The sequence below is a fragment of the Gilvimarinus sp. F26214L genome (assembly GCF_054401055.1).
The window spans coordinates 57,672-104,189 of sequence record NZ_JBTIYG010000013.1 but is presented as its reverse complement, the minus strand read 5'-3'; the positions used below and the strand labels follow the sequence as shown (position 1 = coordinate 104,189).

At 59.0% G+C, this 46,518-nt stretch carries 40 protein-coding genes and 2 pseudogenes (1 of these 42 cut by a window edge); 18 read left to right on the top strand and 24 right to left on the bottom strand.

Annotated elements, in window-relative coordinates; translation table 11 throughout:
- Nucleotides 1-121 precede the first annotated feature (121 nt).
- Both ACURWW_RS14115 and ACURWW_RS14110 read left to right on the top strand, forming a co-directional pair.
- Nucleotides 122-718, top strand: a pseudogene (locus ACURWW_RS14115) (DDE-type integrase/transposase/recombinase); the annotation flags it as partial.
- Nucleotides 719-723: 5 nt separating this feature from the next.
- Nucleotides 724-819 (top strand): annotated as a pseudogene (locus tag ACURWW_RS14110) (hypothetical protein); the annotation flags it as partial.
- 150 nt (nucleotides 820-969) lie between these two features.
- On the opposite strand, the gene ACURWW_RS14105 reads toward ACURWW_RS14110, so the two are convergent.
- The gene (locus tag ACURWW_RS14105; protein WP_445617642.1) at nucleotides 970-4,854 is read right to left on the bottom strand and encodes a DNA methyltransferase; all 3,885 of its coding nucleotides are present in this window, start codon (nucleotides 4,852-4,854) and stop codon (nucleotides 970-972) included.
- 469 nt (nucleotides 4,855-5,323) lie between these two features.
- Between ACURWW_RS14105 and ACURWW_RS14100 the strand changes: the two genes are divergently transcribed.
- Complete coding sequence (locus ACURWW_RS14100; protein WP_458618503.1) at nucleotides 5,324-6,367, top strand: HNH endonuclease; 1,044 nt, start codon at nucleotides 5,324-5,326, stop codon at nucleotides 6,365-6,367.
- On the opposite strand, the gene ACURWW_RS14095 is transcribed toward ACURWW_RS14100, so the two are convergent.
- Together ACURWW_RS14095 and ACURWW_RS14090 are read right to left on the bottom strand one after the other, a co-directional pair.
- Nucleotides 6,260-6,604, bottom strand: a complete 345-nt coding sequence (locus tag ACURWW_RS14095) for a helix-turn-helix domain-containing protein (RefSeq protein ID WP_445617640.1) — start codon at nucleotides 6,602-6,604, stop codon at nucleotides 6,260-6,262. The genes ACURWW_RS14100 and ACURWW_RS14095 overlap by 108 nt on opposite strands.
- A 253-nt stretch (nucleotides 6,605-6,857) precedes the next feature.
- Entirely contained in the window at nucleotides 6,858-7,787 is a 930-nt protein-coding gene (locus ACURWW_RS14090; RefSeq protein WP_458618502.1) for a hypothetical protein, read from the bottom strand.
- Between the two features lie 675 nt (nucleotides 7,788-8,462).
- Here ACURWW_RS14090 and ACURWW_RS14085 point away from each other — a divergent pair.
- From ACURWW_RS14085 to trhO, 4 genes are all read left to right on the top strand, one after another.
- Nucleotides 8,463-9,596 (top strand): sensor histidine kinase, encoded by a 1,134-nt coding sequence (locus tag ACURWW_RS14085; RefSeq protein ID WP_445617638.1) that lies wholly within the window; start codon nucleotides 8,463-8,465, stop codon nucleotides 9,594-9,596.
- 106 nt (nucleotides 9,597-9,702) lie between these two features.
- Complete coding sequence (locus ACURWW_RS14080; RefSeq protein ID WP_445617637.1) at nucleotides 9,703-10,689, top strand: LLM class flavin-dependent oxidoreductase; 987 nt, start codon at nucleotides 9,703-9,705, stop codon at nucleotides 10,687-10,689.
- An 87-nt stretch (nucleotides 10,690-10,776) separates the two neighbouring features.
- Nucleotides 10,777-11,871 carry a PQQ-dependent sugar dehydrogenase gene (locus tag ACURWW_RS14075; RefSeq protein WP_445617636.1) on the top strand — a complete coding sequence of 365 codons (1,095 nt, stop codon included), beginning with the start codon at nucleotides 10,777-10,779 and terminating at the stop codon, nucleotides 11,869-11,871.
- Nucleotides 11,872-12,015: 144 nt separating this feature from the next.
- Nucleotides 12,016-13,026 (top strand): oxygen-dependent tRNA uridine(34) hydroxylase TrhO, encoded by a 1,011-nt coding sequence (gene trhO / locus ACURWW_RS14070; RefSeq protein ID WP_445617635.1) that lies wholly within the window; start codon nucleotides 12,016-12,018, stop codon nucleotides 13,024-13,026.
- 329 nt (nucleotides 13,027-13,355) lie between these two features.
- Here the strand turns inward: trhO and djlA are convergent, their stop codons facing one another.
- The 3 genes from djlA to cysQ all read right to left on the bottom strand — a co-directional run bounded on the left by djlA (nucleotide 13,356) and on the right by cysQ (nucleotide 15,458).
- Entirely contained in the window at nucleotides 13,356-14,135 is a 780-nt protein-coding gene (gene djlA, locus ACURWW_RS14065) for a co-chaperone DjlA (protein WP_445617634.1), read from the bottom strand.
- 121 nt (nucleotides 14,136-14,256) lie between these two features.
- Nucleotides 14,257-14,409: a hypothetical protein gene (locus ACURWW_RS14060; RefSeq protein ID WP_445617633.1), complete on the bottom strand. Its 153-nt coding sequence runs from the start codon at nucleotides 14,407-14,409 to the stop codon at nucleotides 14,257-14,259.
- Between the two features lie 200 nt (nucleotides 14,410-14,609).
- Nucleotides 14,610-15,458 (bottom strand): 3'(2'),5'-bisphosphate nucleotidase CysQ, encoded by an 849-nt coding sequence (cysQ, locus tag ACURWW_RS14055; RefSeq protein WP_445617632.1) that lies wholly within the window; start codon nucleotides 15,456-15,458, stop codon nucleotides 14,610-14,612.
- A gap of 155 nt (nucleotides 15,459-15,613) precedes the next feature.
- On the opposite strand from cysQ, the gene yrfG reads away from it, so the two are divergent.
- From yrfG to ACURWW_RS14030, 5 genes are all read left to right on the top strand, one after another.
- Nucleotides 15,614-16,306: a GMP/IMP nucleotidase gene (gene yrfG, locus ACURWW_RS14050; RefSeq protein WP_445617645.1), complete on the top strand. Its 693-nt coding sequence runs from the start codon at nucleotides 15,614-15,616 to the stop codon at nucleotides 16,304-16,306.
- Nucleotides 16,299-16,685, top strand: coding sequence for an RNA-binding S4 domain-containing protein (locus tag ACURWW_RS14045; protein ID WP_445617631.1), 387 nt, complete (start codon nucleotides 16,299-16,301; stop codon nucleotides 16,683-16,685). The genes yrfG and ACURWW_RS14045 overlap by 8 nt, the downstream gene beginning before the upstream one ends.
- Nucleotides 16,686-16,888: 203 nt before the next feature.
- Nucleotides 16,889-18,517, top strand: coding sequence for a S1C family serine protease (locus ACURWW_RS14040; protein WP_445617630.1), 1,629 nt, complete (start codon nucleotides 16,889-16,891; stop codon nucleotides 18,515-18,517).
- On the top strand, nucleotides 18,514-18,963 hold the full coding sequence (locus ACURWW_RS14035) for a DUF4124 domain-containing protein (RefSeq protein WP_445617629.1): 450 nt from the start codon (nucleotides 18,514-18,516) through the stop codon (nucleotides 18,961-18,963). Before ACURWW_RS14040 ends, ACURWW_RS14035 begins: the two co-directional genes overlap by 4 nt.
- Before the next feature lie 215 nt (nucleotides 18,964-19,178).
- Complete coding sequence (locus ACURWW_RS14030; RefSeq protein ID WP_445617628.1) at nucleotides 19,179-20,759, top strand: phosphoenolpyruvate carboxykinase; 1,581 nt, start codon at nucleotides 19,179-19,181, stop codon at nucleotides 20,757-20,759.
- Between the two features lie 81 nt (nucleotides 20,760-20,840).
- Here the strand turns inward: ACURWW_RS14030 and ACURWW_RS14025 are convergent, their stop codons facing one another.
- The 17 genes from ACURWW_RS14025 to gspC form a co-directional block, all read right to left on the bottom strand.
- Nucleotides 20,841-23,966 carry an efflux RND transporter permease subunit gene (locus ACURWW_RS14025; RefSeq protein ID WP_445617627.1) on the bottom strand — a complete coding sequence of 1,042 codons (3,126 nt, stop codon included), beginning with the start codon at nucleotides 23,964-23,966 and terminating at the stop codon, nucleotides 20,841-20,843.
- An 80-nt stretch (nucleotides 23,967-24,046) separates the two neighbouring features.
- Complete coding sequence (locus tag ACURWW_RS14020) at nucleotides 24,047-25,288, bottom strand: efflux RND transporter periplasmic adaptor subunit (protein ID WP_445617626.1); 1,242 nt, start codon at nucleotides 25,286-25,288, stop codon at nucleotides 24,047-24,049.
- Between the two features lie 41 nt (nucleotides 25,289-25,329).
- Complete coding sequence (locus tag ACURWW_RS14015; protein ID WP_445617625.1) at nucleotides 25,330-26,376, bottom strand: alpha/beta fold hydrolase; 1,047 nt, start codon at nucleotides 26,374-26,376, stop codon at nucleotides 25,330-25,332.
- Between the two features lie 117 nt (nucleotides 26,377-26,493).
- Entirely contained in the window at nucleotides 26,494-28,149 is a 1,656-nt protein-coding gene (locus tag ACURWW_RS14010; protein WP_445617624.1) for a CocE/NonD family hydrolase, read from the bottom strand.
- 159 nt (nucleotides 28,150-28,308) lie between these two features.
- Entirely contained in the window at nucleotides 28,309-29,013 is a 705-nt protein-coding gene (locus ACURWW_RS14005) for a tetratricopeptide repeat protein (RefSeq protein ID WP_445617623.1), read from the bottom strand.
- A gap of 161 nt (nucleotides 29,014-29,174) precedes the next feature.
- On the bottom strand, nucleotides 29,175-29,930 hold the full coding sequence (locus ACURWW_RS14000; protein WP_445617622.1) for a type II secretion system protein N: 756 nt from the start codon (nucleotides 29,928-29,930) through the stop codon (nucleotides 29,175-29,177).
- Between the two features lie 4 nt (nucleotides 29,931-29,934).
- On the bottom strand, nucleotides 29,935-30,414 hold the full coding sequence (gene gspM / locus ACURWW_RS13995; RefSeq protein WP_445617621.1) for a type II secretion system protein GspM: 480 nt from the start codon (nucleotides 30,412-30,414) through the stop codon (nucleotides 29,935-29,937).
- Nucleotides 30,411-31,673 carry a type II secretion system protein GspL gene (gspL, locus tag ACURWW_RS13990; protein WP_445617620.1) on the bottom strand — a complete coding sequence of 421 codons (1,263 nt, stop codon included), beginning with the start codon at nucleotides 31,671-31,673 and terminating at the stop codon, nucleotides 30,411-30,413. Before gspL ends, gspM begins: the two co-directional genes overlap by 4 nt.
- 83 nt (nucleotides 31,674-31,756) lie before the next feature.
- Entirely contained in the window at nucleotides 31,757-32,839 is a 1,083-nt protein-coding gene (gspK, locus tag ACURWW_RS13985; RefSeq protein ID WP_445617619.1) for a type II secretion system minor pseudopilin GspK, read from the bottom strand.
- Nucleotides 32,805-33,488: a type II secretion system minor pseudopilin GspJ gene (gene gspJ / locus ACURWW_RS13980; RefSeq protein WP_445617618.1), complete on the bottom strand. Its 684-nt coding sequence runs from the start codon at nucleotides 33,486-33,488 to the stop codon at nucleotides 32,805-32,807. The genes gspK and gspJ overlap by 35 nt, the downstream gene beginning before the upstream one ends.
- Nucleotides 33,481-33,891 (bottom strand): type II secretion system minor pseudopilin GspI, encoded by a 411-nt coding sequence (gene gspI, locus ACURWW_RS13975; protein ID WP_445617617.1) that lies wholly within the window; start codon nucleotides 33,889-33,891, stop codon nucleotides 33,481-33,483. Before gspI ends, gspJ begins: the two co-directional genes overlap by 8 nt.
- A 5-nt stretch (nucleotides 33,892-33,896) precedes the next feature.
- Nucleotides 33,897-34,469, bottom strand: a complete 573-nt coding sequence (gene gspH / locus ACURWW_RS13970; protein ID WP_445617616.1) for a type II secretion system minor pseudopilin GspH — start codon at nucleotides 34,467-34,469, stop codon at nucleotides 33,897-33,899.
- A gap of 29 nt (nucleotides 34,470-34,498) precedes the next feature.
- Nucleotides 34,499-34,972, bottom strand: a complete 474-nt coding sequence (gspG, locus tag ACURWW_RS13965) for a type II secretion system major pseudopilin GspG (protein WP_445617615.1) — start codon at nucleotides 34,970-34,972, stop codon at nucleotides 34,499-34,501.
- Nucleotides 34,973-34,996: 24 nt separating this feature from the next.
- The gene (gene gspF / locus ACURWW_RS13960) at nucleotides 34,997-36,220 is read right to left on the bottom strand and encodes a type II secretion system inner membrane protein GspF (RefSeq protein WP_445617614.1); all 1,224 of its coding nucleotides are present in this window, start codon (nucleotides 36,218-36,220) and stop codon (nucleotides 34,997-34,999) included.
- A gap of 48 nt (nucleotides 36,221-36,268) precedes the next feature.
- On the bottom strand, nucleotides 36,269-37,726 hold the full coding sequence (gene gspE / locus ACURWW_RS13955; RefSeq protein WP_445617613.1) for a type II secretion system ATPase GspE: 1,458 nt from the start codon (nucleotides 37,724-37,726) through the stop codon (nucleotides 36,269-36,271).
- The gene (gene gspD, locus ACURWW_RS13950) at nucleotides 37,723-39,777 is read right to left on the bottom strand and encodes a type II secretion system secretin GspD (RefSeq protein WP_445617612.1); all 2,055 of its coding nucleotides are present in this window, start codon (nucleotides 39,775-39,777) and stop codon (nucleotides 37,723-37,725) included. Before gspD ends, gspE begins: the two co-directional genes overlap by 4 nt.
- A gap of 78 nt (nucleotides 39,778-39,855) precedes the next feature.
- Nucleotides 39,856-40,770 carry a type II secretion system protein GspC gene (gene gspC, locus ACURWW_RS13945; RefSeq protein WP_445617611.1) on the bottom strand — a complete coding sequence of 305 codons (915 nt, stop codon included), beginning with the start codon at nucleotides 40,768-40,770 and terminating at the stop codon, nucleotides 39,856-39,858.
- Nucleotides 40,771-40,776: 6 nt separating this feature from the next.
- Here gspC and ACURWW_RS13940 point away from each other — a divergent pair, with 6 nt between their 5' ends.
- From ACURWW_RS13940 to rsd, 5 genes are all read left to right on the top strand, one after another.
- Nucleotides 40,777-41,106 (top strand): hypothetical protein, encoded by a 330-nt coding sequence (locus tag ACURWW_RS13940; RefSeq protein ID WP_445617610.1) that lies wholly within the window; start codon nucleotides 40,777-40,779, stop codon nucleotides 41,104-41,106.
- Between the two features lie 227 nt (nucleotides 41,107-41,333).
- Nucleotides 41,334-41,678: a hypothetical protein gene (locus ACURWW_RS13935; RefSeq protein WP_445617609.1), complete on the top strand. Its 345-nt coding sequence runs from the start codon at nucleotides 41,334-41,336 to the stop codon at nucleotides 41,676-41,678.
- A 73-nt stretch (nucleotides 41,679-41,751) separates the two neighbouring features.
- Nucleotides 41,752-43,368, top strand: coding sequence for a glutamate--cysteine ligase (gene gshA / locus ACURWW_RS13930; RefSeq protein ID WP_445617608.1), 1,617 nt, complete (start codon nucleotides 41,752-41,754; stop codon nucleotides 43,366-43,368).
- Nucleotides 43,369-43,476: 108 nt separating this feature from the next.
- Entirely contained in the window at nucleotides 43,477-43,947 is a 471-nt protein-coding gene (locus tag ACURWW_RS13925; protein ID WP_445617607.1) for a disulfide bond formation protein B, read from the top strand.
- 169 nt (nucleotides 43,948-44,116) lie between these two features.
- The gene (rsd, locus tag ACURWW_RS13920; protein ID WP_445617606.1) at nucleotides 44,117-44,584 is read left to right on the top strand and encodes a sigma D regulator; all 468 of its coding nucleotides are present in this window, start codon (nucleotides 44,117-44,119) and stop codon (nucleotides 44,582-44,584) included.
- Nucleotides 44,585-44,650: 66 nt separating this feature from the next.
- Here the strand turns inward: rsd and ACURWW_RS13915 are convergent, their stop codons facing one another.
- Nucleotides 44,651-45,409 carry an FKBP-type peptidyl-prolyl cis-trans isomerase gene (locus tag ACURWW_RS13915; protein ID WP_445617605.1) on the bottom strand — a complete coding sequence of 253 codons (759 nt, stop codon included), beginning with the start codon at nucleotides 45,407-45,409 and terminating at the stop codon, nucleotides 44,651-44,653.
- Nucleotides 45,410-46,090: 681 nt separating this feature from the next.
- Here ACURWW_RS13915 and ACURWW_RS13910 point away from each other — a divergent pair.
- Nucleotides 46,091-46,518, top strand: the beginning of a protein-coding gene (locus ACURWW_RS13910; protein ID WP_445617604.1) for a hypothetical protein. It continues 823 nt past the right edge of the window; only the first 428 of its 1,251 coding nucleotides appear in the window; it begins with the start codon at nucleotides 46,091-46,093; its stop codon lies off the right edge, out of view.

Below are 46,518 nucleotides of genomic sequence, written 5' to 3'. Positions count from 1 at the left end.
CTGTGATGTGACTGCCCGACACTGCAAACCCTCCGTTTTGCGGGTGTCGAACCCTATCAGATCAACCGGCCAAGATAATTGTCGCTGGACCGGTCAAGTTAATTGTCGCTCTATACCCGTTAAGCGCCGAACTGCCAAGCTGCGCCGCGAGCGCAAAACCTATCTCCAAATCAGTCAGCTACTGGATATTGGTCGCTCCACCACTGCTCGTCTGTTACAGCGACTGGGTCTGAATCGACTTGCCTTGCTGGAACCTGCCAAACCGGTGATACGTTACGAGTATAGTGAGCCCGGTGGACTGCTCCATCTCGACGTCAAAAAGCTCGGTCCTTTCCGAAAGCCTACGGAGGATCGACGCCTGGGCCGCAACTCATGCTGGCTGGGAATACGTTCATGTTGCTATCAATGATAATTCCGCGTGGCCTTCTCCTCGATCTACCCTGACGAAACCGCCAAGAGCGCTTGTGCATGCCTAATCGCAGCATTGCTTACGCCACTCTCGGCATCCGCATCCAGCGGCTGATGACCGATAATGGCTCCTGCTACAGGTCTGCGGGCTTCAAGCGTCTGTGTCGCCGATTGGGGCTCAAGCACCTGCGCACCAAGCCGTACACCCCTCGCACTAACGGGAAAGCAGGGCGGTTCATTCAGACGGCTTTTGCGAGAGTGGCCTTATGGTCGGACCTATGACAACTCTGATCAACGAGCCGAGCATCTGCCGCATTGAAAGATGGAGCTACTTTTCTCCGCGCCGACTTGTATAAGATGCATTCGTACAGAGATGCCATTCATCCCGTACAGGCGGCGTTCGTGGTTTACCCCGGCACGGAATTCGTGTTCTACGATATTTGCGGAAACATGCGCCGTACTCCGGAAGCGATAGCAAGCATTGAGGGCGTGGGTGCCATACCTGCACGCCCGGATAATGGAGAAGGTACCCGCGTCGTCGAGCAAATCTTGGGCAAAATCTTAGGCTGTGATCTCAGCGTCGCTCCCAATTTCCTGCCAAATCTTCCGCACATCGGAATAATCAAAGAAAACTCGTTCACCGCGCGAGATCAGTCTACGGACCACTTCCGCGTGGATTGCCTGCAGGCCACGACTACTAACTGATACGTCCTCTGCAGCTGCTAGCACTAGCTTTCGCAAATCACGTTTGGTGATTCCTGCCGGAGTTTTCGCAGTCGCTTTGACTCGCAAAGGTTTCCGAAGATTCATGACCACGTCAAAGTGCGCCACGTCTTCTTGTCCGCTACGACCTTTATATCCCTTATGGCTCTGTTGCTTCCGGTCAAGCGACGCCGCCTCATGAAATTCGAATCCCGCTCCGTCTGCGGCTTTGTGTAGTGCGTCCCAGACTTGGCCGTCGGAGTTATGGAAAACCACGGTTGCCCATCCACCAGGTTTCAGCACGCGGATCATCTCTTTCATGGATTGGGTCATTAGGGCTTCATACACGTCAAGCGTCTTGCCTCCATTCGCCATATCTAATGATCGATTCACCACAACTTCCTTCGACGGATTAGTGATCCGACCTAGCCACGACTCCCAGATAAGGTTGCAATCTGCGTAAAATAGGTTAGAGCCGAAGGGGGGATCCGTGAATATATAATCGATCGTGTTATCTTTTACCTGCTTCAGAGATGTCGCGCTACCATTGATTACGCTTGGGGGAGCAACCGATTTCGGTCGAAACACGCTGTAGTATCGCTTCAGTTGTGCGATTTTGTTTCGGAGGACATCGAGTACATTTACTTCCGATGAAAGCTGCGGTATGTAGAGTGTTCCCGTGAGGGGGCGTTGCCCCCCACGAGCGTTGAAGCGCCTCATCCTGGTACCATGCCAAGCAGTATTGGTGAAAGCGAATGCTAGAGCCAACCGGAGACGTCTATCACTAACTTCGCATATCGCCTCCCAGATCAGTGACAATGCATGAAGATTCCGGGGCGTATAAAAGTCGGCCACCTCATGAACGTCCTTCAACTGTAAGGCACAACGGATATACATCTCCCGGTCCGGGCCAATAGGAACCGACGGATACCACGACGAGATATCTTCTCTTTTGAAGGATCGAGCTCGTCTTACGTCTTTCGGTTCCGCTGCTCTCTCGCTCCGTTTTCCGCTCTGAGTGGTATAGGAGATCCACGCTGGAACAGAATCTATTGCTTTAAGATCTCGCCGGACGATCGATGTGCCGCATTCGGGGCAGTCAATACTGGAGCCCATGCGACCGTCTGTCCGATCAATCGCATCCCATAGCAAAAACTTTTTGCGGCACGCAGGGCACTGATGACGTGTACTCCACATCGTCCAGTTGATAGTTGCCTTTTCTCCATCTATGTGCGCAGTTCGATATATACGATCAATATCAGCTTGCACCTTAGTTTCAACCTGGCTAAACGCGTCTTGCAGTTCAGCAGGACTACATTCATGTGTATGGTTCCAGGCAAGATGAATAGCGGCTGGAGACAGGTCGTTCAATATAGCTCGACGGCCGGATAGCGCTGCCGCTACGCCGGTCATTCCCGAGCCGCAGAATAGGTCTAGAACGACATCACCGGGCTTCGTGAAGTGCTCTATGAACGGCGTAATAGCTTCGGGAGGAACCTTGGTGTGATAACTGTGGGCAGTATAAAACGCGCTATTGCGCCCTCCTGGAACCAGAGGACGATTCGGTGGTTTGGTTGGTGCGGATTTCCTGGAAGATACGGGCAACGAAGATGGGTCCGAAAGATAGTCCGCCACCGTGTCACTTCCGAGATTACCGCCTATTTCCTTTTCTAACGTCCATTTTCCCTCTATCAATTGCGCACCCAAAAGCTTAATCCTCTCTTCGATTAAAGGCATTGTAACCCCTGAAAGGCTTTTTCTTTTGGACAGCATCGACTGGATCACTTGTGAATAGATGTCGTCAGTCCTGGCACTGCCTATCCGAAGGGCAGATAGAGTTTCTTCATCAACTAGCGAAATGGGGGCTTGTAGCGTTGGGGCCTTTTTTGCCGTGGTTTTTTTGCTGTGTCTCATGGTGATTAGAAGGTCGTACCTGGTCACCTTCTCTTTGCCTGCAACTCCTTTAACGCCTTTGATGGACGGTTGTCCCTTGTCGAGGATGTGAACCGTCTCTGTCTGCATCCCAGAAGCCTGGATTGCGTTTTGTATTTCCAGCCATACTTTGTCATCAGAATTTGAGAAGGCCAAAACAGCATATCCGTCGGGACGTAGCGTGCGAGCGACTTCCGAGAGAGCTTTTGTCATTAGCTTCCCGTAGTCCTCGAGAGTTTTTCCCCCTCCGATTCTACCCCGACTTTTGTTCACCACGATTTCTTCGCCCGTGTCGGTCAACGATCCCATCCAAGCTTCCCACAACAACGAACTGTCGGCGTAAAAGATGTTAGACCCGAAGGGTGGGTCCAGAAATACCATCGATACGGAGCCGTCTGGAATACATGACAAGTCGGTTGCTGATCGGTTTATAACTTGAACCGTGGATGACTTTTTCGGATATTTTTCGTAATACCGTCTCACGTCAGCTGCTTTTCGTCTAAACAAACTCCAGACGTTCCATTCGTATCTCAGCGAGGAAATGTAAAGTGTTCCGGTCATCACATTAGTCGGACGCTTTGCATTCCACTGATATCGGCGAGATGCACGGTTGACGCATGCAGTGAAAGCAAACATCAGCGCTTCCCGCGTCCTACCTTCGGCAGTCGTTACGATTGCATGGCGCAGCGCCGCTAAAGCGTGCAAGTTCCGGCGTGTAAAGAAATCTTTGACACCCGCTATTCCCATTGCGCGATGTGAAGCCCTCCACATTTCCCGCTCAGGTCCAAATGGGACCTCAGGCACCCAGTAGGGAATCGGCGTTGTGTTTGCGGCTTCAATTAGCATCAACTCGCCCGGAGTCGGGTGATGCGACTTGATTCTCGAACCACCCGAGGAAACGTGTGTCTGGACTGGCCTTTCCGACAACCATTCCAACTCGCCCTTTCTAACCTCGGACTGGCAATGAGGGCAGGAAACTATCTGACCTCCGGAAAGACCCGCAGCTGATTGCACTACGTCCCAATACGCGAAAGCTTCGCTACATTCAGGACATCGAAACACATCGCTCCAGGTGGTGTATTCGACTGTCTCGGTTTTCTGTTCAACTGGACAGTACAACCAACGCATAGTTGGCTCTACTGTATCTGCAACTTTTCGCATCGCTGCCGTGAATTCGCTTGGATCACAAAAGCTTGTGTAATTCCGAGCAATGTGGACGGCGGCCGGCGACAAATCCGCGAGTATGGCATGCCTCCCTTCATTGAGAGCAGCGACTCCAGTCATTCCCGATCCGCAAAAGAGATCTAAAACCACATCGCCTGGCTCGCTTAAAGCCCTTATGAAGGGCGTGATCGCTTCAGGCGGGACTTTCGTGTGGTAGCTATGAGCACGATAGGAAGAACTGGCCTTGGATACTGATATTCTCTCTGGGATTCCCGCGGGAGAATAGGTCCGCGTCCTTTTCGCAGGATCTGGGATGGCGGTTTGCAACTCCGAAGGATACTGCACTGCATGTTGTTCTGACCGCTGTCGCACTGCAGCCGTGATCGAAGCAGCATCACTCGAAATCGCACGGTGAACGTCACCGGGCAGCTTTCCTGAACTAAGTAGTAAGAGATCTAAGGGAATCCCTATCGCCTCAGAGATTACGGCAGCTTGTTCTTCAGCAAGAATGCGCTCGTCGGATTCGACGTAACTCAAGTAGGCTTTAGAGACACCCAAAGTTGAAGCGAGGTCTTCCAAGGACAATCCAAGCGCTTTCCGCCTTGCTTTTATAGCTTGGCCGGCAGTCCATTTACTGATCTTGTTCATTATTTAATCCGGTTCCCCGTAACTGTAGCAACGCAGCTGACAATGTTAACAATATTGGTTAACAAGCGCCATCGCTCGGGAAACTCAATTGCCGAAGAGACTATGCCAAGATGTAAACGAGTGGCTGATCGTTTTTCGCACTTCGCAACGAGTAAAGTTCAACCGAGTTTCGGTACGAGCGATTGATGGGCTGCAGAAGTGCTGCCACAGCAGGCAATGCCCTTCCACCGCTGGAGTGACAGCAATCCAGCTTGCGCAAAATTTGAGCACCTCAATGGAGAAAGGCCTTTTCGTCTGCCCGCTGGGAGGACCGGAGAGTAAGCTCTCTTGGCGCTCCAGCCGCCTTATCCCTATACTTACCGCTTCATGAACAAAGTCTTCGGTCGTCCGGCAGCACGCAGGCGGCGATCTGGAGTAGGCTGGCCGCGTATGCGGCTCTGGGGCAAAGGGTATCCTTGGCGGAGAGATGATGAGGGACAGACACGTCTTACAATCCGAGAATCTGCAGAGAATATTGCAAAGGGCTCTTCCGAATATGGTGGCTGTTGAGTCCGAGAATGCACCGAAACCTGCGATATTCGAATCCGACCAGCTCGGCAGAATAGCAATCTACCTCTGGACGACAACTCCAGACAGATCTGCACAGGGAAGGCCAGCGGGCGAATACAAGAGCCAGATCATTTTACCTGGAACACCAAAGGGAAGCCCCCAACATTTTGAGATCAATGGACACGACGGGTGTTTTTTATTGGGCTATAGCCCACTGCATGGACTCTTCGTGTCCTGGCAGGTTGAGGGGCATCAAGACGCCGGATACTCAAAAAACATACAGATAACGGAAGATCTTCTTGAAGAAGCGAGTGAAACTGGATGGGCCGTAGCGCCACCGCGACGCAACAACAGAATCGGTTCGGAGGTCCGATGTGCGGTACGCCCTCTATATCTCGAAAGATTACTGGAAGCTTACCAGCATGCTCAACGCGAGGGTCTGCGTGGGGAAGAACTCCAGACCTACCTAGAAGCTCAAGCGCCCGATCTCGACCGGAACGCAGATCCACTAGATGCAACCGACATCGCCGAGATAAAAAACCAACGAAGATTAATTGAGCAACGCCGCTGGGAAAGATGCCGGAGGTTTGCGCAGGATGTGCTTCCGCTGTATGACAATGCCTGCGCAGCATGCGGGGTACAGCTTAGGGTTGTTGAGGCCGCGCATTTGGTTCCCGTGTATGACGAGCGCTCTCAAGACGAGGCATGGAATGGAATTGCTTTGTGCCGCAACCACCATAAGCTGTTTGATAGCAAGGTCTGGTATGTCGATCGCGATCTGACATTCAGGGTAGATGACGCGGCCCTTCGGGTGCTCACGGAACATTCACTGGACAGAGGCATCGATCAATACCTATTACCCTACCGAGACAAAATCTTGAAAAACGTGCCCTCCGAATGGGGCAGCGATGACAACTTTCGAGCACGCATGAGAGAATCTATCGAGATTGCCAACCAAATGTAGGCTTCGATGTGAGGGCCGGAAAAAGAACTCGGTACGAACGTGGAGAGCATCCGCCAGCTTTATCAGCACGGGCGACGACGGCATGCTCTGGTCGTGTTCGTACTTTTTGACCATGTTGGGGCTGACCCCAACTGCTTCGCCGAGCTTCGCCATGGACAGATCGGCAGCAGCGCGGGGGTTCCCGAAAGGGATGTACCTGCTCGTACAGAAGAACGATGAAGTAAGATTGGCCAGCAATTCGGGGCCAACTCAAAAAAACTAAAAGCTCGCCCTGGCAGAATGCCATGCCGTATCACAGCTGGAGGTTGTCGCATGTTTATTGGGGGGTCCAGCTATCGGCCCGGATTCGTGGCCGCGTTTTCACTGGAACGTTTTTCCAACTCGGCGGCGAGGGCGCCGGATTCGGTGATCCATTTTTCGGCGGGATACCTCGGATACTTGGAGGCGTAGCCGTTGGGCAGATCCAACCCGATTCGGGTTGCCACTTCCATTAGTCGGGATTTAGCGTACCCTCTCCGCTCAGAGCTCCAAAATTGAAGTAGAGATCCCCATTCGTGGTGATGGTAATCAGAGATGGGCGGGCAACCGCGGTTATTTTCACATTGAACGATCCTGTTATCGCGCCGGTACCCCAGCTTACTTCGCACCCGATACGCAGACACCGGTCAAAGAACTGTTGAATAGCTGCGACCTCTGACGCCGTTAGAGCCTCAGCAGCGCTTGCGAAGAACCTTTCCCTGTCCCATTTACGGCGAGCACTTTCCGTTCTGACCATCACCCGCCGCTTGGCCTGCCGCGCGGCTTCCGTGTAGCCAAAAAGCGTGGGCACAACTATTTTCAAACTGTCTTTGCTGTACTGTTTCGCCTCTACAAGGAGTACTTCCGATCTTTCCATTTGTCGGTTGAGAAAGTCCACGACGCTTTTCAGTTCTGCAGGTGCTTTCTCGAGAAAAAATACCAGCCGAATTTGAGCTTCTCGCAAATTCTGCTGAATGACCTCGAAATAGCCGTCCGGAGTGTCCGCACAGGTTGGACCCAACTCGGACATCATCGCGTCCAGGGAGCTACCCCTCGCTTGTGCTGACTGTTCAGCATAAGTTCGCAAGTCCTCTTTCGCCCAGTAATAGTGCCCATTGGCCGCGTATTCAATCATCTGCCCCACGACTTCGCGTCGAGCACGTGAATCCTGGTAGCGCTTGCACTCAATAAAAGTAGGTACTCCATCCTGATCGGCAAAAAGAAAGTCGACGCTCCACCTAGTGGCACCCGTAGCCGGATCCGGGACCGGCATTTCCCGCTTGATCAGAAGCCAGCGGCGAGGCTCTTCGGGATTAATTTGGTCGCCCGGCAATAATTCGGGGTTTCCTTGGAGAAGCGTCTGTAACTCTTGATCTTCGTTAGTACATTCGACTCTCTCCATGGGTGAGGTCTCGCCGGAAGCTCCAACTATGTAAACCCGGTTCACACTTTTCTCCTTGATCTAACTTTCTCTATGCGAATGGGTGTAAGCGGCGACCACTAGATTCGCGGTGGTGTAGAGGCCCGACACAAAAGCCGTTCTAACCCCGACGTTGGCCTCTCATCTGACCTGCGGACTCATGGACCTGAGGCTGCAAGCCATGCTGGAGCGCCTTCAAATCACCCACGAATGATGTCGCCATGGAGCAACGATCTCTTTTTGCTCGTTGTGCAGGACCCCTCGGTTGCCGAGCCAACTTCCGCAAGCGCGGCTCCGTCTGAGGTTTCCCCATGGATCTACGCGGTTCTGCAGGCCCATACGGCTGCCTCTCCCAGATACCCCTGGCAGTTGTCGCTGCAGTGAATGCCCTCGACGGTTCTGAAAGCCGCCCACACAGAAGGTTGGGTTTCTCGCCGGAAAGAAATGTTCCAGGTCTGGCAATTCTTTTCCTGACCCGCAGGGGCGCTGGCATCTAACTGCGCTCACCGGCACCACCAACTGGCTGGCATATTGCTTTCCTGTGCAGGGGCACAAACCGAGAAACTTGTGGGCTCCCTCGGTGCTGCACCGGGCAGCGTCCGCGCGAGCGCGGGGACGGCCCTTTTACCGCCAGCACGACCACTTCCTGTGAGCAACATGACAGAACCAACCAACACTGATAGCGGAGCTCTGCGCCACCGGGCGGGGGCTTTTGTAGAGCAAAATCTCGAGACGATTTTCCAGCGCTGGGAGGATCAGGTGCGGCGATCCGTGCCTGCGGCGCGGGAGCAGGACAGTTTGCTGCTTCGCAATCACCTGTTGCCCTACATGGCGGTCATGATGGAGATGCTTGACTGCGCGGATGTGGCGTCCGTGCGCAAGGAGTTGGCCGGCAATCCTGAAATGGTCGCGAGCGCAAACGAAACCCATGGGCGGCTGCGAGCCACTTTGCCCGGCTATTCGATTGACCAGCTGATCGAGGAGTACATCTGCCTGCGTCAAGTGCTCAGTGACGTCCTGGAACAGGAGGCGTTGCTGGACCGGCATGTGCTGGAGGTGGTTACCGCCGCGAATGAGCGCGCCATCGAGCTGGCGGCGTCCCAGTTTACCCAGTCGCTGCAAAGTTTGCGTCAGAAGGCGATTTCCATGCTGATGCACGACATTCGCAACCCGCTGAATGTGGTGACCCTTGGCGCCGCGGCGGCCGGTAAGCAGGTGGCCGACCCCACAGTGCAGGATCAATTGACGAAGGTTGTTCAAAACGCTCGGCGCATCGACAAGATGGTTAGCGAGTTTCTGGATGCCGTTCGCCTGGAGGCAGGGGAGGGCCTGGAGCTCGAGTTTGCTCAGGAGGATCTGCGGACGATCCTGAAGGAGGTTACGGAAGGGGCGATTCTGGCTTATCCCAACCGGGTAGAGGTAGCGATGCCGGAGCATCCGGTGGAGGGTCACTTTGATCGGGCAGGCCTCGCACGGGCGGTTGAGAACCTCGTCTCCAATGCGATTAATCATGGAGCCCCGGAAAGACCCGTTCGGGTTGAGCTGAGCACCCAGGGGCAGGAGAACATTATCTCGGTTCACAACTGGGGCCCTCCCATTGATGACAACGAGCGGGAAATGCTTTTCGTCACCTTTGCCCGGGGCTCGGGCGCCAAATCTCGCGAGGAACGCGGCTGGGGTTTGGGGCTGACCTATGTGAAGGCTGTGGCCGAAGGACACGGCGGCCAAGTGAGGGTGGATAGTTCCGAAGAGACCGGCACGACGTTCAGCATGGTGCTACCGGCCGGTTGAGGGGACCCACGACGTTCGCCGCCGGTAGTGGCCTCTGTGCCAGCCCTCCCGACACCGGGATTTGTTAAGCTTGGGCCCGTCTTACAAAAGTTCTGGGGGAGAGTGCATGACCAAGTTATCGGTATTGGATCTGGTTCGCGTTCGCGAGGGCTTTGATGCGCGCAACGCGCTCGACAGCGCGCGCGAGGTGGCCCGGAACCTGGAGCGTTGGGGCTATGAGCGGATCTGGGTTGCGGAGCACCACAACATGCCGGGTATTGCCAGCGCGGCAACGTCCCTGGTGATTCAGCACATCGCTGCAGGCACTGAGCAGATCCGGGTGGGGGCGGGCGGCATTATGCTGCCGAATCATTCCCCACTGGTGATTGCGGAGCAGTTCGGGACTCTCGCCCACCTCTTTCCCGGCCGTATCGATTTGGGGCTCGGCCGTGCGCCGGGAACGGATCAGATGACCCTGCGTGCACTGCGTCGCTCCCCCGCCGCCGCGGAACACTTCCCGCAGGATGTGCTGGAGCTTCAGGCGTACCTCGAACCGGAAGCGGCCAGCCAGCGCATTCAGGCCGTACCCGCCGCTGGCACTCAGGTACCGCTGTGGATTCTCGGCTCCAGCACCTTTGGCGCGGCCATGGCGGCGCAGTTCGGGCTGCCCTACTCCTTTGCCTCGCACTTCGCGCCCCAGCAGCTGATGGCAGCGTTGGAGATCTACCGCCGCAACTTCCAGCCCTCCGCGCAACTGTCTCGCCCCTACGCCATGGTGGGAGTCAACATCGTCGCCGCGGATACGGACGAAGAAGCCCGGCGCCTGTGGACGACCCAGCAGATGTCGTTCGTCAATATTTTCCGCGGGGCGCGCGGTCTGAGTCAGCCGCCCATCGAGGACATCGAAAGCTACTGGTCGGCGGCGGAAAAACTGCAGGTGAAGGAAATGCTGTCACGCTCCATCGTCGGCTCACCGGAAACGGTGCGCAAGGGGATTGACGCCCTGGTGAGTGAAACGGGGGCCGATGAGTTGATTATTGTTTCGGATGTTTACGATACGGATATGCGGCTGCGGTCCTTCGAGTTGATTGCAGAGACTCAGCGAGGTTTTTAGGGAACATAAGCGCCCGGCTGCCGGCCTATACCTTCGAGAAGCACCAACTCATCCATAAACAAGAACCATAATCAAGAAGAAATGACTATGAAAAAACTGGCACTGATACCCGCCATGGCGACAGCATTCATCCTGCCCGCCTGCCTGGCGGAGAACGGCTACCGGGTGGAAACGGTGGTGGAGGGCATCGCTGTCCCCTGGGGCATGGTATGGCTGCCCGATGGCGACATGCTCGTGTCCGATCGCGGCGGCCAGCTACACCGGGTGCGGGACGGCAAGGTCACCGGGTCCATTGGGGACGTTCCCGAGGTTCACGCCAACGGCCAGGGTGGGCTGCTGGATCTGGAACTGCACCCGGAATATGAGGACAACGGCTGGCTCTATATCAGCTATTCCAGCCCGGACGGTGAGGGTAGCGGCAGCAATACGGCCTTGATGCGCGCGAAACTTGAGGGGGACACGCTGGTGGAGCAACAGGTGCTCTACAAAGCCACCCCCAATACCCGCCGCGGCCAGCACTACGGCAGCCGAATCGAATTCGACGACCAGGGTTTTGTGTACTTCTCCGTCGGTGACCGCGGAGCGCGCAGCGAGAACCCCCAGGACCTGAGCCGGGATGGCGGCAAAGTCTATCGATTGCATGATGACGGCCGGGTGCCCGAGGACAATCCCTTCGTGGACCGGGAAGGAGCGCTCCCGGCCATCTTCTCCTGGGGCCATCGAAACCCCCAGGGGATGGCCTGGAATGGCCAGACCGGGCAGCTTTGGGTGCACGAGCACGGCCCCCGCGGCGGCGACGAGGTGAATGTAATCAAGGCGGGCGCCAACTACGGCTGGCCGATCCTCAGTTACGGCATCAATTACAACGGGACGGAATTTGCCGAAGGAACGGAGCGCGAGGGCTTTGAATCGCCCGCCTGGTATTGGGACCCTTCCATCGCGCCGTCCGGGATGACCTTCATCACCAGCGACAAGTACCCCGACTGGCAGGGGGACCTGCTGGTGGGCTCTCTCAAGTTCCGCTATCTGGTGCTCGCCAACGTGGAGGGCAGCAGCGTGCAGGACGCCACGGTGATGTTCGAGGACATCGGCCGGGTCCGCAACGTGCGCCAGGGGCCGGACGGGTACATCTATGTGGCGACCGAGGGCGGCGGGATCAAGCGCATTATCCCCGAAAGCTGAGCTGGCGGTCGGAGTCTGATACAGATCAATTATTGTTCGTTCCTGCCTCACATTGCGGAGCGCTTCGGGTACAATTGCGCGCGTTTTTGCTCTGACCTGAATTGTCGGAGGGGCTTCCAGCCCGCAATGTGAGGTCTACAAGATATGTCTGCTCCCCAGGATGCACCCATCGTGGTGTGCGCCCTATACAAGTTCGTGGCGCTTCCCGACTACTCCGATTTCCGTCAGCCCCTTCTGAACATCATGCAGCAGCAAAAGGTGCGTGGCACCTTGCTGCTGGCTAAAGAGGGGATTAACGGCACCATCGCCGGCAGCCGCAAAGGCATCGACTTTGTGCTGGGCTGGCTCCGCCGCGAGCCCCGCTTCGCCGAGCTGGATTTCAAGGAGTCCTTCACTGATACGCAGCCGTTCAAACGCAGCAAGGTGAAGCTGAAGAAGGAAATCGTCACCATGGGCGTTGAGGGGGTGGACCCGCGCCGGGTTGTGGGTACCTATGTGGACCCCACCGAGTGGAATGCGCTGATCAGTGATCCGGAGGTGGTGCTGATCGACACCCGAAACGATTACGAGTATCAAGTGGGTACTTTCGAGAACGCGGTCAACCCGAAGACCACGACCTTTCGGGAGTTCCCGGAGTACGTGAAGGAGAACCTGGACCCGGCCCGGCACAAGAAGGTTGCCATGTTCTGCACGGGCGGCATTCGCTGCGAGAAATCAACGGCGTATCTCAAGGAGCAGGGTTTCGAACAGGTGTTTCATCTGAAGGGCGGCATTCTCAAGTATCTGGAAGAAGTGCCCGAAGAACACTCCCGCTGGAAGGGGGAGTGTTTCGTTTTTGATGACCGGGTGACCGTCAACCACCGCCTGGAGAAGGGCGACTATGACCAGTGTTTCGCCTGCCGCCTGCCCATTACGGAAGAAGACAAGGCGAGCGAAAAGTATCAGGCAGGCATCAGCTGCCCCCACTGCTACGACACCCTGACCCCGGAACAGAAAGCCAAGTTCGCCGAGCGGGAGAAGCAACTCCGTCTTGCCCGCGAACGGGGCGAAGCGCACCTGGGCGCGGATGCGGCCATGACGCTGGCCGAGCGGCGCCGGGCCAAGGAAGAGCGCCGCAAACGTGACCGGGAATTGGCGGCAGCTGCGCAGAGCTAGCTCTGTCTTACCGTAGGTTGGGGTTAGCGCAGCGTAACCCAACATTGTCGGGTCGGGCTGTGAGCCTGCAGAAGGCTCGGGGTGTTGGGTTACGGCCTTCGGCCTAACCCAACCTACGGGTGCGGTCGGCCACCGTGGTTTGTAGGTTGGGTTAGCGTAGCGTAACCCAACATTGTCGGGTCGGGCTGTGAGCCTGCAGAAGGTTCGGGGTGTTGGGTTACGGCCTTCGGCCTAACCCAACCTACGGGTGCGGTCGGCCATCGTGGTTTGCAGGTTGGGTTAGCGTAGCGTAACCCAACACAGGGCGTACCCCGTGATCCACAACTGCGTTATTTGCCCCGGGCTTTCTTGATGGTGTCATAGGCCTTCTGGATTTCCTGGGAGCGCTCAGTCGCAGCTTGCACCATGTCATCAGGCACACCCTGGCCCATCAGCTTGTCCGGGTGGTATTCGCTCATAAGCTTGCGGTAGGCGCGTTTGACCTGGGCGTCGCTGGCATTTTCGTCGATTCCCAGCGCCTCGTAGGCCAGCTTGAGACTGTCGGCAGGCGCCGCCTGCCCCTCGCCGAAGGCGTTTTGCGCCCGGATCATGCGCAGCAACTGCTCGAAGGCGAGCCGGGAAATTCCCAGCGCTTCTGCAACCTGCCGCAGTACCCGCTCTTCGTTGTCATCCACGCGCCCGTCGGCCAGGGCGACATTCACCAGGTAAACCAGGAGCAGTTGCACAAGATTGTGGTGGCGCCCGCAGACCTGGCGAAACTCCAGCATTTGCGCCTGGGCGTCAAAGCCCGGCTCTGCCCCCTCCTTGAACAGGCGGATCGCCTCGCGTCGGTGCTCCGCCGTGAGGCCCATCTGCGCCATGAAATGCTCGGTCTGCTTTACCTCCGCCTCGGAGATGCGGCCGTCCGCTTTTGCAAGATGCCCCAGCAGAGTGAACACGGAGCGAAAAAACACCTGCTGAATATGATGGAGTTGTTCCGGGCCGACACCGCGCCGGGCCATTGCATAACCCCGGTCGAAGATGTGCCCGACAATCAGTCCAACAATGGCCAGCCACCACCCGCCGATTTGATAGCCCAACAGGGCCCCGACCACTTTGCCAATGATCACGATTCACCTACTGTCCGATAAAGAGGCGAGGGACGTTAACGCAAAGAGCAGATAAAAAACAGAGCGGGAACGCATCGGGATTCGCAGGTCCAGCCGGCCCGCGGCCACATTCCCGAAGCGGCTACCGTGGCAGGCGCCGCAGCATCTCCCGGCGGGCGTGGATCATCTCCCGGCAGCTGATGACCCGGGACATTTCGGCCGGATCATCCCGCAAGTGCAGTTCCAGCAATTGGCGTTCGAGCTTGGTTATCTCTTCTTGTAATTGAACTTTCATGCGCGCGGTTTCGCTCGAGTTTCCGCTGCGCCGACCTCTGGATCGTCTCATCAGACCGGTCAACCTTTTCCTGGCTAGCCGGCAAACTGTGACCGGCCAAATAAGTGGGGTATCTAAATCAGCCTAGGAAGAAAATGTAGGGTGCGCCAGCAGTTAACCTTTTTTCACACTTGCGCCGGTCTTGATTGAGCGAACATTGATCAACTTAGCAGTCGACGCCAATCGTAACTCTGATCACCAATGACGTAGAAGTGCGGGTTTAGGATGTCTTCCTTGGTGTTGTAACGCAGCACCTCGAAATTCGGGTCAACCACCACGCCACCAGCGGCTTCCACCACCGCCTGAGCTGCCGCCGTATCCCACTCGGACGTGGGCGCCAGCCGGGGGTAGAGGTCGGCCTCCCCTTCCGCCACCAGGCAAAGTTTCAGCGAGCTGCCCATGTTCTTGGTCTCCACGGGGCCCAGCGCCTCGCTAACCCTGCCGAGGAGTTCATCCACCGCTTCGGCGCCGTGGCGCCGGCTCGCCACCAGCTCGATGGGCTGTCGGGCGGTCTGGCGGGCGGCGATGCTGCGTACGTGGATGGCGTGGGCGAGGCCTTTTTCATGCTTGACTGCGCCCATTCCCCGGGTGCCGGTATAGGTTGTCTGGAGAACCGGCACATGAACCACTCCCAGAACCGGAACGCCTTGCTCTATCAGAGCCACATTCACGGTGAACTCGCCGTTGCCACTCACAAACTCCTTGGTGCCATCAAGAGGGTCCACCAGCCAGTAGCGATGCCATTTGCGGCGCTCTTCATAGCGGGGCAGGGCCGACTCCTCCGACAGGACCGGGGTGTCCGCCAGAAGCTCCGGCAGCCCCTGAGCCAGAATGGCGTGACCCGCCAGGTCTGCTTCAGTAACCGGCGAATCATCCGCTTTGGTGTCCACGTCAAAGCCCTGACTGCGGTTGTATACCTCCAGAATGGCCTCACCCGCTTCCGTGCAGAGCTGGACCACGTGGTAGGTCAGGGTTTCCAGAATGTCGGCGGGCAGTGGTGCAGGGCTCATACAGGACTCCGGGTGGTTCGATTGCAGGGGAAGGTCGGATGGGGCCGACCGGGGTCGAAGAGATGCCGAAAGCCCTTGATGGCTTTGATCTTCACAGGGGAAGGGGCATACTGACGCGTCCGCGCCGCAAGCAAGTATACAGTAGACTGACGCCCATGATTCCCTGGCACGACATCGACACCGTTCTCCTGGATATGGACGGAACGCTCCTCGACCTCCATTTTGACAACTATTTCTGGCTCACCCACCTGCCGGCTCGCTACGCGCAAGCCCACGGTGTGGCCCTGGAAGAGGCCAGAGGCAAGCTTGCCGCGCATATCAAGGCCCACGAGGGCACGCTGAAGTGGTACTGCCTCACTCACTGGTCCGAGTCGCTCAATATGGACATCCGGGCGCTCAAGGAGGAGGTTAAGGACAAAATCGGAATCCGCCCCTTTGTGGGCGAATTTCTGCAGCGGCTGCAGCGGCTCAACAAAAAGCTTGTCCTCATCACTAATGCACACCCGCAAAGCCTGGACCTCAAACTGGAGATAACCCGCATCGACCGCTGGCTCGACATGGTGATCTCCTCCCATCAGTTTCAGTATCCCAAGGAAGAGCAGGAATTTTGGCCTCGATTACAAGTCTATGAACACTTCGACCCGGAGCGCACGCTGTTTATTGACGACACTACGCGCATCCTCCGCTCGGCTCAGACCTTCGGCATTCGGCACCTGCTGTGTGTAAACCAGCCGGACAGTCAAACCGTGCGGGAGGCGGTTACGGAGTTTCCCGCGATCAATCACTTCGACGAGATCTTCCCGCCCGTTGACGACGGATCTGACCTCAACCTGAACCGGAATGGATAAAGTACGTATCGACAAATGGCTGTGGGCGGCGCGATTTTTCAAGACGCGCAGCCTGGCCAAGCAGGCGATTGAAAGCGGGCACGTTAAAAGCCAGGGCCAGCGGCTCAAGGCCAGCCGTGAGATCACGCCGGGTACGATGCTGACCGTCCGTTGCGGGTGGGACGACCGGGAAGTGGAAGTCCTCGACCTGTCCGATCAGCGCCGCGGGGCGCCGCAAGCTCAGCTTTTGTATCGCGAAACCGACGAGAGTATTGCCCGGCGGGAAACCCGTGCGGCGGAGCGCTCAATCCTCAGCAAAATAGAAAGTTTGCCGCCAAAACGCCCCACAAAAAAACAACGGCGCCAGATTCATCGCTTTCGCCAGCAAGATCTGGATTGAAGTCTAAACTCCAGAGAAGCCCTCAATAACACCAACCGCGGGCGCGAGGCAGGAGGCTTCACAGCGGTGCCTGACGGGCTCCGGCATCAGCACCGCACGTCATACCGGATATTGAGAACCCCCTGGGCAGATTGCCGAATCACGGTCACGCCAAATGAGCGCGGCCGAGGCTCATGCTCAGCAGAAAAAAGAGACTCAGATTTATGAGATATCGTTTCGCCAGCTTCGTTGTTTTTGCCGTCATGGTGGTCAGTGCGCCATTCGCCTCCGCCAAGCCGGAAGAAATACAACGTCTGCAAAACGCAGTAGTGAAGATTCATACAACCGCTGCCGCGCCGGATTACTTCACACCGTGGCGCTTGCTGAATGCCAAGCAGAGCAGCGGCTCCGGTGCAGTCATTGCGAACAACCGCATTCTCACCAACGCTCACGTAGTGGCAGACGCCCGCTACATCCAGGCCCAGAAGCACGGGGACCCGCGCAAATATCTGGCCCGCGTTATCTTTGTCTCTCATGAAGCGGATCTGGCCATTCTGGAAGTGGACTCCCCTGAGTTTTTCGACGACCTGGAGCCCCTGGCGGTGGGAGATCTGCCGGAGCCCATGCAGGAAGTGTCCGTCTACGGTTTTCCCGGTGGTGGTAACTCCCTGAGCATCACCAAGGGCATCCTGTCCCGCGCGGAGCACCAGTTCTATGCTCATAGTGGCAGCTTCCTACTGGCCGGTCAGATCGACGCAGCCATCAATCCCGGCAACAGCGGCGGGCCGGTGATCGTGAACCGCAAGATCGTTGGCGTCGTCATGCAAGCCAATCTCAATGGCCGTGCAGAGAACCAGGGCTACTTTGTACCCCCGAGTGTGATCAAGCACGTATTGAAGGATGCGGAAGACGGCGTTCACCACGGCATTCCGGACCTTGGCTTCCGTGCTCAGAAACTGGAAAGCCCGGCCATGAAAAAAGCCTTCAACGTGGAACCGGCCGAGGGCGGTGTATTGATCACAAAGATCTTCAAGGGCACGGCAGCCGACGGTGTACTGCGCGAGAACGACGTGCTCCTGAAGCTTGACGGTTTCCCTGTGGCGGCGGACGGCTCCATTGAAGTGCGCCGTGACATGCGCACCGACTACAAGTATGCGATCGACCAGCACCATGTGGGCGATACCATGGAGTTGCTGATCTCACGCGATGGTGAGAAGCAGGCCTTGCAGCTGACCGCCGCCGAGCGCTTCGACAATTACAGCCTCGTGCGCCGGGAGCAGTTCGACCAGCTGCCCGAGTACTATATTTACGGCGGTGTGGTTTTTGTGCCCCTGAACATGAACCTGATCAAGCGCTGGGGCGGCGATTGGCGTTCACGTGCCCCCACCGAATTCCTGCACGCCCGCAACCGGTGGGCCTCCCAGGACAAGAAGGAAATCGTAGTGGCTTTGAAGGTGTTGGCGGCCGACGTGAACCTCGGTTACCATGACTGGAAGAACTGGATGGTGCATTCCGTCAACGGCATCGCCGTGCGCGACTTCGACCACTTCACTCAGCTGGTCCACAACGCGAACGGGACTCATGTAATCCTGCGCGATGAAGACGGCTACCAGATGGTGATCGACAACGCCGCCGCCCGGGCCTCGGAAGAGCAGATCATGGCCATGTACCAGATCCCGCGGCCCTACTCAGTGGCCCTGTTCGACGAGGAACCCACGGACCTACCACCCAGTGAAGTGGAACCCAAGGTTCAGCCGGTGAAGCACACGCCGAAGACCACCGAGCCGGTGGAAGCGGCGGAGCAAACTGAGCCCAACAAGAACAACGAAGGATTGACCGTCAGCAAGCGATGAAAAAACCTGCCGTTCTCGTCACCTGCGTAACTCTCGTCATGGCGTCGCTCAGCGGCGCTGCCGAGGTTTACCGCTGGACCGACGAGAACGGCAGAGTTCACTTCAGCGACAAACCGCCCCGGGACCGCCAGGCGGAAAACATCACGGAGCGGAGCAAGCCCACCAATATCGATGAGAGTGGAGCCGAGCGGGAGAAGTTGAAGGCCCTTTTCGCCCCGGAGACACCTGAGGAAAAACAGTTCCGTGAGCAACGGGAGGCCGAGCGCCTCGCCGCGCGGGCGGAGCAGCGGCGCCGTTGCGATGAAGCGCGCAGGGAACTGCACATTCTCGAGAATGAACGGTTTTATTGGGTGGACGAGGATGGCAACGGCCATAACGCCTCCAAAAGCGAACGGCAGCAAGCCGTTGAACAGCTGACAGCCGCTATTGAGCGGCACTGTCAGTAACGCCCCGCTGGTTTGGCCCTCGCACTTCCGATTTCCGCTTGCCCTTTCTGACCCGCCGGACCCGGCACAGCGACATTTTCTACGCGCGTACTGTCTGCGCTGTTGCGGTCACGCAATCGGTCGCCTCCCCAGTTTATTTTTGCCATAATGGCCGCCACTTTTTTCAAGGGGTGGGGCTGCGCGTCGCCCCTGCGCCACACCGATAGGACTGCACGATGACAGAATCCGCGTTTACCGATCTCGACGAAGGTGAAGCGATTTGCTACACCAACCTGTGCCCTGCGGAGTTGATTGAGCTCGCGCTGCAACGCCGCGAAGGCTACCTCTCCCACACCGGGGCTCTGGTTGCCGCCACCGGCAACCGCACGGGCCGCTCTCCCGCGGACCGCTTCATCGTCCAGGAACCTTCCACAGCCGACAGCATCGACTGGGGCGGCGTCAATCGACCCTTCCCCGAGGACAAGTTCAACGCACTCTGGGAAGCGGTGGAATCCCACATTTGCCAGGTGGATCGCTTTGTCTCCACCCTGCACGTTGCCCAGGATCCGGACCACTACATACCCGTTAAAGTAACCACTGAAACGGCCTGGCACGCTTTGTTCGCCAACAACATGTTTATCAGGACCGATAAGTACAATCCGAAGGGAAAGGGCGAGTGGAAGGTACTGCACGCCGCGAATTTTGTCTGTGATCCGCAAGAGCACGGTACCAATTCCGACGGCGCGGTGATTATCAACTTCGCTCAGCGCAAAGTTCTGCTCGCCGGGATGCGCTACGCGGGCGAGTTGAAAAAATCCATGTTCTCGGTGCAGAACTTCCTGCTGCCCGAGAAAGATGTGATGCCCATGCATTGCTCCGCCAACGTCGGCAAGGAAGGGGACACTTGTCTGTTCTTCGGCCTGTCTGGTACCGGGAAAACCACCCTGTCCGCCGACCCGGAGCGCTACCTGATCGGCGACGACGAACACGGCTGGGCGAAAGGGGCGGTCTTCAATATGGAAGGCGGCTGCTACGCCAAAACCATCGATCTGAGCCAGAAGAATGAGCCGGTCATCTGGGACGCGATCCGCTTCGGCGCAATCGTGGAGAATGTGGTCCACGACCTTGAAACGCGCGTGCCCGATTACAGCGATACTTCACTCACCGAGAACGGCCGCTGCTCCTATCCGCTGACTCATGTGGAGATGCGTGTGGAGGAGAACCGGGCGGGCGAGCCGAAGAATATTGTCTTCCTCACCTGTGACGTGTCCGGAGTGTTACCACCGGTGGCCGTTCTGAGCAAAGAAGCCGCTGCCTATCACTTTCTGTCCGGTTATACGGCGCGGGTAGGCTCTACGGAGCTGGGCGCGGAGGCGGGCATTCATCCCACGTTCTCCACCTGTTTCGGTGCGCCTTTCATGCCGCGACCGGCCCGTGAATATGCGGACTTGCTGATGAAGCGGGTCGAGGATTTCGGGGCAAGGGTTTACCTGGTCAATACCGGCTGGACCGGTGGCTCCGGCGGAGCCAATGGCACCGGCGCCCGTTTCCCGATCCCGGTTACACGTGCTGTGATTGCGGCGATTCAGAGCGGAGCTCTGGAAAACGCCGATCTGGAACAATTGGAGACCATGAATCTGGCGATACCCCGTTCCGTACCCGGGGTGGATGAAAAGTATCTGAATCCGCGCAAGGCGTGGAGTGATACCGCCGCCTACGACGAGCAGGCCAGAAAATTGGCCGCCTTGTTTGCCGAGAACATCAAGAAATTCCAGGTGAGCGAGGAGGTGGCAAAAGCGGGGCCAGTGGTCGACTGATTGTCCCTTAACCTGTCGTTCGAAAGCCCGCGGCTCAACAAGCTGCGGGCTTTTTTCGTTGGGCAGTGGTTCGACAGCGTGCTAGTCGGCGTCGCTTCCCGCAAGCGCCGCGAGCTTTCTCAGATTCCAGCGCTCGGTGATCTGCTCGCCCACCAGGAAAAGACACGGCACCAGGACCAGCGTCACCGTTGTTGCAAACAACACCCCGAAGGCCAGCGAGATCACCATTGGAATCAGGAACGCCGCCTGCATGCTCTGCTCGAACAGAATGGGCGTAAGCCCAATGAAAGTCGTTACGGACGTAAGAATGATGGCCCGGAAGCGATCTCGCCCCGCCTGCATTACGGCCTGAAAAACCTCCATACCCTGGGCACGCAGTGAACTGATTCGATCCAGCAGCACCAGGTTATCGTTGACCACGACTCCTGCGCAGGCCACGAAGCCCAGCATCGAGAGCATGCTTACTTCCCGCCCCATGATCAGGTGTCCGATCACCGAACCCATGAAGCCAAATGGAATCGCGGTCAGCACGATAAACGGCTGCCAGTAGGAACGGAAGGCCACTGCCATGAGGCCATAGATTATCACCAGCGAGAACATAAAATTCTTCGCCATGGAGTCGAGGAATTCGTTCTGATCCTGCAGATCCCCGGACACAGCGAGAGTGAAACCGGGGAAGCGCTGCTGCCAGTTTGCCAGGTTGGCGTCGAACAGGTCGCGGACAATCTCGTTGGCGTTAAAGCCTGGTTGCAGGTCCGCCGTGATTACGATCGTGCGCTTGCGATCCAGGCGACGGATCGTGGAATAGCCCGGCACGTACTCGATATCGGCCACCGCGTGCAGCGGCACTTCGCGGCCGTCCGGGGTGCGAATACGCACTTCGTTCAGATGGTCGATGTTGCGCCGCTCTTCTTCCGGATAGCGGAGCATGACCTTCACATCTTCCTTTGCCCGCGGGATGCGTTGCACCTCCGCGCCATAAAAGCCCAAGCGAATCTGCCGGGCGATGTCGTTCAGACTCAGGCCGAGCACCTCGGCATTCTTCTTGAGCGAGAGTTGGATCTCGTCCCGGGGCGACTGCAGGTCGTCCTTGATATCGATGGTACCGGGGTAGCGAGCCAGGGCCTGCTTCACTGCCGCCACAGCCGCTTCCTGATCTTCCGTGCGATCGGAGCGCACGCTCAACTGCAAGCGAATGTCTGCGCTGCGTGTATTGATGGTGAAGTTGATGCGCAGCTCTTCCGCCTCCGGCACTTCGCCAATGAGCTGCCGCCACTTTCGCGCCACGAGCTGCGTGGGCACGTCCCGCTCTTCGGGGGACTTCAAGGCGAGCACGAAGCGGATATTGTTGCCGTAGGCCCAGGTTTGAACGTTGTCGATAAAGTCTTCGGAGCCGTTGATCCTGAGCAGTTCCGGATCTTCGCGGAGCTGTTCAGTGGCGGCCGTCATGCGATCGGTCACGGCCCTGGTCTCGCTGAAGGGCACGCCTTCGCCCAGCGTCACCTGCGCGTCGATCTGGTCGGCCTGAATGATGGGAGCAAAACTGACCCGCAACCAGCCACCCACAAATACCGCCAGGGAAAGGAAGAACGCCACCGTGAAGCATGCCAGCGTGAGGCCGCTGTTGCGCAGAGCGCGTGACAGGAACGGTTGGTAGTAACCGTCCACCACGCGCTGCAGGCCGGCGGAGATTTTCCCGCGCAGCTCGCTGAGGTGGTTGATCGGAGCGAAACGGCTTTTGCGCTCCGGTTTGAGATGGGAGAGGTGCGAGGGAAGAATCAGCAACGATTCAAACAGTGAGAATGCCAGGCAGAGTATGACGATGATGCCGATGGGTGCCGACATGGTTCCCATTTGGCCGGGCACAAACAACATCGGCGCAAAAAAGACCATGGTGCTGATCACGGCAAAAAGTACGGGCTTGCTGACCATGCGTGTGCCGCTGGCCGCCGCGCTGGTGGACCGCAGCCCATGTTCGTAGCGCGAGTAGATACTCTCGCCCACGATGATGGCATCGTCCACAACGATGCCCAGCACCAGAAGGAAGCCGAATAGGGAGATCATGTTGAGGCTGACCCCCAGATACGGAAGCAGCCACAGGCAGCCCATGAAGGCAATGGAGATTCCCACACACACCCAGACCGCCAGCACCGGGCGCAGGAACAGCACCAGAACCACGAACACCAGCAGCAGCCCGCTGAGGGAATTTTCCATCAGCAGGTTCATCCGGTCCTGGAACATCAGCGTGTTGTCCCGCCACAGCTCCACACCGATTCCCGCGGGCAGAGTTCCCTTGATCTCCTCAAGGTATTGGTAGACCTGATCCCGCGCTTTCAGAACGTTTGGATCTTCCGTAAGGTACAAGCGAACGTAAACGGCCGGAATACCATTGAGCAGTGCGACAAAATCGGTCTCTACAAAGCCGTCCTTGATCTCGGCAATGTCCCCGAGGTAAAGCTTGCCGCCGTCGGGATTGCTCACGACGACGATGTTCTCAAAGTCTTCCTCAAAGTAGGCCTGGCCGCGGGTCTGGAGCTGAATGTCTCCGCTGGTGGACTTGATGGTGCCGGCCGGAAGGTTGATGGACGCACCGCGAATGGCGCTGACCACCTGATCGAAGCTCAGATTATAGCGGCGCAGGTTTTCCTCGGAGACTTCAATGGCCACTTCGTCATCGCGCACGGCGGCCAGATCGGCAATGGAAATGTTGGGAAGCGCCGCCAGCTCGTCGCGCAGGACCTGCGCCGTCTGCTTGAGCGCCGATTCATCCACCTGGCCGTAGACCGCAAGGTCCATGATCATGGTGCGCCACTGCTGTTCACGCACCTGGAGCTGTTCGGCGTCTTCGGGGAAGGTGTCGATGGCGTCGACACGGGTCTCCACGTCATTCAGAAGTTTCTGTATGTCGTAGCCCTGCACCGCTTCGATGCGCACGGTGCCGGAACCCTGCCGGGCCATGGAGGAAATTTCCTCGATGCCATCCAGATCGCCGACCGCTTCCTCGATGCGGATGATGATCTGCTCTTCAACTTCCTTGGGGCCGGCACCGGGGTACGGTGCGGAGATTTCGATGATGCCCGTGGCCGCGGTGGGAAAGGCCTCTTTGTCGATGGCGAACAGAGAGGCGATGCCGCCGATAAAGATCACCACCATGCACAGGTTGGCGGCGATCGGGTTTTCCACAAACCATTGAACGATTCTGTTCACGACAACACCTGTTCGAATTCAGTAGCCATCAGGGCCAGGGGCACGGCGCGGTTACCTGGTGGCGCCGTTCACAAGAGTCCTCATCGGGAGGGAAGTGCGAGAGTCGTTTGCAAGGGCCCAGGGCGGCCAGCGAACTCCGCGGCCGGCTGTGGCGCTACGACCATGCCCGGAATGAGGAAGCTCTGACCACCCACCACGATGGCTTCTCCGCTAACCAGATCGCCCTTGATCCAGGCCTGGTCCGGATCGCTTTGCAGAACGTGGACGGTTTGGAGTTGCACGCGGTTTTCGCTGTCGAGGGTGTAGACCTTGTCGTTCTTGAACAGCGCGCGCCGCGGCACCGTTACCACGTCCTGCAGTTCCCGCCCGCTGATGCGCGCATTGACGAACAGGCCCACGGGGAGGGGTGTTCGGGTGGCTCCCGGGCGAGGCGCAAAGGGGTTGTCCACTTCCGCCACGGCATAGTAGAAGCGACTGTTCAGGTCGATGCTGGCATCGGTGCGGGCAATGCGCCCCTGCCAGGTGTATCGCTCCCCGGCAATGGTGCCGGAGATCAGCACCGCGGGCCCAGGATTGTCCGCATCGCCACGGAAACCGAGCGGAAGATCCACAAGCGCGGCCTGGCGATCGGAAAGTGGCAGGCGGATTTGTGCAACGGAAATATCGTAGATGCGTCCCGCAGGGGTGCCGGGGCTCACGTATTGTCCACGGTCCACTCCAGCCTGGCGAACGCGACCGGAGAAGGGGGCCCGCACCCGCGTTCGCTCCAGGTCGAGCCTGGCCTGGTCGCGGTCCGCTTTGGCGGCAGCGACCTGCGCCTCGGCAGCGGCGAGCTGAGGTTTGCGCAAAAACAGGGCGTTGGCTTCCTCGTTACCCAGGTCGCGCCATTCCCGCTCCGCCTGTCGCGCCCGGCCCCGTTCCGTAGCCAGCAGTTGTTCGGCTTCAGCGACCCGGGCTTCGGCGCGAATCAGAGCCAGTTCGTAATCCCGGGGATCCACCTCCAGCAGGGTTTCACCTTCCTCGAAAAACCCGCCTTCCACAAAGTGCTCGTTGACCCACTGGACCGTGCCGGCAACCTGAAGGATCAGGTCGATTTCCCGCCGAGGCTCCACCGTGCCCTGGGAGTCCACACTGAGCGCCTGGGCATCGGGTTCGGCGTAGACAACGGCGACTTGCGGGGGTGGCGGCTCCGTGGGCTCAACCGTACGTGGCGCGGGTCTCAGCGTCAGCAGAGCTGCAACGGCCAGCCCCCCTGCCAGCAGCACCAGCAGAGTCAGCGGCAGTTTTCGCCGCGCGGTGGATGTGGATTGGTTGTCGCTCACCCTGGACAGTCCTCGTGATTGGAGTGCTTTATGGTGCGGCTTTATTTCAAGGAATCAAGGAACTTCAGAATGGCCGCGTTGGTGTCTTCCGGGCGCTCCTGCTGGACCCAGTGGCCGGTGTCGGGGAACAGAGTGACACCACGAAAGTCCGGGGCGACAGCCTGCATGGTGGCGGTAAGCTGTTCGGCACTGCGGCCACCGATCACCACATCCTGTTCACCGGCAATAAAGGCGACCGGGGCTTCGATTTTCACGCCCGCCAGATCCTCGGTGATTTCCCAGTTTCGGTGGAAATTCCGGTAATAATTGATGCCGCCGCGAAAGCCCGCCTCGGAGAATTCCTGCACGTAGTAATCCAGATCCGCCTCGCTCAACCAGTCAGGAAGCTCTTTGGCTGCTCCCAGTCGCGGAATCCAGCCGCCGGCACTCCGCTTAGGGTCCGTCACCTCCGGCGCCTCGCGGGGAGAATCCGGCGAAAGATAGAGTCGGCTGAGGATGCCCCGGGGATCCGCATCGAACTCGCGCTCGGCGACGTTCCATTCCTGGAAGTAGAGGATGTAGTAGAAGTTATCGCCGAAGGCGCGCCGCAGTCCGTCCACGGGAGAAACGGGGGACCGGCCACCGTAGGGGACACTCATGGCCACCAGGCCGGTGTACTTCTCGGGATAGAGGAGCATGGAGTTCCAGGTCACGATGGAGCCCCAGTCGTGGCCAATAAGCACTGCCGACTCCTCGCCCAGCGCGTCCACAATACCCGCCACATCGGCTGTCACCTGTTTGATATCGTAGTCTTCCACGGCTCGGGGCTTGTCGGTTTTGCCGTAGCCGCGCATATCCGGCGCGACCGCGTGGTAGCCCGCTTCCGCCAGCGCCGAGAGTTGGTGACGCCAGGAGTACCAGGACTCCGGCCAGCCGTGCACCAGAATGACCAACGGCCCGGAGCCCGCTTCGGCAATGCGCATCTTGATTCCGTTGGTTTCTATGTAGCGCAGGGTCGGCTCTTCGCTGAACGAGTGACTCGATACCACGAGAGCTGCCAGCAGGCAGAAGCGCAGCAGGCGGCTGGTGGAGATTGGGAAAAGCTTCATGTGTATCCTCGGGAGGTTGTATTGATGATCGGCGGGGCGCTGGTCTTATGCGCGTGATTCGCGAGCCGAACTTCCCTGTTCGGCCTGGCGGGTCGAAGAGAGTTTTTCAACAGCCCGCTAGTCTATCAACACCGGCAGGACCACTGCCGATGGATGTTCGGCATCCAGCAATATGGTGTTGGTGGCTACCCGCGGCTTGGGGGCTTCGCCGGGCGCAGTGCCGCTGTTGTCATTGACCTCGAAACGGGGGGCGCTGCTGGAAGTGATGTGCAGTGCGATTTTGTGGCCCGGCTCAAAGGTGATGGCCGTGTGCCACAGATCGATTTCCAGCTCCACGGGCTCCCCCGGGGTCATCATCTCCACCGCTTCCGGGTAGCGACCGTTTCGATATCGGGTGCGAATGGGTGCGTCCAGGACAATGGCCTCGTAGCCGTCGGGGTAGACATCCACCAGTTTCGCCACGAAATCCGTGTCCGGGCCATCGGTGGCCGCCCACAACTCCACTTTGACCGGACCGGCAATAGTGACGGGCTCGGTGAGTGTGCCAGTCTCGAAACGAAGGTAATCGCCCCGTTTGCCGATTGCCCGCTGGTCCATCGGTCCGCGCTCAAAAGTCAGATTCGCGCCACCCACCGTGGGGACCGGGTTCTCCGGGTCGAATTTGTAGTGAATCGGCCTGGCCTTGGCCGCAGGCCCGGCCGGCGCCAGTTTTTCACCCGGTTGCAGGTAGAAGCGGGTGGGACGGTGGGGCGGCGGCCAGCTCTCGGCGGTTCGCCAACCGTTCCCTTCACTCAATTCGCCCTTGCGGGCGCTGGCCATGTTGAAGTAGCGCACGGGCGGCTCTTCCATGACGCCGTTGTCCTGGCCTTTCAACCAGTAATCGAACCAGCGAATTTCGTCGTCGCTCTTGCCCGTGGCGCCCAGGCTGTCCACATCGGGGTAGGCGAGGTCACCGGAGAGATTGCCGTGGCCAAAAGGCCCCATCACCAGTTTCTGTTTGCCCTTGGCCCCCGGGCGACCGAACTGCTGCAGGTACATGAAGTTGCGCACACTGCCGTAGGCGAAGATGTCGTACCAGCCGCCCACATTGAACATGGGGATGGTGATTTTGCTCAGGTTGGGAGCTGTGTCCCGCAGCTGCCACTCCTCATCCCAGACAACCCGACGCTTGAGGGGCGGTACCTGATCGCCGGCGCCCTGGCGCCGCATCCAGTCCCCTGTGTCGGCCTGTTTGAACACGCCGCCCATGAAGGAGGCCTCATCGAAGCGCAGGTGGGGCGCCACGATCACATAGGCCGCTTCCAGACTCGGGGGATTGGCTGTTGCTGCAAGGTTGGTGGCGATGCCCATGGCCGAGGCGCCGGTCATGCCCACCTTGCCGTTGCTCCAAGGCTGTTTGGCTGCCCATTCGACGGTGTCATAGCCATCTTCACGGTCGTTGTAGAAGGGAATGTAATCCCCTTCCGATTTACCCGTGCCGCGCACGTCCTGGACGACGTAAACGTAACCGTTGTCCGTGTAGCGCTGATGGCTGCCGCCACGGGCCATATTCTGCTTAAGGTAGGGCGTGCGCATCAGAACCACGGGCCACGGCCCCTCGCCTGCAGGCTTGTACACATCCGCCGCAAGCTTGACGCCGTCGCGCATGGTGGCGAATTCCTCCACGGCGGGACTGGGCTGGGGTTTGGCCTTCTGGGACCAGGCGGTGGACGCATTGAGAAGCAGGAGGGCCAGAAGGCTCGCCTGCCAGAGTGCAAAACGGGGGATTTTCATGGTCGGGTCTCCCTGCTCGTTGTTATCGGGCCCTGCATTATTATTCGCGGGCGCCGTCCTGCACCGATTCTAAGGAAAGCGTGGGAGGAATGAACGACTGGTTGGTTAAGAGATGTAAGCCCGAATGGGCTCTGGCAGCCCTTGGGAGATCGGGTTTTATCAGGGAAGCCCGGCCTGCTGTTCGATGCGGCGGTTGAGGTCGTCGATCCAACCGTTCACCTGCCGGTCCGGTCCATCGTCTCCCTGGAGGAACTGATAGATCTTGAAGTGCTGAAGCGCTTTCTGCATCTGCCCCAGGTACAGATCATAGAGAATTCCGATATTGCGATGGGTCGGCGCATGTTTGGCCCAAACCTCCAGCGCGTTCAGGTACTGCTCTTCCGCGGCGGCAAAATCGCCCGCTTGACGCTTCAGCAGAGCAAGCCAATTGTAGGCATCCAGGTTGAAACGATTGACCTCGATGGCCCGGGCAAAGGCTTGCTCCGCCAGTTCTGACCTTTTGGTGCGGTGATAGACAATGCCCAGGTTCAGATGGGGGCCTGAAAGCTCCGGGTACGATTCGGTAATCCGCACGAGCAGATTTTCCGCCTCCGACCAGCGCTGTTCGTCCATGGCGCTGATGGATGCTTCAAATAGCTCCCGCGCCTGCCGGGGCGCAGTGGCGCGACTGGATAGGTAGGGGTTTTGATCCGGAGCGGAGACATCCAGACCTTGAGGTACTTGCCCCGCCGCGTTCTGGGGCGTGTTGTTCCGCGTTGGTGTCAAGCCACACCCGGCGACCGTCAAGGCAAGCGTCACCACCAGCAGGCGGACGGATACAGGCCAGGGGCCGCGGATAATGGACTGGGTGGCAGGGTTGCGCACGTGCTCCTCCTTGCGATGCGCCGAACGTAACGGCAGCTTTGGCATCGGCGGCAAGCTGCTGTTCCGTCTGCCTGACGTGGTGGCGGCGATTGTCTCGCCGGGAGGGGCCCGTGTCAGGTTTATGCCGCCATTGCAGATCGCCAATCAAATGCAGTTCCCAATCAACTGCCGACCCACTCCACACTGAACTGCCCGGGACGGGTCTGATTGGCGACGATGCGAAGCAACTGGCCCAGCTCCGGCGGCGCATCTTGACGGAGACCGATGTTGCCGCGGATGGCATAGGCGCCAGCGAGCGTGAAGCGTGAATTCAGATCCAGTTCCAGCGGCCCCTCGATGTCGAAGACCTGGGCCCCGACGCCGCCCTCTCCGTCTTCTGTGAGGTCGAAGGCGATGGTTCCCAGATTCACCCAACTCTGGCTGTTGTGGTAGCTGGCGCCGCTCCAGCTGCCGCTGCCACGAAGGCTGCGAACCTGATCTTCTGCCAGAGTCATGTGAACGATCTGCGCATCCACTCGCCCGCGCACGCGCACGGGGGCCCAGATCTCGGCGATGGCGGCGGGAACACTGACTTCGGTATCTTTCAATATCAGGCGGTTACCCAGGCCCGCGCAGGCCGTGCCGGACGCAGTCTGGCCATTGAGCTCGGTGTTGAAACGGGCACAGGGAGAAAGTGTGAGGAGAGACCAGGGGTTCAGCGTCCAGTCCAGCCGACCAAGGGAATAGGCCTCTCCCCCGTAGGGCAGCACTACGTTGGCCACCTGGCCGTTCCAGACGGTGCCGGTCACGCCGTCCATCTGGAGGGGTAGTCCCGCCAGCCAGATACCCCATTGGGCCGGGGTATTGCGGACCACCAGGGCGAGCCAGACCAGCAGCGGCAGCAGAATCCAGGCGAGCCCTTTCAATTTCTTCTTCATGACATCAACCTTTGTTCAGTCGCACCGTTGCCATTACCTGACCCGGCTGGTTTGCAGCGATCAGGGACAGGTATTCCACCTGCACCTGCTGATTGGTTTCCAGATCGTGGAGCCACTGGAGAACCTTGGCCAGATCCGCGTCGTCGAAACGCACAGCGGCACTCTGACCGTCGGCGCTTGGGTCCATTGAGGTCGCGCGCAGGCCGATGCTGCTGGTGGAGCGATCCACAAGGTTGGCCATGCTCACCTGTTGCTGGCGAGGCTGCTCCGACGCGGTGCGCTGGTGGTGTTGCAGGGTGGCGGCCAGGGTTTTCACGCGCGCCAGTGAGGCTGCGGTGGCTTCGTGTCGGGTTTCTGCATTCTCGGCAGCGCGGCTCAAGGGACGCAGGGCGAACATCCAGAGCACGTAGATGGCCAGCACGACGGCGCAGATGGCGATGGCAATCTGATCCCGGCGAGTCTGTTGATAAAACCAGTTCATCATTGCGCGGCCCTCGTGATTGTCATGTTCGCCTGCTGACGATCGCCCGCACGACTCATGTTTTGTGGAGTGGCCCGCAGCCCTGCGGCGTTAATGGCGTTGCTCAGATCCAGAATGTCGCTGTTGGACTCGGCTTCAAGGGTCACCTGCATTTCGTCCCGCTGGTCGTTGTAGGTGAGGCGGCGGACGATCACTTCGTCGTTTTCGGCGATCAACGGTCCGATGGCCGCAAGCATTTCAACGACGCTACGGCCACTCGACTCGCCCTGAAATTCTGCAATCTTGGATCTCAGTTGTTGCTCGGGATTGGCGATCACCCCCTGGGGAACTACCTCGCGAAAGGCAGCGTTGATTTCCTCGCGCAGCTCCGCAGTCGCGTTGTTGTTCACCTGCATTCGGGCAATGTTGACCCCTACATAGGCGAACAGGGCGATGCCGGCCACCACGGCCACCGTGCGCCATTCGCGCCACCATTTTCTGATCGGAAGCTGCCGGGCCAGTTCGCCCTGGCGCAGATCGAGGGAGTCGTAACGATCCAGAGCGAGACTGTCCCAGCGCTCGGAAAGCTGCAGTTCGATTTCCAGTTCGGTCAGGTGCTCATGCACCGGGGCGGGGAGGCTCTCGTAGAGCTGGTCCAACTCTTCCTGTCGGTCGGCCATCAGGAGGAGCTGTTGCGGCATATCGCTGTCCGCCAGGGAGGCAAGGGCCGGACCTGTCATGGATGCCTCCACGGCAAAGCCGAGACCGGGCCCGTAGTGGGCTTGCAGCTCGTCATCCAGGCGCAGGGTCCAGCCCGCCTCAGGGCGGGGCAACAGCAATGGTTCAGGGATGCAGTGACTGACCTCGAAGCCAAGGGCCTCCAGGTCCTGAATCTGCTCCACGAGCCATTCGCGATTCACGTAAGCCGTGGGAACCACCCCATCACCCGGCTTGCCGATGGCGAAGTGGAGTTCGTCCAACTCGGTGGTGAGGTCGTCCTCCAGTTCGTAAGGAACAAGTCGCGCCAGGTGGCGGCGCTCCTTGCTGCTGAAAGGAACCCGCTGGGTGACCACTTCCGTCCCGGAGAGCAGCAGACAGACTTCGAGGTTGCTGCCGGGAAGTGCTTCGCGCAGCGCATCACCATCCCCCTCGCGCGCGGGGCCGAGCCACTCTCCGGTGCGCGTACAGGGCCGCCATCGATAAACGGCGACTCCGTCCTCGTCCCGGTGGATTTGCTTGATCAGCGCCTCAACGGCCAATGGTTTGTAACTGGTTGTGGCCACTCACTGCCTCGATATTGTTGTTGCGAATGGAATCCCGCCCCGTGGTCGGTTTTTATCAGTACGCCTGCCAGGCATCCGCCGGCTCAATAGCTGGTAAAACGCCGCTGCAGAGTGCTGGTTTGAGTTCCGTCCCGCTCCAGATAGCTGGTCATGAAACGCACCTGCTCACCCACGGACGCTTTGGCGTGCAGAATGAAGTAGTTGCTCGTCACACCATAGCCGGCATTGGCACTGTCCGCGTTCGGTGCCACGTTCTGCAGTACCGGACTGCTGAAAAAATCGCTGACCGTTTCATACTGGGTGAGCTGGCGGTCTTCGAGCAAGTCCGCCAGCGCCCGTTCATCCAGCGGACTCAGGTCGTCCACGTCGTTGATGGTGCGCAGCAGGGGCGGCAACGCGGTATTCAGATTCAGGGTCGCATCCGCCGGAAGCGCCACCAGCAGGGGCTCCAGCAACCGGTACAACTCCGGGGTCACATGCCGCACCAGCCGCAGCTCGCTCACGCTGTTGAACGGTTGGTTCGCAGGCTCGTAGGGCGGCTCTTCCCGACTGTAATGTAACGACTCCGCACCACCGAACCCGAAAGGTTCATCGTCCTCGTCGATCCAGTCCACCACTGCCTCGGTGATCTCGATGGCCTCGTCAGGATTCAGGGGATAATCCTCAAAGGTCTGCAACAGGCGAATGAACCGCCGCTGCGCCGGCGTAAAGCGCTCGGCGGGATTGCCCGGAGTATCCTCTGCGTTCGCCTTGCGCTCGAGGCTGTTCAGGTTGAAGCGCCCGTGGGCGTCCTCCAGACGAGCTTCGAGCAAACCGTGGTCCGTCGGGAAGGGCGGTATGGCCTGGGCCCAGATCTCGGTCAGATTATCGGTTTCGGTTTCCGCGGCGTCCTGCTCCAGCACCACGCCGGCCAATGCTTCCGCCCCCAGCAAGTAGTAGCGGGCCTGAGCACCGTAGGAGCGGTACTCCACCCGGGAATAGTTCAGGGTGAAAGTATGGGCGAACTGCACCGCCAGCACCGTCACCACCGCAACGATCAACAGAGCCAGCACGAGCACCGCGCCCCGGTTGCGCGACCGGTGTCCGCCCCGGAGATTTGCTCGGCTGTGACCGAGTGCGCGCGCCCGGTATCTATGTGCCGGGGAGCGAGAAGATGCGCTGTACATCGCCCACTTCCTCCAGAGTCAAGGTCACTTCCACTGCAACCGGAAGGGACCCGCCTTCAACACTCATGTCCGGGGTATTGCTGGCCGGCGGCCACACGTCCTGCCAGTTTCCGGATACTACCTCGCCCTGCCCCCGGGGCAGGAAACGAATCCGCAATTCTTCAATGTCTTCCACCAGCAACCGGGTTCCCGCCGGCTCCGTATCCAGGGGCTGGTTGCGCTCGCGCCAGAAATCCCGCCAGAGCTCTCCATCGAACCAGCGGTAGCCGACGCGCTGCAGGTCGCTGCGGCGCTGGTCCAGGGGGTTGGCCCAGCCATCGCGCACGAAGCGCAGCACATAGTCGCCCAGCAGGTAATTGGCTCCGCGACTCGAGGAATCCCCGCCCATGAACGCTGGTGCCGACTCGGTGCTGCCCAACCCGGCCTCGGTGCTGGGCAGGTCCCGGTCCACCACGTGCAGGAGGTCCGTCGCCAGCAGCTGGAAAACAGTTTCGAGATTGTTCACCGCAGTGAGCGCCTCGTCGCTGCGCTCCTTGGCAACCATTGCGCTGCTCAGGAATCCGTAGGCGAGCGCGGCGATCAGGGCCGAAATGGCCACGGCGATGAGCATCTCGATCAGCGTGAAACCGTAATCGCGGCGCCTACTCACGGGAGTTCTCTTCCGGGTTCTCTTCATGCTCTTTGATGAAGGCCAGCAAAGAGACGATCACTTCGTCCGGCTCCGTGCCCACATCAACCGTCTGGCGCCACATGCCTTCCATTTCCGTCGGTTCTGAAGTTGCGGTCCAGTACCAGGTACGGCCAGCCATTTCCGATTCGCCGCTTGCTTCACCCTCCAGCAACTGCTCGTTCATTTCATAGTTGAGCCGCAGAATTTCCAATTGGTTCTGGGCGACCCACTGGGCAAACGAACGGTCCCGCAAATCTGCGGTACCTTCCGCCTGGGTGCTGATCTGCGACAGCAACGCGGGCAAGGCGATACCAACCACCAGAAGAGCGACCATGACCTCCACCAGAGTGAAGCCTCGAAGGCGCTTTGCGCGTTGATCCATGCAGGTCACAGAGCTGCCTCGTCTTCATCGTCAACAATTTCCACTCGCCCGCGCAATTCGCTGGTGAGGACCCGCTGTTCCTCCACGGCTTCCGCGTCGAACAGGGTCAACTGGAAAGGAGTGACTTCACCTCCCGGGTAAAACACGATGCTCGGCAGCGGCGGCTCGTCTTCGTCGTCATCCTCGCGTTGTTCAATGCGCGAAAAGTTGACGAGCTCTCCTTCCACTTCCAGAGAGACTTCCAGGTTCTCCGGCAGCTGCGCCGCCTCCAGTGGCGGGCCGGCTTCGACCCACACACCGCCCCGATAACTCTGCCACCGGTAACGCCAGCCTGGCTCCAGGTCCGGCTCGATCAACACCAGTCCGATGGGCTCACCCGTGAGCACCGCGCGATCTTCCGCCAGACGGGAGTACTCCAACAGCCGTTGGCTTTCTGTTTCGATCTGCTCCTCCGGACTTCCGCCGATATTGACGGACAGCGACACAGTGCCGATCAGAAGACCTATGATGAAAATCACCACCAGCAGCTCGATCAGGCTGAAGCCGCGGGCGTGCGATGGTTGCCGCTGGTTGATCATAGGCCCGATGTGCCGCTCCAAATGCCGGGTTACTCCTGGCTCGCCAGCACTTCGTCCAGAGTCTGCCAGTTACCCAGGTCCGTGTTGGGTCCTTCGCCACCGGGCACACCGTCAGCACCATAGGTAAAGATATCCACCTGGCCGTGTTCACCCGGGCTCAGATACAGATACTCATTGCCCCAGGGATCGGTGGGCACACGTTCCACGTAGCCGCCCGATTTCCATTTGCGTGGAACCGGGTCCATGGTGGGTTTTTCCACCAATGCCTTCAGTCCCTGCTCGCTGGTGGGATAGACGTAGTTGTCGAGCTTGTAGATCTGCAAGGCGGACTTGATCCGGTCAAAGTCCGCGAACACGGTGCGGGTGCGGGCCACGTCCGCTTCGCCGATGAACTGGGGAGCCACGATCCCCATGAGCAGTCCGAGAATCACCAGCACCACCAGGAGCTCGATCAGACTGAAACCGCCTGCGCCGCGGTGTAACTTGGAATTTCGTAAACGCATAATTTCTCCTGCGCACAAAGCGCGTTAGACCAGTTGGTTGATATTAAAGATGGGCATCAGGATCGCCATGACAATCATGGTGACGATCACGCCCATGAAAACCACCGTGAAGGGTTCCAACAGACCCAGGGTGGTGCCCAACATCATTTCCAGCTCCCGGTCCTGGTTGCGGGCCGCGTGATTGAGCTGTTCGGACAAGGTGCCGTTGGCCTCCCCGCTGGCGACCATCTGCACCAGCAGAGGCGGGAAGACCCTGGCCCGGTCCAGTGCGCGGTTGAGGCTGCTGCCTTCCTGCACCGCAGCGGCCACTTCCATGCTGCTGGCGCGCAGCACGAGATTGCCCAGAACCTGCCCCGATATGCGCAATGCCTCCAGAAGCGGAACACCACTGGACAGGAGGATGGCCAGTGTTGCCGAGAAACGGGCGCTGTCCGCCTGGATCAGCACGTCGTTGATCACGGGTACCCGCAGCAGGAAGCGGTGCCAGCGCATCCGATTTTTTTCGTCCCGCAGCCAGAAGCGAAACCCGGCAATCGCGCCGATCACTGCCAGCAGTGCTACCAGACCACGCCAGGAGCTGACAAAGTCACTCACCGCGATCAGAATCTTGGTGAGCATGGGCAATTCCCGATCGGAGTTCTGAAAAATTGCAATCAGGTCCGGAACCACAAACGCCATCAGAATGCCGATGACCGTAACACTCACCCCAAGTAACACGAGGGGGTAGACCATGGCCATCTGCAGCCGCTGACGGGTGGCCTGACTCGACTCGGTGTAGTCCGCCAGGCGCTCCAGTATCTGCCCGAGAAAGCCTGCGCTCTCGCCGGCCCGCACCATGGCCCGGTACATGTGATCGAATGCCTTCGGGTGCTCTCCCAGAGCCTGGGCGAGGCTGCGACCTTCCACAACCCGCGAACGAACCTGCAGCAGCAGGCCCTTGATACTTTCCTTTCTGCTCTGGCGCGCCGCCACCTGCAGGGTTTCGTCCAGCGGCAACCCCGATTGCACCAGTGAAGCAAGCTGCCGGGTGATCAGCGACAGATCCTTGCTGCTGAGGCGGCGACCGCCCAGCAAGCCGCGCCTCGCGCCCGCTTCCTCCGCTTCCTTCTGGGCCACGCTGCGAACCGCCAGGGGCTTCAACTTCTGCGCGCGCAGCTGTGCCCGAACCTGTCGCTCGGAATCGCCTTCCAGGACACCCTTGATGGTCTTGCCGGCGGGGTTGAGTGCGCGGTAACTGAATGCTGCCATTGCTTTGCCTGCTTCAGTCGTCTCGTAACGGTTTATTCTTCAGGATGATCAAGCGGTGGCGGTTACGCGCAGCACTTCTTCAATACTAGTCTGTCCGGCCAGCACCCGGTTCCGGCCGTCCTGATCGATGGAGGTGCTCTTGCTGCGGGCATGGGCCAGCATGGCCTGCTCACCCGCGGATTCGTGGATAAGCTGACGCAGTATGTCGTCGATCTCGATCAGCTCGTATATCGCACTTCGGCCCCGATAGCCAATGTGGTTGCATTGAGCGCAGCCGACACCCGGCCGGTAGATCTGCGCATCGGCGGGAATCCGGAACCGTTCCTGCTCCGCCGGCGTTGGGGAATAGGGCTGTTTGCAGTTTTCGCACAGCACCCGCACCAGGCGCTGGGCCATCACCACCTCGATACTGGAGGAAAGCAGGAAGGGCTCCACCCCCATGTCCTGCAACCGGGTGATGGCACCAATGGCGGTGTTGGTGTGCAAGGTGGAAAGCACCAGGTGGCCGGTCAAACTCGCCTGCACGGCAATGGAGGCGGTTTCACTGTCGCGGATCTCACCAATCATCACCACGTCAGGATCCTGACGGAGGATGGCGCGCAGACCACGGGCGAAGGTCATATCCACCTTGGCGTTCACCTGGGTCTGGCCGATCCCGGGCAACAGGTATTCAATCGGATCTTCGATGGTCAGAATGTTGCGACTGCGGTCATTGATATGGCTCAGGCCCGCATAGAGTGTCGTGGTCTTACCCGAGCCGGTGGGGCCGGTAACCAGGATGATGCCGTGGGGCTTGCCCATCGCACGCCTGAACCGGTCATGCACCTCTTCCGGCATGGCCAGCTGGTCCAGGCTGAGATGCCCGGCAGCCTGATCCAGCAGACGCAACACGACGCGCTCCCCATGGGCGGAGGGAATCGTCGACACGCGGATGTCCACAGCGTGGCCCGCCAGCTTCACTGTGATACGGCCGTCCTGAGGCAAGCGCTTTTCGGCAATGTCCAGCCGCGCCATAACCTTGAGGCGGGACACAAGCACGGGGGCAAGCTCGGGCTTTGGTGACAGGACCTCGGTGAGAACACCATCCACCCGGAAGCGGACGGCGACCCGATCCTCGAAGGGCTCCAGGTGCACGTCCGAGGCCTTGTCGCGCACGGCCTGGGAAAGAATGGCATTGATCAGACGGATGACGGGTGCGTCGTCCTCGCCGGACAGCAGATCGCTGTTCTGGGGGATCTCGTCCGCCAGACTGCTGAGATCGAATTCCGCGCCAATTTCGTCCACCGCGCGTTGGGCGGCCCCTTCGCTGCTCTGGTAGAGCTGGGTCAGCTTCTTCTGGAATTCCGCCTCGGAAATCTGCGCCATCTCGAAGGGCTGGCCGAGAAAACGGCGCAGCTCCAGGATGACCGGCAGCGCCAACCCCGGCTTATGCAGCAGGCGGCCTTCTTCCAGCAAAACGCCGTGGCCGGATGCAAAGCCGTAGGGGAGTCGTAATGCTTCGCTCACTGAGCGGATACCTCCACGTTCACGTTGTCGATGGTGACCGGCGCATCCGCTTGTTCTTCGTTCTGCTCGTCCTCCTCGTCCGCTTTAGGCGGGGGAACAACTTCCTCCCACTCGGGTAGCAGGGGCAAATCTTCTTCTCCCGTCAACAGCCGGTTCAGTGAGCGCTGCTCCAGCTGGCGGTCCCGTATGAAGTTGTACTTGACCGCAGTGGCGCCGCGCAGGGTGTCGTCATCACGCAATATTGTGGGGCGAATGAAGACCAGCAGATTGGTTTTCTGCACTGACGTCGATTGTGAACGGAAGAGATGGCCCAGGATCGGAATACTGCCCAAGAGGGGTACGCGGGTTTCGCTCTGAATCACGTTATCCTTGATGAGACCACCCAAAACCACGGTTTCTCCATCGGCCACTGTAACCCGGGTTTCGATCTGCCGTTCGTTGGTAATCAAATCCACGGCGCCGGCCCGTTGGGAGATGCTGGATATCTCCTGCAGTATGTCCAGAGCCACCTTGTCGCCTTTGTTCACGTGGGGCGTGACTTCCAGGGTCGTGCCCACGTTTTCACGGTTGATGGTCTGGAAGGGGTTCTGGACGCTGCTGGTGTCGCCGGTGCTGGTAAATGAGCCCGTGACAAACGGCACGCTCTCGCCCACGGTAATCCGGGCCGGCGTGTTGTCTGTGGTGAGCAGGTTGGGTGTGGAGAGAATGTTGGCACCACTGGTGGCCTGCAGCACGTCGATCAGCGCCAGAAGATCGTTGCCGTCCGTCAACCGGCCGACGCCGAAAGTCTGGCCCGCCATTCCGGCCAGCGCTCCCGCCAGCCCCGTCAAAGCGTCTTCGTCGTCGGTTTCCAGCGCGCTTTCGGCGATCTGCGCGATCGCCTGGGGATTGTTTCCAGCGTCGAAACTTCCGGCAAACCCGCCGTCTTCGTGGCGGAACAGCCACTGAATGCCCAGGTTTTTGCCAATGTCGTCATTGATTTCCACAATGATGGCTTCCACCAGGACCTGGGCCCGCTGGATGTCCAGCCGCTCGATGATTCCCTGGAGCGAATTCACCGTGTCGATATCCGCTGTGATGATGAGTGAATTGGTGTCCTCGTCGGCCTCGATGGCGGCTTCCGCAGTCTGGTCCGCAGCCTGGTCCGGGTTGAGCTTGGCCATGTTCTGAACCACATTGGTCAAACGCTCAGCCACGTTGGCGGCGGAGGCATATTCCAGGTAGATGACCCGGGCATTGCCGGTCTGCGGTTGCGGTAGATCAAGGCGGCTAATCAGGTCTTTAATGCGCTCGCGTTGGCGCTGCTCACCAGTGACCAGAACGGAGTTGGTGCGCTTGTCGGCCACCAGCTGCAGCTGGGTACTTCCGCCGCCCTGACCGGCGCCAGCGTCCTCCCGCACGATTTCGCGCAGCATGCGGACCATCTCCTCGGCCTCGGCGTACTCAAGACCAACCAGCTCGGTCTCCGGCGTGGCCGCCTGGTCAATACGCTCCACGAGCTGCCGGATGCGCTCCACGTTGGCGACGGTGTCCACCAGAATGAGCACGTTACTGGGGGGATAGGCGGTCATCTGCGCGTTACCCGTGGACACCAGCGGGCGAATGGCCGGCAGAACCTGAGCCGCCGCCACGTTGTTCAGCGGAATGACTTCGGTAACGTAGTTGTTGACGCCCGTCTGAGCGCCGGCGAAGGGCAGAGATTCGGAGCGCACCTGATTGGTGGGCACGATGGTCACCACACCGTCGCTGCGCTCCACGGCCGTGAAGCCGTTGACGTCCAGGGCGCGGAGGAAAATTTCGTAGTAGGTATCCTGGTCGACCGGGTTGTCGGTCATGACAGTGATGGTGCCCTTGACCCGCGGGTCCACCACAATGGTTTTGCCCGTGGCATCCTGCACCGCGCGGATGACCTCGAGAATGTCGGTGTTATTGAAGTTGGGAGTCCAAGTGGATTGCTGAGCCGGGTCCTGATTTGTCTGGTTCTGGCCCAAGGCGGAGCCGCATACAGAAAATAATACGGCCAGCAGCAGTAACCGTTGCCAATACGTCATTATGTGTGCCCAGTTAAGAAATAACTTGTTTTTGTGCTTACGCTTATTGCTTTTGGCCCAGGCTCAAGAGTCCCTTCTCTATTGATCCAGCGCAACGTCGACGGTGATGGTAGTGCCATCGCGCAGTATTTCCAAGGTCGCGCGGCTCTCCTGGCCCATAGACCGGTAAACTTCCATGGCCCGGCTGGTGTCGTCCAGGCCGATATTGTTCACAGCGGTAACGATGTCGTTGGGCTGAAGACCCAACTGGTCGAAGAGCTCCCGGTCGCCCTTGGGCCGGATCCGAAAGCCGATAAGCTGTCCGCCTTCCCGGTGCATGCTGACGTTCATCACGTCGGTTACCATCTGCACCTGTTCCTCGGTCGGGGCCTGCTGCCCTTCCTCAGGCCTTATACTCCGGACCAGCTCCCGGCCGCTTGGGGGCCGCCTGGCGACCGGGCGGCTCGCTGTGGAGGCATCGGCCGTCGCGGCGCTGGCCTGCGTGCCACCGCCTGCGCGATTTTGATTGTCGTACAACCACAGAGTTTCATAGCGGCCGTTGTTGTCCAGGATGACCCTGTCGACCATGATCTTGGCGATGCTCACGCCACGCGGACCCACGCTCAGCTCCTCACCGGGGTGGAACCCCTCCTGCTTGCGGCCATCGCCGATGATTGCGGTTGCCCGCTCGGGGTCGCTGCTGGGGATGGCCCCGTGCAGCACCAGGCGAAGGTTGGTTTCAACCGCGTCCTCTTCGATGCCTGAGGGGCGGGCCACAACAGGCGCCGCCTCCTCACTGGCCTCCCCGAAGAGGGAGAGATCCTTCAAGGCGTCAATATCCACACCGCCCCCGGAGGTCGCCGCTTCCTGCTCCGCAAAGGCTGTATTACTGGGAAGGGTCAATGGCGGCTTGGGAATGTCCGGCGCAGGCATGAGCAACCAGAACAGCCGGGCGAGGCTGTAGCACAGCCAGAGCACAAGCAGGGCAATGCACAGGCGCCGCCAGACCGACACCGGAACTTGTCTGAATTTGCCAACAATATGCTCAAGCCGTTGAAGGGTGTTTTGAGCGATACCACCGGCGACCACCCCGTCTGTCGCCATCGTTTTTATCTCCACTGGAACTCTGACTACGAAGCAGCGATGCCAATGCGGCATCGCTGCGATGAACTGTTGCAGCGCGGAACGCTGCGCAGCGGGCGGGCCGCGCCCATACCCGGGCGGCCCGTGCGATTACAGGCAAGACCATCGCTGAACCGATTTTATGGTTTCGTTACAGGGATAGCTATAGCAGCAACCACCAAAGCGATGCTGCGCACGCTGCTCGTGTCGCTGAAACCCACATTTTGAAGGCCTGAGGCTTTGTGGTAGCGGCCTTCGTCCTTATACTGGAGCTTCGCGTGCCCGGCCTTGTAGCACGGCAGTGTGACAGAAATATTGCCGGGGCAGCACTCAGGGAGCGAGGTTTCAACGGTTCGGCAAGACTTCCGGCCGTTAGGGTTTAGCGGTACACTGCCGCGGCCTCAGACAAAGCACGGATTGGGTAGTTCCAACTCAGAGATTATCCCGAAGTACCTATGAATGAGATTTATCTACTGCAGAACCAGGACCGATTGTTCCTGAGCAAGCAGAATGAATGGGTCGACGGCCGCGAGCCGACTGCTCTTTACAGGACCCGCCACAAAGATGAAGCCCTCAATCAACTGTTCGAGGTAAATGCAAAAGACTACAGCCAGCGGATCCACGTGCTGAGCTGCTCTGTCAAAAGCAATGGCCTCCCCGAAATCGACCCCGCCGACCTCCCGCCGCTGCATGATGCTGCCGCATCGGATGGCGACGGTACCGCGCCCGATACCGATGGAATGGAAGGCGAATCCTCCGAGCGGGCACAGGCGAGCGAATTCAGCGCGAGCTCGGCCTGACAAGGCGCTCGCAACACGCGACATCGCGAGGAAGCGCCCCGGGCGCCGCGCTGTCCCACCTTCAGGCGGCACAATGGCCGGCAGCCACGAGGATCAGAACTTGTCCCGACTTCAGCGACACCTCACCGGCATTTACGGGGCCGGCGATTATGCCCAGCTTCAGCGAATCGTGCGGGGACTGGAAAAGGAAAGCCTGCGCGTTACAGGGCGCGGCACTCTTGCCCTGACGCCCCATAGCCGCAGTCTCGGTTCTCCGCTTACGCACCCGGAAATCACTACGGATTTCAGTGAATCCCTCCTGGAGTTCATTACCGCCCCCAGCAGTAACGTAGCCGAGGTCCTCGGCCAGCTGGAAAACATCCATCGCTTCGCGTACCACTGCCTGGAGGATGAATACCTGTGGGTCAACAGCATGCCTTGTGTGCTGTCCCGGGACGATAACATTCCGGTGGCGGAGTACGGCACGTCCAATGTGGCCCGCATGAAGACCATCTACCGCCTGGGTCTGGGCCATCGCTACGGTCGCCTGATGCAAACCATTGCGGGCATTCACTACAATTTTTCGCTGCCCGAGGAATTCTGGCAGTACCTGCACGACGCAGAGCAAAGCACCCTGGATCTGCAATCTTTCAAAACCACACGCTACTTCGATCTGATCCGCAATTTCCGTCGCTATTTCGGGCTGCTGTTGTATGTGTTCGGCGCGGCGCCGGCGATTTGTCCCAGCTTTGTACAAGGACGCAAGCACAGCCTGGTGCCGCTGGGGAGCCAGGCCACACTTCATTCCCCATTTGCCACGTCACTGCGGATGGGGGATCTGGGCTACCAGAGCGATGCCCAGCAGAGCCTGCATGTGGATTACAACAATCTGCCGGATTACCTGAGCACCCTTTGCAGGGCCATTACCCAGCCGCATCCCGACTACGAAGCGATCGGGCTCAAGGATGGGCAAGGCAACTATAAGCAGCTGAATACAGGCATTCTGCAAATCGAAAACGAGTTCTACAGCTCCATTCGGCCCAAGCGCACCACTCGTAGCGGGGAAGCCGCGCTGCGAGCCCTGCACGACCGGGGCGTTGAGTACGTGGAGGTGCGCTGCCTGGACTTGAATCCCTACGAGCCACTGGGCATCAGCGAAGAACAAATCTACTTCCTCGACACCTTCCTGGTGTTCTGCCTGCTGGCCGATAGCCCACCAGCGGATGCGGATGAATTCCGCCGGGTCCACGAAAACCAGCAGCGCATGGTTTATCACGGTCGTGATCCACAGCTCACGCTCCTGAATCAGAACGGCAGCCATCGGTTCCTGCCCTGGGCCGAGGAGCTGATGGCGCAGATGCGCGATGTGGCTTCTCTTCTCGACACTGCCAACGGTCACCAATTACACACTGCCTCGCTGGAGCAGCAGGCTGCCAAGCTGCGGGAGCCGGAAAGCACGCCCTCGGCTCGCATTCTCGCGGACCTTCGCGAGACCGGTCAGACCTTCTATGAGTTCGGGCTCCAGCAGACGGTTCAGCATGCCAACCAGTTCCGCAAGGAGCCGCTGCCGGAGGAACTGCTGCAGCAGTACCGGAAGCTCGCAGACGACTCACTGCAGGAACAACAGGCGCTGGAAGCTCGGGACGCGGTGGAGTTCGACCGCTACCTGGCGGATTTCTACGCTCAATACGGCTGTTGTGCGGGCTGTTGAGCCCGTCGAATCCGTGCGATCCCTTGTGCTCTGGCGCCATATCTCCTATGGTTTGGCGGTTTTGTACGCCGTTCTTGTGGATAGGAGCCCACCGTGCCCAATACACGCATGACCAACCTTCTGATTGTCCTCGCTTGTGCGGGCCTGATGGCGTACGCGCTCTATTCGCAGGAAGTGCTGGGTTTGCACCCTTGTCCCCTTTGCATCACCCAGCGGATTTTCGTGATTCTCGTAGGCGTCGTCGCTCTCGTCGCGCTTTTGCACAATCCGGGCACTCTGTTCCGGCGTATATACGCGGGGCTCGGCATGCTTGCCGCCGTGATCGGCGCGGTGGTGTCGGGACGGCACGTGTACATCCAGAACCTCCCCCCCGATCAGGTTCCGGCGTGCGGCCCGGGGCTCGAGTATATGTTCAGTACCTTCCCGTTTTTTGAAGCGTTGGCTGTGCTGTTCCAGGGCGACGGCAATTGCGCGGAGGTAGATTGGGAACTGCTTGGCCTGAGTATGCCAGCCTGGGTACTGGCGGCGTTTGCGGGCCTGTTCCTGGTCAACCTCTGGCAATTTGTGCGGCGCCGCTGAGGAGCAAACCTGACTTCCGTCACCCGGCCAGGCATAACGGACTAATCGCGCGCCGCGGTTGTCCGCCTGCGGGCGATTGTCCTTGCTGAAGATTTTCAGATCGCCTAAGGTGGCAGACTCTCGTTTGGTTGTCGGCTATCAGAAGCCACGTGCAGTGAGGAGTCGGGCTATGCTGGAAAACTGTAAATCCGCGAAGGAGCGATGGGGCGGGGTAAGCAACATCATCGACCGCTGGTTGCAGGAAAGGCAGGAAATGCTGGTCCGCTATTGTTCATTGACAGCGATCCCCGCGTTCGACGAGAGCGACCGCGAGCAATGCGAAAAAATCCAACAGCTTTGCCAAATCATGATGGATTATGTCTCGGCTGGACATTTCGAGGTGTACGACCAGCTGGTAAAGGAGGGCAAGGAATTCAACGACGAAGCCGCCCTCGATCGCGCCAACCGGCTGTATAGCCAGGTGGAGGCGACGACTGACTCAATCCTCGATTTCAATGACAAGTATCAGGAAACCGACGATTTGAGCTCCCTTCCCGAAGACCTGTCCTTCATTGGCGAACAACTGGAAAACAGATTTGAAGCAGAGGACGGTATGATTTCCATTCTGCACGTGGCACACAAGGAGCTGGTCGCCTGAAAAAAAGGGGTAAGCGACTGCTTACCCCTTTTTTGTGCCTTCGAAAGGCAGCTTGCGACAAGCCGCTTAGTTCTGTTCTTCCGATCCCTCGGCCTTGTCCACCTCAAGCAGCTCAACTTCAAAAATGAGCGTCTCGTTCGGACCAATCACCGGACCGCTGCCACCGGGGCCGTAAGCCAGGTCGGAGGGGATGTAGAGCTCGTACTTCGATCCTTCTTTCATGTGCTGCAGACCCTCGGTCCAGCCGGGGATCACGTTCTGCAGCGGGAAGGAAACGGGCTCTCCGCGCTCGTAGGAGCTGTCAAACTCAGTGCCATCAATGAGCGTACCCCGATAATGGACGGTGACCGTATCGGCCGCTTCGGGGCTCTCGCCTTCACCTTCTTCGATCTGCTTGTACTGCAGTCCGCTCGGCAGTGTGACCACACCTTCTTTTTCCGCGTTAGCGGCCAGGAACTCCTCGCCCTTCTGCTTGTTATCAGCGGCGGCGGCTTCGCGCTCTGCCTGCTGATCGGCTTGCATGGAGGCCATCTTTTCCTCGTACTCCTGCTGGAAGCTTTGCATGGCGGTCTGCATTTCTTCCTGGGAAAGTTGGGGCTCGGCGTCGCTGTAGACGTCCTCGATGGCCTGGGCAACTATCTGGGGGTCCAGTTCAATCTGTTGTGACTTGAATTGCTGGCCAATGTTGAAGCCGAATACGTAGCTGACTTTTTCGTCCAGGCTCTGCAGCTCGGACCGCTCTTGCTCGGAGCTCTGCTGCTGGCATCCGCCAAGGCTCACCATGGCGGCCGCAATGGTCGCTACGAAGTATGCTTTTCGATTCATATCTAATATTCCACGCTTTGGCTGAAAATGGATGAGATACATCCGATGCGGGCTCTTCCGGATCTGTGATGCATCGTGCTCTTGGCTATTCTTATCGCGACGGATGCCTCGATAGCCGGGGTATTCCGATGGTCTACCCTCGCATGCCGTTGCTCGTCCAGAGACGCTCGAAGGTGCCGGACCAGGCAACGAAGGAGCCATGTTACCCCAATTGCGGGCCCTTGCGTAATGTCTGATTCCTGACGGTATCCTTAGTTCACGCATTGACGCTCCGCCATTGCGGCCCTCATGCCTGAGTCTTTCGACGCGCTCCGCCATGGCCAATCGCCAATGCTCAGTTTGTTGGCCAGTACCGGTGAACTCCTCCACGGGATCAACCCGATCACCTGCCCCTGGTAACCTGGAACCGGTGGGGTTCGCAAGCGGCTTCACCGCTACCGGTCAGTTGACAATTGCGTGCCGGTATACGCAGAATTTGAAGGCAATAACTGGCTGTTTTTTCTGAGCGCGTTACACTGCGCACTGCACCACGCAATTAGCATGGACGGGTGAAGAAATGTAGCCGCACTCGTATGGTGAAGCTTCAAACGCGCAGGCGATCGACGCCACCAGACGGGAAGAGCAAAGTTGCGGTGCTTAACAAATAATTGGCTTCAATATTCCTTGGTTAAGGTCAGGTGATTGGTGGTACTTGCCGATTGCTCCCCCAAGGCTTCCAGTAACAAGAGAGTACTAACAAAGGGTAATGTCATGGCTGCCAGAAAATCTCCTGCCAAGTCTCCAACTGCAAAAACCGTTGCCTCCCTGGAGAGCAAGCTCGTCACCCTGCAAAAGCAGTTGGATAAAGCGCGCACCAAGCAACTATCGGACGCAAAAAAGAATGTGACCTCCGCGAATAAAGCTGCGCAGAAGGCGAAGAAGCAACTAGCGACTCTGCGCAACAAACAGAAGGTCGCGCAAGGGGCCGGCAAGAAGGCCAAGACCGCGACCCAGAAAACAGCAGCCAAAAAGCGGGTCGCAACCGCTAAAACGGCAGTAGAGAAACAGAAAAAGGTGCTGGACCAGGCGATCGCAGCAGCCGCAGAGGCGAAAGATGCGCAGAAGGCTGC

Bases quoted from the DNA above. Each gene is read 5' to 3' on its own strand.
- cysQ (WP_445617632.1), bottom strand. From the start codon at position 15,458: ATGAGCCCTGCACCACTGCCCGCCGACATTCTGGAAACCCTGACCTAC.
- gspI (WP_445617617.1), bottom strand. From the start codon at position 33,891: ATGGATCAACGCGCAAAGCGCCTTCGAGGCTTCACTCTGGTGGAGGTC.
- ACURWW_RS14090 (WP_458618502.1), bottom strand. From the start codon at position 7,787: ATGGAGAGAGTCGAATGTACTAACGAAGATCAAGAGTTACAGACGCTT.
- trhO (WP_445617635.1), top strand. From the start codon at position 12,016: ATGTCTGCTCCCCAGGATGCACCCATCGTGGTGTGCGCCCTATACAAG.
- ACURWW_RS14105 (WP_445617642.1), bottom strand. From the start codon at position 4,854: ATGAACAAGATCAGTAAATGGACTGCCGGCCAAGCTATAAAAGCAAGG.
- gspH (WP_445617616.1), bottom strand. From the start codon at position 34,469: ATGATCAACCAGCGGCAACCATCGCACGCCCGCGGCTTCAGCCTGATC.
- ACURWW_RS14000 (WP_445617622.1), bottom strand. From the start codon at position 29,930: ATGAAGAAGAAATTGAAAGGGCTCGCCTGGATTCTGCTGCCGCTGCTG.
- ACURWW_RS14080 (WP_445617637.1), top strand. From the start codon at position 9,703: ATGACCAAGTTATCGGTATTGGATCTGGTTCGCGTTCGCGAGGGCTTT.
- ACURWW_RS14030 (WP_445617628.1), top strand. From the start codon at position 19,179: ATGACAGAATCCGCGTTTACCGATCTCGACGAAGGTGAAGCGATTTGC.
- ACURWW_RS13915 (WP_445617605.1), bottom strand. From the start codon at position 45,409: ATGAATCGAAAAGCATACTTCGTAGCGACCATTGCGGCCGCCATGGTG.
- gspF (WP_445617614.1), bottom strand. From the start codon at position 36,220: ATGGCAGCATTCAGTTACCGCGCACTCAACCCCGCCGGCAAGACCATC.
- ACURWW_RS13935 (WP_445617609.1), top strand. From the start codon at position 41,334: ATGAATGAGATTTATCTACTGCAGAACCAGGACCGATTGTTCCTGAGC.
- ACURWW_RS14040 (WP_445617630.1), top strand. From the start codon at position 16,889: ATGAGATATCGTTTCGCCAGCTTCGTTGTTTTTGCCGTCATGGTGGTC.
- yrfG (WP_445617645.1), top strand. From the start codon at position 15,614: ATGATTCCCTGGCACGACATCGACACCGTTCTCCTGGATATGGACGGA.
- ACURWW_RS14075 (WP_445617636.1), top strand. From the start codon at position 10,777: ATGAAAAAACTGGCACTGATACCCGCCATGGCGACAGCATTCATCCTG.
- gspK (WP_445617619.1), bottom strand. From the start codon at position 32,839: ATGTACAGCGCATCTTCTCGCTCCCCGGCACATAGATACCGGGCGCGC.
- ACURWW_RS14045 (WP_445617631.1), top strand. From the start codon at position 16,299: ATGGATAAAGTACGTATCGACAAATGGCTGTGGGCGGCGCGATTTTTC.
- ACURWW_RS13925 (WP_445617607.1), top strand. From the start codon at position 43,477: ATGACCAACCTTCTGATTGTCCTCGCTTGTGCGGGCCTGATGGCGTAC.
- ACURWW_RS14060 (WP_445617633.1), bottom strand. From the start codon at position 14,409: ATGAAAGTTCAATTACAAGAAGAGATAACCAAGCTCGAACGCCAATTG.
- ACURWW_RS14010 (WP_445617624.1), bottom strand. From the start codon at position 28,149: ATGAAAATCCCCCGTTTTGCACTCTGGCAGGCGAGCCTTCTGGCCCTC.
- gshA (WP_445617608.1), top strand. From the start codon at position 41,752: ATGGCCGGCAGCCACGAGGATCAGAACTTGTCCCGACTTCAGCGACAC.
- ACURWW_RS14015 (WP_445617625.1), bottom strand. From the start codon at position 26,376: ATGAAGCTTTTCCCAATCTCCACCAGCCGCCTGCTGCGCTTCTGCCTG.
- ACURWW_RS14035 (WP_445617629.1), top strand. From the start codon at position 18,514: ATGAAAAAACCTGCCGTTCTCGTCACCTGCGTAACTCTCGTCATGGCG.
- ACURWW_RS14085 (WP_445617638.1), top strand. From the start codon at position 8,463: ATGACAGAACCAACCAACACTGATAGCGGAGCTCTGCGCCACCGGGCG.
- gspD (WP_445617612.1), bottom strand. From the start codon at position 39,777: ATGACGTATTGGCAACGGTTACTGCTGCTGGCCGTATTATTTTCTGTA.
- gspM (WP_445617621.1), bottom strand. From the start codon at position 30,414: ATGATGAACTGGTTTTATCAACAGACTCGCCGGGATCAGATTGCCATC.
- rsd (WP_445617606.1), top strand. From the start codon at position 44,117: ATGCTGGAAAACTGTAAATCCGCGAAGGAGCGATGGGGCGGGGTAAGC.
- gspG (WP_445617615.1), bottom strand. From the start codon at position 34,972: ATGCGTTTACGAAATTCCAAGTTACACCGCGGCGCAGGCGGTTTCAGT.
- ACURWW_RS14100 (WP_458618503.1), top strand. From the start codon at position 5,324: ATGAGGGACAGACACGTCTTACAATCCGAGAATCTGCAGAGAATATTG.